The organism is Aeromonas sp. s7(2024) (assembly GCF_040907825.1).
Classification (GTDB): Bacteria; Pseudomonadota; Gammaproteobacteria; order Enterobacterales; family Aeromonadaceae; genus Aeromonas; species Aeromonas veronii.
The window spans coordinates 1-57,671 of the sequence record NZ_JBFOCM010000027.1 but is presented as its reverse complement, the minus strand read 5'-3'; the positions used below and the strand labels follow the sequence as shown (position 1 = coordinate 57,671).

At 58.1% G+C, this 57,671-nt stretch carries 51 protein-coding genes and 1 rRNA gene (1 of these 52 running past the window's edge); 25 read left to right on the top strand and 27 right to left on the bottom strand.

All coding sequences use genetic code 11. The features are described from left to right. From galK to bacA, 3 genes are all read left to right on the top strand, one after another. Positions 1 to 42: the 3' portion of a galactokinase gene (gene galK, locus AB5Y73_RS12785; protein WP_107683302.1), read on the top strand. Its footprint begins 1,107 nt before the window's first position; the window shows 42 of its 1,149 coding nt (coding positions 1,108-1,149); its start codon lies beyond the left edge, outside the window; it ends in the stop codon at positions 40 to 42. Beyond that, entirely contained in the window at positions 39 to 1,028 is a 990-nt protein-coding gene (gene galM / locus AB5Y73_RS12780; RefSeq protein ID WP_107683301.1) for a galactose-1-epimerase, read from the top strand. The genes galK and galM overlap by 4 nt, the downstream gene beginning before the upstream one ends. Before the next feature lie 115 nt (positions 1,029 to 1,143). Next, positions 1,144 to 1,959 carry an undecaprenyl-diphosphate phosphatase gene (bacA, locus tag AB5Y73_RS12775; RefSeq protein WP_107683300.1) on the top strand — a complete coding sequence of 272 codons (816 nt, stop codon included), beginning with the start codon at positions 1,144 to 1,146 and terminating at the stop codon, positions 1,957 to 1,959. A 62-nt stretch (positions 1,960 to 2,021) separates the two neighbouring features. On the opposite strand, the gene AB5Y73_RS12770 is transcribed toward bacA, so the two are convergent. The 3 genes from AB5Y73_RS12770 to AB5Y73_RS12760 all read right to left on the bottom strand — a co-directional run bounded on the left by AB5Y73_RS12770 (position 2,022) and on the right by AB5Y73_RS12760 (position 3,983). Then, a complete protein-coding gene (locus AB5Y73_RS12770) occupies positions 2,022 to 2,711 on the bottom strand; it encodes a ChrR family anti-sigma-E factor (RefSeq protein ID WP_107683299.1) in 690 nt (229 codons plus the stop codon). Continuing rightward, a complete protein-coding gene (locus AB5Y73_RS12765) occupies positions 2,704 to 3,273 on the bottom strand; it encodes a sigma-70 family RNA polymerase sigma factor (protein WP_005355542.1) in 570 nt (189 codons plus the stop codon). Before AB5Y73_RS12765 ends, AB5Y73_RS12770 begins: the two co-directional genes overlap by 8 nt. Before the next feature lie 143 nt (positions 3,274 to 3,416). Continuing rightward, complete coding sequence (locus AB5Y73_RS12760; protein ID WP_069529768.1) at positions 3,417 to 3,983, bottom strand: LON peptidase substrate-binding domain-containing protein; 567 nt, start codon at positions 3,981 to 3,983, stop codon at positions 3,417 to 3,419. Between the two features lie 310 nt (positions 3,984 to 4,293). Between AB5Y73_RS12760 and argS the strand changes: the two genes are divergently transcribed. From argS to mgtE, 9 genes are all read left to right on the top strand, one after another. Continuing rightward, positions 4,294 to 6,039: an arginine--tRNA ligase gene (argS, locus tag AB5Y73_RS12755; RefSeq protein ID WP_005355547.1), complete on the top strand. Its 1,746-nt coding sequence runs from the start codon at positions 4,294 to 4,296 to the stop codon at positions 6,037 to 6,039. 3 nt (positions 6,040 to 6,042) lie between these two features. Continuing rightward, complete coding sequence (locus AB5Y73_RS12750) at positions 6,043 to 6,888, top strand: SPOR domain-containing protein (protein WP_005340771.1); 846 nt, start codon at positions 6,043 to 6,045, stop codon at positions 6,886 to 6,888. A gap of 187 nt (positions 6,889 to 7,075) precedes the next feature. Beyond that, positions 7,076 to 7,609, top strand: a complete 534-nt coding sequence (gene hslV / locus AB5Y73_RS12745) for an ATP-dependent protease subunit HslV (protein WP_005340772.1) — start codon at positions 7,076 to 7,078, stop codon at positions 7,607 to 7,609. Positions 7,610 to 7,688: 79 nt separating this feature from the next. Beyond that, on the top strand, positions 7,689 to 9,017 hold the full coding sequence (hslU, locus tag AB5Y73_RS12740) for an HslU--HslV peptidase ATPase subunit (protein WP_005340773.1): 1,329 nt from the start codon (positions 7,689 to 7,691) through the stop codon (positions 9,015 to 9,017). 264 nt (positions 9,018 to 9,281) lie between these two features. Continuing rightward, the gene (nirB, locus tag AB5Y73_RS12735) at positions 9,282 to 11,828 is read left to right on the top strand and encodes a nitrite reductase large subunit NirB (protein WP_162895427.1); all 2,547 of its coding nucleotides are present in this window, start codon (positions 9,282 to 9,284) and stop codon (positions 11,826 to 11,828) included. Positions 11,829 to 11,928: 100 nt separating this feature from the next. After that, positions 11,929 to 12,246: a nitrite reductase small subunit NirD gene (gene nirD / locus AB5Y73_RS12730; RefSeq protein ID WP_041202829.1), complete on the top strand. Its 318-nt coding sequence runs from the start codon at positions 11,929 to 11,931 to the stop codon at positions 12,244 to 12,246. Positions 12,247 to 12,383: 137 nt separating this feature from the next. Next, entirely contained in the window at positions 12,384 to 13,196 is an 813-nt protein-coding gene (nirC, locus tag AB5Y73_RS12725; protein WP_107683297.1) for a nitrite transporter NirC, read from the top strand. A gap of 12 nt (positions 13,197 to 13,208) precedes the next feature. Then, positions 13,209 to 14,609: a siroheme synthase CysG gene (gene cysG, locus AB5Y73_RS12720; RefSeq protein WP_107683296.1), complete on the top strand. Its 1,401-nt coding sequence runs from the start codon at positions 13,209 to 13,211 to the stop codon at positions 14,607 to 14,609. A 146-nt stretch (positions 14,610 to 14,755) separates the two neighbouring features. Then, a complete protein-coding gene (gene mgtE, locus AB5Y73_RS12715) occupies positions 14,756 to 16,180 on the top strand; it encodes a magnesium transporter (protein ID WP_005340782.1) in 1,425 nt (474 codons plus the stop codon). 81 nt (positions 16,181 to 16,261) lie between these two features. Here mgtE and AB5Y73_RS12710 read toward each other — a convergent pair whose 3' ends face one another. Further along, a complete protein-coding gene (locus AB5Y73_RS12710) occupies positions 16,262 to 17,203 on the bottom strand; it encodes a hypothetical protein (protein WP_107683295.1) in 942 nt (313 codons plus the stop codon). 348 nt (positions 17,204 to 17,551) lie between these two features. On the opposite strand from AB5Y73_RS12710, the gene AB5Y73_RS12705 reads away from it, so the two are divergent. Continuing rightward, positions 17,552 to 19,543, top strand: a complete 1,992-nt coding sequence (locus AB5Y73_RS12705; RefSeq protein ID WP_107683294.1) for a bifunctional 2',3'-cyclic-nucleotide 2'-phosphodiesterase/3'-nucleotidase — start codon at positions 17,552 to 17,554, stop codon at positions 19,541 to 19,543. 266 nt (positions 19,544 to 19,809) lie between these two features. Here the strand turns inward: AB5Y73_RS12705 and AB5Y73_RS12700 are convergent, their stop codons facing one another. The 4 genes from AB5Y73_RS12700 to AB5Y73_RS12685 all read right to left on the bottom strand — a co-directional run bounded on the left by AB5Y73_RS12700 (position 19,810) and on the right by AB5Y73_RS12685 (position 24,545). Further along, positions 19,810 to 20,775, bottom strand: a complete 966-nt coding sequence (locus AB5Y73_RS12700; protein WP_005340795.1) for an ABC transporter permease — start codon at positions 20,773 to 20,775, stop codon at positions 19,810 to 19,812. Positions 20,776 to 20,777: 2 nt separating this feature from the next. Then, positions 20,778 to 21,896, bottom strand: coding sequence for an ABC transporter permease (locus AB5Y73_RS12695; RefSeq protein WP_005357011.1), 1,119 nt, complete (start codon positions 21,894 to 21,896; stop codon positions 20,778 to 20,780). Continuing rightward, positions 21,896 to 23,461: an ABC transporter ATP-binding protein gene (locus AB5Y73_RS12690; protein ID WP_107683293.1), complete on the bottom strand. Its 1,566-nt coding sequence runs from the start codon at positions 23,459 to 23,461 to the stop codon at positions 21,896 to 21,898. The genes AB5Y73_RS12695 and AB5Y73_RS12690 overlap by 1 nt, the downstream gene beginning before the upstream one ends. Positions 23,462 to 23,546: 85 nt before the next feature. Next, positions 23,547 to 24,545, bottom strand: coding sequence for a BMP family protein (locus tag AB5Y73_RS12685; protein ID WP_005340803.1), 999 nt, complete (start codon positions 24,543 to 24,545; stop codon positions 23,547 to 23,549). A 506-nt stretch (positions 24,546 to 25,051) separates the two neighbouring features. Here AB5Y73_RS12685 and uvrD point away from each other — a divergent pair. Together uvrD and AB5Y73_RS12675 are read left to right on the top strand one after the other, a co-directional pair. Further along, positions 25,052 to 27,223 (top strand): DNA helicase II, encoded by a 2,172-nt coding sequence (gene uvrD / locus AB5Y73_RS12680; protein WP_107683292.1) that lies wholly within the window; start codon positions 25,052 to 25,054, stop codon positions 27,221 to 27,223. Between the two features lie 179 nt (positions 27,224 to 27,402). After that, positions 27,403 to 28,362 carry a hypothetical protein gene (locus AB5Y73_RS12675; RefSeq protein WP_107683291.1) on the top strand — a complete coding sequence of 320 codons (960 nt, stop codon included), beginning with the start codon at positions 27,403 to 27,405 and terminating at the stop codon, positions 28,360 to 28,362. A gap of 92 nt (positions 28,363 to 28,454) precedes the next feature. Here AB5Y73_RS12675 and AB5Y73_RS12670 read toward each other — a convergent pair whose 3' ends face one another. Together AB5Y73_RS12670 and ydfZ are read right to left on the bottom strand one after the other, a co-directional pair. After that, entirely contained in the window at positions 28,455 to 28,982 is a 528-nt protein-coding gene (locus tag AB5Y73_RS12670; RefSeq protein ID WP_107683290.1) for a transposase, read from the bottom strand. A 279-nt stretch (positions 28,983 to 29,261) separates the two neighbouring features. Further along, positions 29,262 to 29,459, bottom strand: a complete 198-nt coding sequence (gene ydfZ / locus AB5Y73_RS12665) for a putative selenium delivery protein YdfZ (RefSeq protein WP_005357022.1) — start codon at positions 29,457 to 29,459, stop codon at positions 29,262 to 29,264. Positions 29,460 to 29,770: 311 nt separating this feature from the next. On the opposite strand from ydfZ, the gene AB5Y73_RS12660 reads away from it, so the two are divergent. After that, on the top strand, positions 29,771 to 30,271 hold the full coding sequence (locus AB5Y73_RS12660; RefSeq protein ID WP_107683289.1) for a DUF1993 domain-containing protein: 501 nt from the start codon (positions 29,771 to 29,773) through the stop codon (positions 30,269 to 30,271). 101 nt (positions 30,272 to 30,372) lie between these two features. Here AB5Y73_RS12660 and AB5Y73_RS12655 read toward each other — a convergent pair whose 3' ends face one another. From AB5Y73_RS12655 to AB5Y73_RS12625, 7 genes are all read right to left on the bottom strand, one after another. Continuing rightward, positions 30,373 to 30,885, bottom strand: a complete 513-nt coding sequence (locus AB5Y73_RS12655; RefSeq protein WP_107683288.1) for a cupin domain-containing protein — start codon at positions 30,883 to 30,885, stop codon at positions 30,373 to 30,375. A gap of 125 nt (positions 30,886 to 31,010) precedes the next feature. Beyond that, on the bottom strand, positions 31,011 to 31,373 hold the full coding sequence (locus AB5Y73_RS12650; protein ID WP_042054283.1) for a cystatin domain-containing protein: 363 nt from the start codon (positions 31,371 to 31,373) through the stop codon (positions 31,011 to 31,013). A gap of 100 nt (positions 31,374 to 31,473) precedes the next feature. After that, positions 31,474 to 32,130, bottom strand: a complete 657-nt coding sequence (locus AB5Y73_RS12645; protein WP_100644777.1) for a DUF3313 domain-containing protein — start codon at positions 32,128 to 32,130, stop codon at positions 31,474 to 31,476. Positions 32,131 to 32,520: 390 nt separating this feature from the next. Further along, positions 32,521 to 33,651, bottom strand: a complete 1,131-nt coding sequence (locus AB5Y73_RS12640; RefSeq protein ID WP_107683287.1) for a PotD/PotF family extracellular solute-binding protein — start codon at positions 33,649 to 33,651, stop codon at positions 32,521 to 32,523. 57 nt (positions 33,652 to 33,708) lie between these two features. Next, a complete protein-coding gene (locus AB5Y73_RS12635) occupies positions 33,709 to 34,344 on the bottom strand; it encodes a LysE family translocator (RefSeq protein ID WP_118854436.1) in 636 nt (211 codons plus the stop codon). Positions 34,345 to 34,384: 40 nt separating this feature from the next. Continuing rightward, the gene (locus tag AB5Y73_RS12630) at positions 34,385 to 35,206 is read right to left on the bottom strand and encodes an AraC family transcriptional regulator (protein ID WP_005357044.1); all 822 of its coding nucleotides are present in this window, start codon (positions 35,204 to 35,206) and stop codon (positions 34,385 to 34,387) included. Positions 35,207 to 35,266: 60 nt separating this feature from the next. Then, a complete protein-coding gene (locus tag AB5Y73_RS12625) occupies positions 35,267 to 35,983 on the bottom strand; it encodes an ABC transporter substrate-binding protein (RefSeq protein WP_107683285.1) in 717 nt (238 codons plus the stop codon). A 300-nt stretch (positions 35,984 to 36,283) separates the two neighbouring features. Between AB5Y73_RS12625 and AB5Y73_RS12620 the strand changes: the two genes are divergently transcribed. Further along, positions 36,284 to 36,823 carry a hypothetical protein gene (locus AB5Y73_RS12620; protein WP_107683284.1) on the top strand — a complete coding sequence of 180 codons (540 nt, stop codon included), beginning with the start codon at positions 36,284 to 36,286 and terminating at the stop codon, positions 36,821 to 36,823. Positions 36,824 to 36,866: 43 nt separating this feature from the next. Here the strand turns inward: AB5Y73_RS12620 and AB5Y73_RS12615 are convergent, their stop codons facing one another. Further along, positions 36,867 to 38,066 carry a 3-deoxy-D-manno-octulosonic acid transferase gene (locus AB5Y73_RS12615; protein ID WP_083243847.1) on the bottom strand — a complete coding sequence of 400 codons (1,200 nt, stop codon included), beginning with the start codon at positions 38,064 to 38,066 and terminating at the stop codon, positions 36,867 to 36,869. A gap of 236 nt (positions 38,067 to 38,302) precedes the next feature. Here AB5Y73_RS12615 and AB5Y73_RS12610 point away from each other — a divergent pair, with 236 nt between their 5' ends. Then, positions 38,303 to 39,364 (top strand): glycosyltransferase, encoded by a 1,062-nt coding sequence (locus AB5Y73_RS12610; RefSeq protein WP_107683283.1) that lies wholly within the window; start codon positions 38,303 to 38,305, stop codon positions 39,362 to 39,364. A 27-nt stretch (positions 39,365 to 39,391) separates the two neighbouring features. Here the strand turns inward: AB5Y73_RS12610 and AB5Y73_RS12605 are convergent, their stop codons facing one another. The 6 genes from AB5Y73_RS12605 to rfaD all read right to left on the bottom strand — a co-directional run bounded on the left by AB5Y73_RS12605 (position 39,392) and on the right by rfaD (position 46,309). Then, positions 39,392 to 40,459, bottom strand: coding sequence for a glycosyltransferase family 9 protein (locus tag AB5Y73_RS12605; RefSeq protein ID WP_162516052.1), 1,068 nt, complete (start codon positions 40,457 to 40,459; stop codon positions 39,392 to 39,394). 14 nt (positions 40,460 to 40,473) lie between these two features. Beyond that, positions 40,474 to 41,139, bottom strand: a complete 666-nt coding sequence (locus AB5Y73_RS12600) for a glycosyltransferase family 25 protein (protein ID WP_021230713.1) — start codon at positions 41,137 to 41,139, stop codon at positions 40,474 to 40,476. A 2-nt stretch (positions 41,140 to 41,141) separates the two neighbouring features. Continuing rightward, complete coding sequence (locus tag AB5Y73_RS12595; protein WP_031227702.1) at positions 41,142 to 42,320, bottom strand: O-antigen ligase; 1,179 nt, start codon at positions 42,318 to 42,320, stop codon at positions 41,142 to 41,144. A 20-nt stretch (positions 42,321 to 42,340) separates the two neighbouring features. Next, positions 42,341 to 44,107, bottom strand: a complete 1,767-nt coding sequence (locus AB5Y73_RS12590) for a polysaccharide deacetylase family protein (protein WP_107683281.1) — start codon at positions 44,105 to 44,107, stop codon at positions 42,341 to 42,343. Next, positions 44,104 to 45,285 carry a glycosyltransferase gene (locus tag AB5Y73_RS12585; RefSeq protein WP_021230710.1) on the bottom strand — a complete coding sequence of 394 codons (1,182 nt, stop codon included), beginning with the start codon at positions 45,283 to 45,285 and terminating at the stop codon, positions 44,104 to 44,106. Before AB5Y73_RS12585 ends, AB5Y73_RS12590 begins: the two co-directional genes overlap by 4 nt. 64 nt (positions 45,286 to 45,349) lie before the next feature. Beyond that, positions 45,350 to 46,309, bottom strand: coding sequence for an ADP-glyceromanno-heptose 6-epimerase (gene rfaD / locus AB5Y73_RS12580; RefSeq protein ID WP_021230709.1), 960 nt, complete (start codon positions 46,307 to 46,309; stop codon positions 45,350 to 45,352). A gap of 158 nt (positions 46,310 to 46,467) precedes the next feature. Here rfaD and AB5Y73_RS12575 point away from each other — a divergent pair, with 158 nt between their 5' ends. The 5 genes from AB5Y73_RS12575 to AB5Y73_RS12555 all read left to right on the top strand — a co-directional run bounded on the left by AB5Y73_RS12575 (position 46,468) and on the right by AB5Y73_RS12555 (position 52,516). Beyond that, positions 46,468 to 47,112: a TetR/AcrR family transcriptional regulator gene (locus tag AB5Y73_RS12575; RefSeq protein WP_005340848.1), complete on the top strand. Its 645-nt coding sequence runs from the start codon at positions 46,468 to 46,470 to the stop codon at positions 47,110 to 47,112. Between the two features lie 115 nt (positions 47,113 to 47,227). Beyond that, positions 47,228 to 48,418 carry a glycine C-acetyltransferase gene (locus tag AB5Y73_RS12570; RefSeq protein WP_118854435.1) on the top strand — a complete coding sequence of 397 codons (1,191 nt, stop codon included), beginning with the start codon at positions 47,228 to 47,230 and terminating at the stop codon, positions 48,416 to 48,418. A 55-nt stretch (positions 48,419 to 48,473) separates the two neighbouring features. Beyond that, a complete protein-coding gene (gene tdh / locus AB5Y73_RS12565; RefSeq protein ID WP_005340852.1) occupies positions 48,474 to 49,502 on the top strand; it encodes an L-threonine 3-dehydrogenase in 1,029 nt (342 codons plus the stop codon). A gap of 197 nt (positions 49,503 to 49,699) precedes the next feature. After that, entirely contained in the window at positions 49,700 to 50,155 is a 456-nt protein-coding gene (locus tag AB5Y73_RS12560; RefSeq protein WP_041234042.1) for a cytochrome c5 family protein, read from the top strand. 84 nt (positions 50,156 to 50,239) lie between these two features. Further along, positions 50,240 to 52,516, top strand: coding sequence for a bifunctional diguanylate cyclase/phosphodiesterase (locus AB5Y73_RS12555; protein WP_005342482.1), 2,277 nt, complete (start codon positions 50,240 to 50,242; stop codon positions 52,514 to 52,516). A gap of 129 nt (positions 52,517 to 52,645) precedes the next feature. Here the strand turns inward: AB5Y73_RS12555 and rep are convergent, their stop codons facing one another. Then, a complete protein-coding gene (rep, locus tag AB5Y73_RS12550; RefSeq protein WP_021230704.1) occupies positions 52,646 to 54,664 on the bottom strand; it encodes a DNA helicase Rep in 2,019 nt (672 codons plus the stop codon). A 180-nt stretch (positions 54,665 to 54,844) separates the two neighbouring features. On the opposite strand from rep, the gene AB5Y73_RS12545 reads away from it, so the two are divergent. Together AB5Y73_RS12545 and AB5Y73_RS12540 are read left to right on the top strand one after the other, a co-directional pair. Then, a complete protein-coding gene (locus tag AB5Y73_RS12545) occupies positions 54,845 to 56,065 on the top strand; it encodes an aminotransferase class V-fold PLP-dependent enzyme (RefSeq protein ID WP_107683279.1) in 1,221 nt (406 codons plus the stop codon). Between the two features lie 13 nt (positions 56,066 to 56,078). After that, positions 56,079 to 56,513 carry a SufE family protein gene (locus AB5Y73_RS12540; RefSeq protein ID WP_162895425.1) on the top strand — a complete coding sequence of 145 codons (435 nt, stop codon included), beginning with the start codon at positions 56,079 to 56,081 and terminating at the stop codon, positions 56,511 to 56,513. Between the two features lie 21 nt (positions 56,514 to 56,534). On the opposite strand, the gene tcdA is transcribed toward AB5Y73_RS12540, so the two are convergent. Further along, on the bottom strand, positions 56,535 to 57,371 hold the full coding sequence (tcdA, locus tag AB5Y73_RS12535) for a tRNA cyclic N6-threonylcarbamoyladenosine(37) synthase TcdA (protein WP_107683277.1): 837 nt from the start codon (positions 57,369 to 57,371) through the stop codon (positions 56,535 to 56,537). 193 nt (positions 57,372 to 57,564) lie between these two features. Then, positions 57,565 to 57,671, bottom strand: a 5S ribosomal RNA gene (gene rrf, locus AB5Y73_RS12530); the annotation flags it as partial.

Here is a 57,671-nt window from a genome sequence, read left to right as displayed (position 1 = left end):
TGCTACGTCTGCTCTGCCAGCGCCGGTGCAGGCAAGCTATGAGCAGCGCCATGACCCCGTTCGAGCTGGAAAATGAAGAGGGGCTGCGCCTGCGCGGCCTCGACTTCGGCGCCACCCTCACCTCCCTCATCCTGCCGGTGGCGGGCAAACGGCGCGAAGTGCTGCTGGGTTGTGCCGACGACGCCTATCCCACCCAGCAGGTGTGGCTGGGTGCGGTGGCCGGGCGTTTCGCCAACCGCATCGGCGGTGCCGAGCTGGTGCGTGATGGACAGCGCTGGCCGCTGAATGCCAATCAGGCCCCCAACTGTCTGCATGGCGGGCAGGCGGGCTTTCATCGCCAGCGGTGGCAGATCAAGGAGCTGGAAGCGGATCGGGTCAAGCTGGTGTTGCTATCCCGAGCGGGAGATCAGGGCTTTCCCGGCAATCTGCGGGTAACCCTGGAGTATCGGCTTGAGCAGAGCGATCTGGTGGTCGATTTTGTGGCCAGCACAGATGCAGCGACCCCGGTCAGCCTCACCAGCCACGCCTACTTCAATCTCGATGACAACCCCGACGGCGGCGATGTCCGTGACCACCTCATCAGCATCAATGCCGACCACTTCCTGCCGACCGACCCGAGCGGTTTGCCGATCGCCATCACTCCGGTGGAGGGGCCGTTCGATCTGCGCCACGAGCGCCTTGTCGGACAGGATTGGCTGAGCCATCCCCAGCAGCAACAGGCCAAGGGGTACGATCATGCCTTTGTGCTCAACGGCCCAACGCAAGAGTGGGCTGCTCGCGTGGTATCAGGTGACAGGCAGCTGGCGATGGAGGTCTATACCAACCAGCCTTCTCTGCAGTTCTACAGCGGCAACTGGCTGGCCAATACCCCGAACCGCAGCGGCCTGTCGCACCGGGATCACGACGGCTTTTGTCTTGAGGCGCAACAGCTGCCAGACAGCCCCAATCGCCCCGAGCTGGGCAACCCCTGGCTGCTGCCGGGCGAGCGTTATCACCACCAGACCCGCTACCGCTTTATCCGCGACTAACTTAAAGAATTCATGATTTTTACATAGCCTCAGCATTCACTATCGAGCAAGATAAGCCGCCCCGAGACCCTCTCGGGGCGTTTTTACATCAACGAAGTTAAGGATTGTTTGTTCGATGACTGACACCTATAGCCTGCTGGTCGCCTTTATTCTGGGCGTCGTCGAGGGACTGACCGAGTTCCTCCCCGTCTCCTCCACCGGCCACATGATTATTGTCGGCCATCTGCTGGGCTTTGAAGGGCCCAAGGCTGCCACTTTCGAAGTGGTGATCCAGCTTGGCTCCATCCTCGCCGTGGTCGCCGTCTTCTGGCGCCGCCTGTTTGGCCTGATTGGCATCCACTTCGGCCAGAAGCCGTCCCGGGATCACGCCACCCTGTCGCTGATCCACATCATCCTCGGCATGATGCCCGCCATCGTGGTCGGTCTGGCCATCCACAGCTGGATCAAGGCCAACCTGTTTGGTCCGCAGACCGTCATGTACGCGCTGGTTGCGGGCGGCATCCTGCTGATCATCGCCGAGAAGTTCCGCCCGGCCGTCACAGCTGAAACCCTGGATGACATCAGCTACAAGCAGGCGTTCGGCATCGGTCTGTTCCAGTGTCTGGCCCTGTGGCCCGGCTTCTCCCGCTCCGGCGCCACCATCAGTGGTGGCATGTTGATGGGGATCAGCCGTCACGCCGCCGCCGAGTTCTCTTTCATCATGGCAGTGCCCATGATGGTGGCGGCCAGCGGGCTTGATCTCTACAAGAGCCGCGATTTCCTCTCGATGGCCGACTTCCCGATGTTTGCAGTGGGCTTTATCACCGCCTTCGTGGTAGCGATGTTTGCGATCAAGACCTTCCTGACATTGATCCGCCGCATCGACTTCATCCCGTTCGCCATCTACCGCTTTATCGTGGCATTCGCCGTCTATCTGGTGTTTGTCGCCTGACCGACAGCCATGAAATGACAAAAGGGACCAATCTGGTCCCTTTTTTTATGGCGTCATGGTGCTCAGTAGAGGTGCTGGCTGATGCCGTTCAGCAGTCGCGACAGCCCCTTGGTGAACTGCACTGGCGCATCCTGTACCGTGTAGCAGAGGCAGCCATCGGGCGTATGTGGGCTGTGGGCGTGGCTGGCATCGCGCCAGATGAAATCTCCCGCCTTGTAAAGGGTATCGCCATCCTGAATATTGCCAGCCAGCAGCAGGGTCAGCTCATAGCCCTGATGGGTGTGCTCGGGGATGCGACCGCCCGCTTCGATATGGAGCAGGCTGGCGCGTGCCCCCATCTCGTCCAGCGGCAGACTCTGCTGACGAATGGCCCCGATATGGCGCCACTTGGGCGAACGATAGCGGGCCAGCACCCGTGGCAAACGGTAGGCGTGACCGGCTACCTCCAGCTCGCCGGGCTGGGCTCGGGGCAGATCGATAACGGGTGCAGCAACCGGTTCGGGTTGCGCCAGAATATCCGCAAGCATGGCGTCGAATCCGGCGTCCAGTCCCACTTCATCCCGAGAGTCCAGCTCGGGCTCTGCTGGCGAAGCAAGATATTGCTGCGCCAGCTCCTCTTCGAATGTCTTCAGCCGGGCAGCACAATCGGGGCAGAGCTCGCAGTGAGCGGAGAGCCCCACCGCCAGCGGCAGAGGGAGCTCGTCGGCGGCGAAGGCACGCAGCATAGGGTCGGTCGGATGGGCTTTAATCATGGCCTTGCTCCACTTGCTCTTTCAGTTTCTGTAACGCCAGCCGGAGGCGGGACTTGATGGTACCGAGCGGCACGCCGAGTCGTTCCGCCAGCTCCTGCTGGGAGAACTCCTGCAGATAGATGCCACGCACCACCTGCTGTTGCGGCTCCGGCAGGGTGCCCAGATAGTGGGCCATCTGACGGGTCAGCACCGCATCCTCACCGCCGCTCAGGTGCTCCTCTTCGGCCTGAAACTCCAGCACCGGCCACAGCTCCTCGGCACAGAGATCCTCCTTGCTGGCGCGACGACGGCGCAGCATGTCGAAGCACTGGTTGCGCATCACGGTGTAGATCCAGGTGGTCGGCGCCCCCTTCTCGGGGTGGTAGAGACGCGCCTTCTGCCACACCAGCAGCATGGTCTCCTGCACCAGCTCCATGGCGTTGGCTTCGCTGCCGAGGTGGCGCAGGCCGTAGCTGCGAATACGCGGCGCAAAGTGTTGGAACAGGCGGGCAAAAGCAGCCTTGTCGGCCTGCTCTGCCACCCTGATCAGCAGAGATTTGAGGTCGCCATCCGGGTTATCCATCACGGGTGAGGTCCTGCGTATGGTCGAGTGTGGTTGGCCAGTATATGCCATTGCGCCATCCCTTTGGTGTGCTGTCGAACATCATGCTGTGGTGATGACTTGTACGGTGCTGCGGCAGTGGCGGATCAGCGGGTCAGAAAAAATCAGTGGCTGGCCACCAGTACCCCCTTGAGCAGGGCGATGGCGGGCTGATTGTCGGCGGCGGCCAGCAGCAGCTGTTTCTGCTCGGGGGGGATAGGCAGCACCTCCAGCCAGCGCTGGGCCACCCAGTTGCCATCGTCCCAGCGGGGGGCGGGATAGAGGGCGGCGTAGTCGGGATAGTCGGCAAACACCTCCCGCAGCGCCTCGACCAGCGGCTGCTGATCGGGATGGAGCCGGCGGGGCGGCCAGGCCGTCAGCGGCGTCACCTCGCCGATACGCAGGCCATCGGGCTCCTGCCACAGATCCTCTATCTGCACCCGCTCCATCCCCTGCACTGTGATCCCCAGCATGCCGTCCGGCAGCCGGTCGAAATCGATGATGGTGACCCGGGTGGCGATGGGCAGCATGTTGCGCAGGGCGTCGGGCTGGCGAGGGTCCACCATGCAGAGGGCAAAGCCGGACTCCCCCGCCTCGGCAATCATCCGCTGGTATCTCGGTTCGAAGATCCGCAGCGGCATGATGCCGCCGGGCAGCAGGTGGGCAGATAGGGGAAACAGCGCCAGTCGCATCGCAAACTCCTCGGTTGGGAACCTCTGTTGATACGCCGGGCCAGAGGGAGGAGATCATTCTCGTCAGCGGAAAGGAAAAACCCTTAACAATCAGGGGAAAATAGCCTGGACAAGCCGCTTCGATATGCAGTAGAAATGGATAAGCACCGTAATTTCCGCCCAATATTCTGGAATATGGCGCCAAACGCAGTGAAATATCCGCCCGACAGCGAGCGGCGGGTCATCCCTATAGTTTTCTCGGGCCGATGCGGGTAAAATTCACGCCCTTATATATCAGTCATTTTTCGACGCGCAACCTTGGTGGTCAGTTATGAAAGAGCATATTCATCATCTACTTGAACAAACGGTAGCCAATCTCAAGTCAGCAGGCGTCCTGCCGGCGGACCTGGAAGCCCGCGTGCAAGTAGACCGATGCAAGGAAAAAGCTCACGGCGACCTGGCTACCAACCTGGCCATGCTGCTGGCCAAACCAGCCCGCAAGAATCCCCGTGAGCTGGCGGCTGCCATCATCGAGCACCTGCCTGCCTCCGACCTGATCGCCAAGGTCGAGATCGCCGGCCCCGGCTTCATCAACTTCTTCTTCGACCAGCGCTGGCTGGCCGGTCAGGTTGAGGCCATGGTGACCTCTGCCAACGCCAACGTACGGTTGCCCGCGCCACAAACCGTGGTGGTGGACTACTCCGCCCCCAACGTGGCCAAAGAGATGGCGGTGCACCACATCCGCTCCACCGTACTCGGTGACGTGGCTGCGCGCGCGCTGGAGTTCCTCGGCCACAAAGTCATCCGTGCCAACCACATCGGCGACTGGGGCACCCAGTTCGGCATGCTGATCGCCTATCTGGAGAAGATGTCCAACGAACACGCCAGCGACATGGCGCTCAAGGATCTGGAAGCCTTCTACACCCAGGCCAAGCGTTGCTACGACGAAGACGAAGCCTTCGCCGAGCGCGCCCGTAACTACGTGGTCAAGCTGCAGGGCGGCGACGAGTACTGCCGTACCATGTGGAAGAAGCTGGTCGACATGACCATGGAACAGAACCAGATCAACTACGACCGCCTGAATGTCTCCCTGACCAACAAGGACATCATGGGCGAGTCCATGTACAACGACATGCTGCCGGAGATCGTGGCCGACCTGAAAGCCAAGGGGCTGGCAGTCGAGAGCGAAGGCGCTACCGTTGTTTTCCTGGACGAGTTCAAGAACAAGGATGGCGAGGCCATGGGCGTCATCATCCAGAAGAGCGATGGCGGTTTCCTCTACACCACCACCGACATCGCCTGTGCCAAATACCGTTACGAGACGCTGGGCGCCGACCGTGTCATGTACTTCATCGACTCCCGTCAGCACCAGCACCTGATGCAGGCTTGGACCATCACCCGCAAAGCGGGCTATGTACCGGAATCCGTCCCCCTCGAGCACCACGCCTTCGGCATGATGCTGGGCAAGGATGGTCGTCCCTACAAGACCCGTTCCGGTGGCACCGTCAAGCTGGTTGACCTGCTGAACGAAGCGGAAGAGCGCGCCGCCGCCCTGCTGGAGAGCCGCAACAGCGACCTCTCTGCCGAAGAGAAGGCCAACGTGGTCAACGCCATCGCCATGGGCGCGGTCAAGTATGCGGATCTCTCCAAGAACCGTACTACCGACTACATCTTCGACTGGGATCTGATGCTCTCCTTTGAAGGCAACACTGCCCCTTACCTGCAGTACGCCTACACCCGTATCCAGTCCATCTTCCGCAAGGCCAACATCGATGCCGAAACGCTGACCGGCAACGTGACCCTGAACGAAGAGGCCGAAGAGGTGCTGGCCCAGAAGCTGATCCAGTTCTCCGACGCGGTCAACGGCGTTGCCGACAAAGGCATGCCACACCTGCTCTGTACCTACCTGTACGAGTTGTCCGGCAACTTCATGACCTTCTATGAAGCCTGCCCGATCAACAAGGATGGCGTGGACGAAGCAACCCGTCAGAGCCGTCTGCTGCTGTGCGCCGCCACCGCCAAGGTGCTGAAACTGGGCCTCGGCGTACTGGGCATCCATACCCTGGAGCGCATGTAATAGATGGCAACCCGGGATTATGTCGGCAGCCGCCCGCGACGTCGGGCGGGTGGCCGCAATACCAAGAAAGCGGCCCCTCGCCGCTTTCCTGTTATTCCAGTGCTGCTGGTCGTGGCACTGCTGGCAGGCTTTGGTGGCTTCCTTTACATGATCAATGGCAAGGGCAACGACGCCCCCACCATTGAGGAGCAGGTAAAGGCCAACAAGCCAAAAGCGCAGAATAACGGGCTGCCTCAGGAGAAGTGGAGCTACATCGAACGGCTTGAGAACAAGCAGGTCGATATCATAGAGCCGCCGACCCAGCCGGGTGTGCTGCCGCCACCACCAGCAGATACCATGACCCTGCAACCGGAAAAACTGCCACAGCCGGTGCCGACCGACATTCCCCAACCGGGAACGCCCATCGGCCAGCCCAAGCCCTATCAGCCCAATCCGGCGACCACCCCTTCCACCTCGGGTGCACCGGTTGCCAGCGCGCAAGAGCAGGTGATCGACCGCAAGGCTGAACGGGAACGGATGGAGCGGGAGATCCGTGCCGAGCTGGAACGGGAACGCGCCGAAGCGGCCAAGGCCAAAGCGGCCACTCCGCCAGCCCAGACCGCAGCCGCCGACAGCGGTCGCTACATGATGCAGTGCGCCGCCCTGCGCTCGCAGGATTCCGCAGAGTCGCTCAAGGCGCGTATCGCCTTCACCGCCGGCCTCTCTTCCAGCCTGCAGGTGATCAATGGCGCCAACGGCACCGTCTACAAGGTGATGGTGGGCCCCTTCAACGGCAAGGCGGCCGCCGACGCGGCCAACAGCAAGCTGCAGAGCTCCGGCATCAGCGGCTGCATTCCCAAGAAAGGGTAATCCGCTTACCGATGACGCAGGGCCGGGTGGCAACACCCGGCCCTGTTCTTTTGGTGTCACTCGCACCCACGCTCTTTACTACCCCGTTTATCCCGACCAAAGGCAGGGTTGAAAAGCCCGTTTGCCATCCCCATCTTTCTTGCCATGCACAGTCAGGCCGTCATTCGGCTCAAGCGAGGTAAGTAAAGTGACTACCATAGTTTCAGTTCGCCGCAACGGTCAGGTCGTCATCGGTGGCGATGGCCAGGTCTCTCTTGGCAACACCGTCATGAAGGGCAACGCCCGCAAGGTTCATCGTCTCTACAACGGCAAGGTGCTGGCCGGTTTCGCTGGCGGTACCGCCGACGCCTTCACCCTGCTCGAGCGTTTCGAAGCAAAACTGCAGGCCCATCAGGGTAATCTGGAGCGCGCCGCCGTGGCGCTGGCCAAAGATTGGCGCACCGATCGCGCCCTGCGCCGCCTCGAAGCGCTGCTGGCCGTGGCCGACGAACACAAATCCTTCATCATCACCGGCAACGGTGACGTGGTGCAGCCGGAGCACGATCTCATCGCCATCGGCAGCGGCGGCAACTTCGCCCAGTCCGCCGCCATCGCGCTGCTGGAAAACACCGAGCTGGATGCCAGGACCATTGTCGAGAAGTCCCTCAAGATTGCGGGCGACATCTGCGTCTTCACCAACGGCAACCACACCATTGAAGTGCTGGACTATTCGGCGAAATAAGGCCGCCAAATAAGGCCGCCAGCCAAACCCCATTCTCCAAGGGGTGGGCCCTGCCCGCCCCGGATACAGGAACACCATCATGTCCGAGATGACCCCGAGAGAAATCGTCCACGAGCTGGACAGACACATCATTGGTCAGGCCGATGCCAAGCGCGCCGTTGCCGTTGCCCTGCGCAACCGCTGGCGCCGGATGCAGCTCAACGAAGAGATGCGCCATGAAGTGACCCCGAAAAACATCCTGATGATCGGCCCGACCGGTGTCGGCAAGACCGAGATTGCCCGTCGTCTGGCCAAGCTGGCCAACGCCCCCTTCATCAAGGTGGAAGCGACCAAGTTCACCGAAGTGGGCTATGTCGGCAAGGAAGTGGACAGCATCATCCGCGATCTGACCGATGCCGCCATCAAGCTGGTGCGCGAAACCGAGATGGAGAAGATGAAATACCGCGCCGAGGAAGCCGCTGAAGAGCGCATCCTCGACGCTCTGCTGCCCAACCCGCGCAACACCTGGGGTGAGGAAGAGAAAGCCGACAACTCCAACACCCGCCAGATCTTCCGCAAGAAACTGCGTGAAGGTCAGCTGGATGACAAGGAGATCGAATTGGAGCTCTCTGCCTCCCCGATGGGTGTCGAAATCATGACCCCGCCGGGTATGGAAGAGATGGCCAACCAGCTGCAGGGGCTGTTCCAGAACCTGGGACAAAACCAGAAGAAGAAGCGCAAGATCAAGGTCAAAGAGGCCATGAAGGCGCTGATCGAAGAGGAAGCAGCTCGTCTGGTCAATCCGGAAGAGCTGAAGCAGAAAGCGATCGCAGCGGTCGAGAACAACGGCATCGTCTTCCTCGACGAGATCGACAAGATCTGCAAGCGCGGCGAGAGCTCAGGCCCCGATGTCTCCCGTGAAGGGGTACAACGCGACCTGCTGCCGCTGGTCGAGGGCTGCACCGTCAACACCAAGCACGGCATGGTCAAGACCGACCATATCCTGTTTGTTGCCTCCGGCGCCTTCCAGATTGCCAAGCCGTCCGACCTCATCCCCGAGCTGCAGGGCCGTCTGCCGATCCGGGTCGAGCTGACCGCCCTGACCACAGATGACTTCGAGCGCATCCTGACCGAACCGAACGCCTCCCTGACCGATCAGTACAAGGCGCTGATGGCCACCGAAGGGGTCAATATCGAGTTCACCAAGGATGGCATCCGCCGTCTGGCCGAAGCGGCCTGGCAGGTCAACGAGCGTACCGAGAACATCGGTGCCCGTCGTCTGCACACCGTGATGGAACGCCTGATGGAAGATATCTCCTACGACGCCTCCGAGAAGTCCGGCGAGACCTTTGTCATCGACACCGACTACGTCAACGCCCACCTCGGTGCGCTTGTCGAGGATGAGGATCTGAGCCGCTTTATTCTGTAAGCGCAGTTCTGTTTGTAAAAAAACGCCTCCAGAAATGGGGGCGTTTTGCATTTTAAGCCCCAGCCCCCTTATCTCTATGTCCCACTCGCACCCAGCACCAAAACTCTCAACTGGTATACCCATTTTTGTATATCTTTGAATTTTATCGAATTACCCCTGACGAGATATATAAATAGACACTTGATTTGCATCAATTGCCCGCCCCGACTGACTGGGTAGCCTAGCCCCAGAATGATGTTTTATTACTCCAAACTAGAGGCAATCATGAGCAAAGTCAGACTGGTCGTTGTGGGTAACGGCATGGTGGGGCACCGCTTCATCGAAGAGTTGATCGAGCGGGCCGAGCCGGGCCGCTACGAGATCACCGTCTTCGGTGCAGAACCCCGTCCCGCCTACGATCGCGTCCATCTCTCCTCCTACTTCTCCCATCACACCAGCGAAGATCTCTCCCTCGTCAAACCCGGCTTCTACGACAAGCACGGCATCCGCCTGCTGCTCGGCGAAGCGGTGAAAAAAATCGACAGGGCCAACCGCGAAGTGCACTCCAACAAGGGCACTGTGGTCGGGTACGACAAGCTGGTGCTGGCCACCGGCTCCTACCCCTGGGTGCCGCCCATTGCGGGCAGTCAGCACCACGAGTGCTTCGTCTATCGCACCATCGAGGATCTGAAAGCCATTCGCAGCGCCGCCAGGAGTGGCAAGAGCGGGGTGGTGATCGGGGGCGGCCTGCTTGGCCTCGAAGCGGCCGGTGCCCTCAAGGCGCTGGGTCTCGAGACCCACGTTGTGGAGTTTGCTCCGGTGCTGATGGCCGAGCAGCTCGACGGTCAGGGCGGCCAGCTGCTGCGCCGCAAGATCGAATCCATGGGCGTGCAGGTGCACACCAGCAAGAGCACCAGCGAGATCCTGATGCATGGCGGCGAGCAGGCGAAGCACCGCCTCGCTTTCGCTGACGGCAGCCAGCTTGAAGTGGACGTGGTGGTCTTCTCCACCGGTATCCGTCCGCAAGATACCCTGGGCCGCTACGGTGATCTCGCCATCGCCGAGCGCGGCGGCATCGTCATCGACGATCACTGCCTCACCTCCGACTCCGATATCTATGCCATCGGCGAGTGCGCCGCCTGGCTGGGCCGCTTCTTCGGGCTGGTGGCACCGGGCTACAAGATGGCCCAGATCACCGTCGACCATCTGCTCGGCGGCGACAGCCGTTTCGAGGGGGCAGACATGAGCGCCAAGCTCAAGCTGCTCGGCGTCTCCGTCGGATCCATCGGTGATGCCCATGGCCGCACCCCGGGCAGCCACAGCTATGTGTTCCAGGACGATCAGGCTGGCGTCTACAAGAAGATCGTGGTGAGCGAAGACAACAGCCGCCTACTCGGCGCCGTGCTGGTGGGCGACGTGGACGATTACGGCAACCTGCTGCAGATGATGCTCAACGCCCTGCCGCTGCCGAGCCACCCGGACACCCTGATCCTGCCCGCCTACGCCGGTGCCAAGCCGACGCTGGGGGTAGATGCCCTGCCGGAAAGCGCCCAGATCTGCTCCTGCTTCGACGTCTCCAAGGGCGACATCGCCCAGGCCGTCGCCGAGGGTCACACCACCCTCGCCGCCATCAAGCAGCACACCAAGGCCGGTACCGGCTGCGGCGGCTGCGTGCCGCTCATCAGTCAGGTGCTCAACGCCGAACTGGTGAAGCAGGGCATCGAGGTCAACAACCACCTCTGCGCCCACTTCCCCCACTCCCGTCAGGAGCTGTTCCATCTGGTCAAGGTGGAGGGGATCAAGAGCTTCGACGAGCTGCTGGCCAAACACGGTCAGGGCTATGGCTGCGAGGTGTGCAAACCGACCGTCGGCTCCATCCTCGCCTCCTGCTGGAACGAGCATGTGCTGAGCCCGCGCAACATCCCGTTGCAGGACACCAACGACATCTTCCTCGGCAACATGCAGAAGGATGGCAGCTACTCCGTCATCCCGCGCATGGCCGGTGGCGAAGTGACCCCGGAAGGGCTGCTGGCGGTGGCCGAAGTGGCCCGCGACTACAAGCTCTACACCAAGATCACCGGCGCCCAGCGCATCGGCCTGTTCGGGGCCCAGAAGGATGACCTGCCCGCCATCTGGCGCAAGCTGCTGGCGGCCGGATTCGAGACCGGTCAGGCCTACGCCAAGGCGCTGCGCATGGCCAAGACCTGCGTCGGCAGCACCTGGTGCCGCTTCGGCGTACAGGACAGCGTCGGCCTCGGGGTCTTCCTCGAGAACCGCTACAAGGGCATTCGCACCCCGCACAAGATGAAGTTCGGCGTCTCCGGCTGTACCCGCGAATGTGCGGAAGCGCAGGGCAAGGACGTCGGCATCATCGCCACCGACGCGGGCTGGAACCTCTATGTGGGCGGCAACGGCGGCATGAAACCGCGCCACGCCGACCTGCTGGCGTCTGACCTCGACCGCGAGACCCTCATCAAGCTGATCGACCGCTTTATGATGTTCTACGTCACCAGCGCCGACAAACTGCAGCGCACCTCGGTCTGGCTCGGCAATCTGGAAGGGGGCGTCGACTACCTGCGCGAGGTGATCGTCGACGACAAGCTGGGGCTGGCCGAGACGCTTGAGCGCGATATCCAGACCCTCATCGACAGCTACGAGTGCGAATGGTCGCGCACCCTCAACGAAGAGGAGGCACTCAAGCGATTCAGCCACTTCATCAACAGCGACAAGTGCGATCCGGACGTTCAGTTCGTTGCCGAGCGCGACCAGCACCGACCAGCGACCCCGGCCGAGCGCATCCCCGTCTACCAGATCGAGGTGGAAACCAAATGATGAAATTCACCTGCCAACTCAACGACATCCTGCCGGGCTGCATGGACGTTTGCGCCCTGCTCGATAGCCAGTTCATCCAACTCGAGGTGGAGATTAAGCGATGAAACTTGCCTGCCAACTCAACGACATCCTGCCGGGCACCGGTGTCTGTGCACTCATTGAAGGTCGCCAGATCGCTCTGTTCCGCCCGAGTGCGGCCGCCGAGGTGTTCGCCATCGACAACCGGGATCCCTTCTTCGCCGCCAACGTGCTGTCGCGGGGCCTGATCTGCGAACACGACGGCGAGCTCTGGGTCGCCAGCCCGCTCAAGAAGCAGCGCTTTCGCCTGAGCGATGGCCACTGTTTCGACAATCCGGCGATGTCGGTGCAGAGCTATCCCGTTGAAGTGCGCGATCAGCAGGTCTGGGTCGCCGTCTGATGTCGACAACCCCCAGATCTATGTCGGTACAGGGATACCCCGTTGAAGTGCGCGACCAGCAGGTCTGGGTCGCTGTCTAAAGCCAAATTCACTCTCTTTCGGGCTGCCTGTGGGCAGCCCTTTCAAGGACTCACAAGATGTACACGGAAACCATCAACAAGTGCGCCGCCAACGCGGCACGCATCAACCGCTTCGAGCGCAGCGACAAGCTCGGCTTCTGGCTCAGCTCCGCCATGGCGGGGGCCTATGTGGGCCTCGGCATCATCCTCATCTTCACCCTCGGCAATCTGGTGGATCCCGCCATCCGGCCGCTGGTGATGGGGGCCACCTTCGGCATCGCCCTGACGCTGGTGATCATCGCTGGCTCCGAGCTCTACACTGGCCACACCATGTTCCTCACCTTCGGGGTGAAGGCGGGCAAGATCACCATGGCCGACCTGCTGCGCATCCTGCCCCAGACCTGGGCGGGCAATCTGGTTGGCTCCGTCGTGGTGGCGCTCATCTACTCCTACGGCGGCAGCCTGCTGCCGGACGCAGGCAGTCTGGCCCACAAGGTGGCGCTGGCCAAAACCCAGGCACCGGCGCTGACCCTGTTTATGAAGGGGATCCTCTGCAACTGGCTGGTCTGCCTCGCCATCTGGATGGCGCTGCGCACTGAAGGAGCCGCCCGCTTCATCGCCATCTGGTGGTGCCTGCTGGCCTTTATCGCCTCCGGCTACGAGCACTCCATCGCCAACATGACACTGTTCGCCCTCTCCTGGTTTGGCGCCCACTCCGAGGCCTACACCCTGGGCGGCATCGGCCACAACCTGCTGTGGGTAACCCTGGGCAATACCGTCTCCGGCGTTCTCTTTATGGGCCTCGGCTACTGGTATGCCACCCCGAAAGCTGAGCGCCCGGTCGCGGTACACGAGACCACCCCCACCGCCAACCAGACCCGAACCGCCTGATCCGGAGGCCCCATGGACTACTTGCCCATCTTTTGCCGACTCGACAACAAACCCGTGCTGCTGGTCGGCGGCGGCGAGGTAGCGGAGCGCAAGGCGCGCCTGCTGCTGGATGCCGGTGCCCACCTCACAGTGGTCGCGCCCGAGCTCGACCCCGAGCTGGCGGAACTGGCTGCCAACGGGAGCATCGAGTGGCTGGCCGGTGAATTTGTGCCGGAACAACTGGCGGGCAAGTGGCTGGTGGTGGCCGCAACCGATCGGCGCGAGGTGAATGCACTGGTCTACCAGAGCGCCAACCGGGCGCGGATCTTTGCCAACGTGGTGGATGACCCGAAACGCTCCAGCTTCATCATGCCGTCGATCATCGACCGCTCGCCGCTGATGGTGGCCATCTCCTCCGGCGGCAAGGCGCCGGTGCTGGCGCGGCTGCTGCGGGAAAAACTGGAAGCCCTGTTGCCCCAGCATCTGGGTGCCGTGGCGGCCTTCGCCGGCAGCCTGCGGGAGCGGGTCAAGGCCCGCTTCGCCAGCATGGGGGAGCGGCGCCGCTTCTGGGAGCGGCTGCTCGGGGCAGACCGGCTCGGTCAGGCGCTGGCGCGGGGCGATTGCGCCTCTGCCCACCAGCTGGCCGACAGCCTGTTTGCCGACGGGAGCCAGAGCGCTGGCGAGGTGGTACTGGTGGGAGCCGGCCCCGGCGATCCTGGTCTGCTCACCCTGCACGCCCTGCGCCAGATGCAACAGGCTGACGTGGTGGTCTATGACCGACTGGTCTCTGACGAAGTGATGGCGCTGGTGCGCCGCGACGCCAAGCGCATCTTCGTCGGCAAGCAGGCGGGCAACCACTGCGTGCCGCAGGAGGGGATCAACCAGCTCTTGCTGGAGGAGGCGAAAAAGGGGCAACGGGTGGTGCGGCTGAAGGGGGGCGACCCCTTTATCTTCGGCCGTGGCGGCGAGGAGCTGGAGACGCTGGTCGGCAGCGGCATCGGTTTTCAGGTGGTGCCGGGGATCACTGCGGCCAGCGGCTGCGCCGCCTACGCCGGCATTCCGCTGACCCACCGCGATCACGCCCAGAGCGTGCGCTTCGTCACCGCCCACGGCAAGGGGGGCGCCCGGGATCTCGACTGGCCACTGCTGGCCAAAGACCGGCAGACGCTGGTCTTCTACATGGGGCTCTCATCCTGCGCCACCATCCGTGAAGAGCTGCTGGCCCACGGCAAGGCAGGCGACACCCCGGTGGCGCTGATCGAGCGCGGCACCCAGCCCTGCCAGCGGGTCATTCGCGGCACTCTCGATGAGCTGCCCGCACTGGCGGTGGGGGTCGAGAGTCCTGCCCTCATCATGGTGGGCTCGGTGGTGACCCTGGCCGACCGGCTCGCCTGGTTTGGCGAGGCACCACAGGCTCAGCGAGCCCTCGCCTGAGGTATCCTCGGCAACTCACCATGAGGCCACCAGCAGGTGGCCTCACTTTTACCTCCCTCTTCTCCCATCACGGTCATAACCTGTTGTTTTAAGTCTGGTATCCTATGGGCATTGAGCCCTTGGCTACCATCTCAGGAATTCATCCCATGTCTCTTCCCATCAAGAACAGCGCCCGGCAGCGCGCGGATGACAGATCCCGCATTCTCACCCTGCTGCTGCGCGATGATGCCCTCACCGACAGCCTGCTCGATCCGCAGGTGGTGCAGGATGCCGAGCAACGCGATCAGACCAGCGAACTCACTGCGCTGGTCAACGGGTTGCCCGCCGCCGACGTCGCCGATGCGCTGGAGTCGCTGCCGCCCGATGAGCGTCATGCCCTGTGGGCGCTGGTGGAGGAGGAGAAGCGCGGCCAGATCCTGGTCGAAGCGTCAGAGACGGTGTGGGACAGCCTCATCAGCGGGATGAGCGACAAGGAGCTGCTGCACGCCCTGCGCACCCTGGATATCGACGACCAGATCTATCTGGGCCAGTACCTGCCGCGCAACCTGATGGGGCGGCTGCTCACCTATATGGCCCCCGCCGAGCGGGATCGGGTGCGGGAGGTGATCCGCTACGGCAAGCACACCGTCGGCGCCATGATGGACTTCGAGATCATCACCATCCGCCCCGAGGTGAGTCTGGCCACGGTGCAGCGCTATTTGCGGCTGCGCGGCAAGATCCCCGCCAACACCGACAAGCTGTTCGTCATCGATCGGCGCAACCATCTGCTGGGGGAGCTGGCCCTCACCACAGTGCTGCTGCACAAGCCCGCCACCCTGGTGAGCGACGTGATGGAGCGGGATCCGGTCACCTTCGATCCGGAGGATAACGACGAAGCGGCCGCCCGCACCTTCGAACGGGATGACCTGCTCTCCGCCGCCGTGGTGGATGGCAAGGGCAAGCTGATGGGCCGCCTCACCGTCGAAGAGGTGGTGGATCTGGTCTATGAGGAGAGTGACACCGACCTGCGCCGGATGGGGGGTATCAGCGAGGATGAAGACGTGTTCGCCCCGGTCTCCAAGGCGGTCAAGACCCGCTGGGCCTGGCTCGCCATCAACCTCTGCACCGCCTTTGTCGCCTCGCGGGTGATCGGCCTGTTCGAGCACACCATCTCCCAGCTGGTGGCACTGGCGGCCCTGATGCCCATTGTCGCCGGGATCGGCGGCAACACCGGCAACCAGACCATCACCATGATAGTGCGGGCGCTGGCACTGCAGCACATTCAGGCAGGCAACCTCTCCTTCCTGCTGCTGCGGGAACTCGGCGTCGCCTTTATCAACGGGCTGGTGTGGGGCGGCACCATGGGCATTGCCACCTACCTGCTCTATCAGGATGCGGCGCTCGGCGCCGTGATGACCCTGGCCATGATGCTCAACCTGCTGGTTGCGGCGCTGATGGGGGTCATTATCCCCATGACCATGACCCGCCTCGGTCGCGATCCGGCAGTGGGGGCCAGCGTGATGATCACCGCCATCACCGACACCGGCGGCTTCTTTATCTTCCTCGGGCTGGCGACACTGTTCCTGCTGTAAACCGTGCGTTGAAAACAACAAGGGAGCCACTGGCTCCCTTGTTGTTTCAGGCGCGTTTGCCCGCCCCTGCCATTGGGCTGCTTATCGCTTGTCAGCGGTGATCAGCAAGCCATTGGTGTCGGGGAAGCCGATGACCAGCGCCTCTTTTTTGGCATCCGTGGTAAACGCGACGACATAGGCGACGCGGTTATCCATCGCCCGGGCCAGAGCGGCATTCCAGAGGTTTTCGATCGGCGTGGCGGCAGCGGATTGCTTGAAGTTGCACTTGCCAAACCCGGTCATGGTCAGCTTGCTCAAACCGGTAGTGGCACTACCCTCGCCCACCAGCGTACAACCTGCCGCCGGAAACTCGATCGCTACCGTCAGCTTGCCGCCGTTGTTGGTGGTATCCACCTTGCCCACCATGTCGCTACTGAAGCCATCGCTGTCCGTGGCACTCCAGCTGGCCGTGGTCACCGCTTTGGTGGTCAGGGCCGTCACCGCCACATGACCGCTGAAACCGGAATAGATGGGTGAGTTGTCGGAGAACTTGGTGCCGGTCCGGGTGAAATCAAAAACCCAGCGCTTGATCTCCTTGCCCTGCAGATCGATGACCGGCTGATCCTGGAAGGTGATGAGGTTGTGGTCGTTGGTCACCGAGCTGAGCGCCGTGCTGGTGCCGAGCCGTTCGCTGTTGCGGATCAACTGCACCGGGTAGATCCCGTCTTTGTCGGCTTTCTGGTCAGCCTGACCCAGCCACTGGCTGTTGGTCTCGACCTTGCCCACCTGATGATCCACCCAGACACCCCAGTGCTGCACGGTTTCACCCTTCGGGTAGACCAGCGCCAGACCATCCAGATCCTTGATCATGCGCGGCGTCGCCTTGTCGCCATCGCGGCTCATCAGATTCGCTTGGTAAAGACCCGCCTCCGGCAGAGCCAGCGGCACCCGCTTGGCGATACTGTTGGCAGCTTTTTCGCTGTCACAGGCAGACAGGGCAGCGGCGCAGGCGATGGCCAGCAGCGCTTTGTTGTGCATTTTCATGAGTTTTTATTCCTTGCTGTCGCTTTGTAATTTTTAGATGCAATCAATCGCCGCTGAATTTAAGGGAAAGGTCATCTATCAGTCGAATGGAGATCTGTAACCAACCATTACAGCCTCGCAGGAACGGCAGGCCGCGCAGCTTGCCCCGACCGCACTGCGGTGACTACAGGGTGACTAACGGCGGAAAAGCAGCGAGGGTAGCGACCCGAAAAAACAGATGAAAATCAGAGTCATAACTCTATTAACAGGAGGGTAATTAGCCCGAATTGCCAGCCTGCTCACAATCGGATTCTTTTGCTGTCGATAGAATGCACCACGCTGGCATACCCATAACAAGAGAATCCAACAATGAAAACCACCCTCAAACTGAGCGCGGTGGCAGTTATCTTTTTGCTGTCCGGCTGTGACGACAACAACTCTCAGGCCCCCGGTGATCTCACCCTGCGGCTGATCGAAACCTCTGATATCCACTCCAACCTACTGAGTTACGACTACTACCAGAACAAGCCGGATGCCTCGCTGGGCTTTGCCCGCACCGCTGTGCTGATCCGCAAGGCCCGCGAAGAGAACGCCAACAACTTGCTGATCGACAACGGCGACCTGATCCAGGGCACCCCGCTGGCCGACTATATCCACGACCAACAGGTCAAACAGCAGTGGCTGAGCAAGCAAACCCACCCCGCCATCAAGGCGCTCAACACCATGAGCTATGATGTCGGCAACCTGGGCAACCACGAATTCAACTTCGGTCTCGACTTCCTCTCAGAGACCCTGAAAGGGGCCAACTACCCCTACATCAACGCCAACGTCTTCCAGGCCGATGCCTTCAGCCGTGATGGCAAGGGCACCATCGACTGGAGCAAGCAGAAATTCAAACCCTATGTGGTGCTGGATCGTCAGGTGAAGGATGCCAACGGCAATACCCAGACCATCAAGGTCGGGGTGCTGGGGCTGACTCCGCCCCAGATCACCCAGTGGGACAAGCGCAATCTGGAAGGCAAGGTGGTGGTGGCCGATATGGTCGAGACCGCCGAGCACTATGTACCCGAAATCCGCGCCAAGGGCGCAGACATCGTCGTGGTCGTGGCCCATACCGGCATCATAGGTGACCCGCGCGAACCCATGATGGAGAACGCCGCTCTGCCGCTGGCCAAGGTAAAAGGGGTCGATGCCCTGCTGCTGGGTCACGCCCACCGCACCTTCCCGGGCGACTACCCCAACATGACCGACGTGGACAATGAGAAAGGCACCCTGGCGGGTGTACCGACCGTGATGCCGGGCGTCTGGGGTAACCACCTTGGCATCATCGACCTGCACATGACCTGGAAAGAGGGTCGCTGGGAAGTGGCCTCCAGCCAGTCCCAGCTGCGCAAAATCGACAGCAGCGCCAGCAGCACCGAAGATCAGGCGGTGGTCGATCAGGTCATTGCCGAGCACGAGCAGGCCAACCAGTGGCTGGACGAGCCCCTCAGCAAGATCACCAAGCCGATCCACAGCTTCTTCGCGCTGGTGCAGGATGACCCCTCCATCCAGATCGTCAGCGACGCCCAACTGTGGCACGCCAAGAAGCTGCAACAGGATGGTCAGCTCAAGGAGAAATGGCCCATTCTCTCCGCCGCCGCGCCATTCCGTGGCGGTCGCAACGGCCCGACCGACTTCACCTATGTACCGGCTGGCGATATCTCCCTGCGCAACGTGGCCGACCTCTATGTCTACCCCAACACCCTGCAGGTGGTCGCCATCAATGGCGCGACCGTACAGGAGTGGCTGGAGAAGAGCGCCGTCCAGTTCAACAAGATCGATGCTACCAGCACCGCTACCCAGTGGCTGGTGAACGAGAAGTACCGCACCTACAACTTCGACGTGATCGACGGGGTGAACTATCAGGTCGATGTGACCAAACCCGCCCGTTACGATGTGGATGGCAACAAGGTGAGCGACAGCTACCGCATCACCAACCTCACCTATCAGGGCAAGGCAATCGACCCGGCCCAGATGTTCTACGTGGTGACCAACAACTACCGCGCCAGTGGTGGTGGCAACTTCCCCGGCATCAACGCCAAGGTGATCGTCCATGAAGATCAGTTCGAAACCCGCGAAGTGCTCTCCGAATACCTCAAGGATCTGGCAGAGAAGAATCCGGCCGGTTTCGAGCCCCCGGCAGACAACAACTGGCAGCTGGCCCCCCTGCCCGCCAATCTGGATCTGCGCATCTACAGCTCGCCACGCAGCGAGGCGCAAGCCCTTACTGGCAGCAAGCTGAACTATGTGGAGACCCTGCCGCCCACCGATGCCAAACACCCCGGCTTTGGTGTCTACAAGCTGGTGCTGGCACCCTGATCCTCAGGGCTAATCTGGCAATAACCTCTGCAACCCCCTCCTGATACGAGGGGGTTTTTGATGGAGCTGACAAGGGGGTCAGCGCCTGTACGCCAACCACGACCAGCAGCAGATCGCGCAGCCCGTTTATCCCTTCACGCCATCGCCTCCCTCTATCACACCATCCAGCTCCCGGCTGGCCTGCCCCATACCGCCCATAAAAAAACAGGCCCACCGAAGTGGGCCTGCTGTTATCTGTGTGATCGGGAATATCGCACTTAAGAGCGTTACTCCCGCTCCTTCACATAAGGTGTACCAAGTGCCTTGGGTGCCACCGCGCGGCCGATAAAACCGGCCAGCAGGAACACGGTCAGGATGTAGGGCAGTGCCTCGATGGCCTGCACCGGAATGGCGAAGCCACCGATGCTGACCCCTTGCAGGCGGATGGCGACCGCATCGAGGAAGCCGAACAGCAGACAGGCGGCCATGGCATTCCAGGGACGCCACTTGCCGAACACCAGCGCCGCCAGTGCCATAAAGCCCTTGCCCGCACTCATGTTGGGGATGAACTGGGCCGTCTGGGCCACCGCCAGATAGGTGCCACCGATACCGGCCAGCAGACCGCCGATGAGGAGCGCGGTGTAGCGCATCCGCACCACCGAGATACCGGCGGTATCGACCGCTGCGGGCGCCTCGCCCACCGCCCGCAGACGCAGACCGAAGCGGGTACGGAACATCACCCACCAGGCCAGCGGCACGCAGGCGAACGCCACGTACTCCAGCAGGGAGTGGCCGCTCAACAGCTCGCTGTAGAGCTGGCCGATCACCGGCACATCCCACAACTCCTTGGCATAGGGCAGATCGATGGGGGCGAAACGGGCATCACCGGAGAGCGCCGGAGTCTGGCCCCCCTGATCGAACCAGTAACGGCCCAGGGTGACGGTCAGACCGGCCGCCAGAATGTTGATGGCCATACCGCTCACCACCTGATCACCGCGATGGGTGATGGTGGCAAAACCGTGCATCAGGGCGAACAGGATGGAAACACCCACCCCGGCCCCCAGACCTACCCAGGCAGAACCGGAGACCGCCGCCGCCGCACCACTGGCGAACGCCGCCGCCAGCAGTTTGCCTTCCAGCGCGATGTTGACCACCCCGGAGCGCTCGCAAAACATACCCGCCATGGCCGCCAGAATGAGCGGCGGCGCAGTACGAATGGTCGCATCCAGCATCAGGATCAGAATTTCAAACATGATCAGACTCCTTTAGCTTGCGCGGCTGAGCGGTTGGCAAACGCCAGATAGAGCTGCTCGATGCGCGGACGCATCATGTGCTCAAGGGCGCCACAGAACAGGATCACCAGACCCTGCAACACCACCACGATGTTGCGGTCGACACCGAACTCGAAGCTGAGCTCGGCGCCCCCCTGATAGAGGAAACCGAACAGCAGGCTGGCGATGATGACGCCGACCGGATGGTTGCGCCCCATCAGCGCCACCGCGATACCGGTGAAGCCGAACCCTTCCACGAAGTTGAGCTTGATCTGGTGCAGCTCACCCTGCAGCACGTTGAGGGCAAAGAAGCCCGACAGCATGCCGGAGATGACCATCGCCAGGATCACCACCTTGGGATAGGAAATACCGGCGTAGGCGGAGGCGCTTTGGCTGGCGCCGACCGAGCGGATCTCGTAACCCCAGCGGGTGTGCCAGATAAAGACCCACACCAGCGCCGCACAGATCAGCGCCCAGAAGAAGCTGATATTGAGGGGGCTGTTGGGGATCTCCATCCCGAACAGGTTAGCCAGCCCGCTCATCTTGGGCAGCCAGCTTGCCTCGGCAAACACCTTGCTCTCGGTCGCCATCGAGCCGGGCGGCTTGAACACCTCCACCAGCAGATAGGCCATCAGGGAGGCGGCGATGAAGTTGAACATGATGGTGGTGATAACGATATGGCTGCCGCGCTTGGCTTGCAGCCAGGCCGGAATAAAGGCCCATGCTGCACCGAACAGACCACCGGCAATGATGGAGAGCGGCAACAGCAGGGCAAACGGCAGCACATCGCCGAGCATCAGACAGACCAGACCGACACCGAGACCGCCGATATAGGCCTGACCTTCACCACCGATATTGAACAGACCGGCGTGGAAGGCGACCGCCACCGACAGACCGGTAAAGATAAAGCCGGTTGCGTAGTAGAGGGTGAAGCCGACCCCTTCACCGGTGCCGAACGCGCCGTACCACATGATCTTGGCGGCATCGACCGGGTTGATGTCGAGGTAATAGAACAGAATGGCCGACACCAGGAAGGCCAGCAGGATGTTGACCGCAGACAAGACGCCTACGGAGACCCAGGCAGGAATACGTACTTGGCTCATCAGTGGGCCTCCTTGGCAACTTCGTCCGGCACTATGTTGGCCATCATCAGACCAATGGTGCGCTCATCCGCCTTGGCACCATCCAGCTCGCCGACGATGCGACCATCGGCAATCACCAGAATGCGATCTGCGAGGCTCATGATCTCGTCCAGCTCCACCGAGACCAGCAGCACCGCCTTGCCCTTGTCGCGCATGGCGATGATCTGCTGGTGGATATACTCGATGGCGCCGATGTCGACCCCGCGGGTCGGCTGGCCGATCAACAGCACATCCGGGTCCTGCTCCACTTCACGGGCGATCACCAGCTTCTGCTGGTTGCCACCGGAGAAGTTGGCGGTCTTGTGATCGGGATGGGGCGGGCGCACGTCCCACTTCTCCATCTTGGCCTGACAATCCTGCTGAATCGCCTCCTTGTTCTGCAGCCACCCCTTGTTGTATTGCGGGCGACGGTGATAGCCGAGAATAAAGGCCTCTTTCGCCTCGAAGCGGTTGATCAGCCCCATCTTGTGGCGATCTTCTGGCACATGACCTAGGCCGTAGTTGCGCACCAGCTCGGGATCGGCCGGGTGCTCAGCGCTCACCTTGTGCACGCCGCTGCGGCTGCTAATGGTGAAGCTGCCCTTGCTCGGCTTGAGAATACCGCCAAGCAGACTGAGCAGTTCGGACTGACCGTTGCCGGAGACCCCGGCGATGCCGACCACTTCACCGGCCCGCACCTCGAAGCTGACCGATTTGACCCGCTCCACCTTGCTGGCGTCGAAATAGCTGAGCCCTTCGATCTTCAGCTTGGCGTCACCGGGCTGGGTTGGCCCCTTGTCGACCTTGAGGCGCACCTTGCGGCCCACCATCAGTTCGGCCAGCTGCTCCTTGTCGGTATCCTTGGTGGCGACGTGGGCCACCATCTCGCCACGGCGCATGATGGAGACCTGATCGGTAATCGCCAGGATCTCCCGCAGCTTGTGGGTGATAAGGATGATGGTTGCCCCCTGATCCCGCAGCTTTTTCAGCACCTCGAACAGGTGATCCGCCTCTTGCGGGGTCAGTACCCCGGTCGGCTCGTCGAGGATCAGGATGCGGGCGCCGCGATAGAGCGCCTTGAGAATTTCGACCCGCTGTTGCAGGCCCACCGGCAGATCTTCGACCTTTTCGTGCAACGGCACGTCGAGGCCATAATCCCGCGCCAGTTCGCCCAGCAGCTTTTCGGCTGACGCCACGCTCTGCTGAAGGTGCCAGCCGTTCTCAGCGCCGAGGATGACGTTTTCCAATACGGTGAAGTTATTGACCAGCATGAAGTGCTGGTGAACCATGCCCACCCCTGCGGCAATCGCATCTTGTGAGCCATGGGGTTTGAAAGGATTCCCGTCGATCAGCATCTCGCCTTTGTCGGCATGGTAGAAACCATAAATGATGCTCATCAGGGTGGACTTACCGGCGCCATTTTCGCCGACAATGCCGTGGATACTGCCTTTGCGAACCTTAAGGTCGATCAGCTTGTTGGCGTACACTTCGCCGAACCGCTTATCGATACCTCTTAATTCGATGGCATAGCGATCTGTCTGGTCCATGATGCAGCCCTGCGTTTCATGAAATAAGACTAAAAACCGGCCCGTGCGGGCCGGTGGTGCGTTGAGAGTCGTAGCAACTATCTAATTAGTATTTGCAGGTGTTATCGCTCATGTAGTCATGAACCTTGACCTTGCCAGCGATGATTTCAGCCTTGATGGCATCCACCTTGGCTTTCATTTCCGGGGTGATCAGCTTCTCGTTGTCCTTGTCGAGCGCCCAATCCACACCGCCTTCGGCCAGACCCAGGTTCTTGATACCCGGCTTCCACTCACCTTTGGCAGCGTCATCCCAGGTCTGGTAAGCGGCCAGACCCACAGACTTGACCATGGAGGTCAGCATGGTGCCCGGTTGCAGGTGGTTCTGGTTGGAGTCCACACCGATGGCGAACTTGCCGCTGTCCTTGGCTGCCTGATAGACACCGATACCGGTACCGCCAGCTGCGGCGTAAACCACATCAGCGCCCTTGGCGAACTGGGACTTGGCCAGCTCGGCACCTTTGGCCGGGTCAGCAAACGCGGCCGGGGTAGAGCCCGCCATGTTCTGGAACACTTCGATCTTCGGATTGACGAACTTGGCACCCTGCTCGTAACCGCACTGGAATTTGCGGATCAGCGGGATATCCATGCCGCCCACGAAGCCGACCTTACCGCTCTTGGAAGCGATGGCAGCCAGCGCGCCCACCAGGAAGGAACCTTCATGCTCCTTGAAGATGACGGACTGGACGTTCGGCTTGTCGACCACCATGTCGATGATGGTGAACTGGGTTTTCGGGAATTCGGTCGCAACCTTCTCTACCGCAGAACCCATGTTGAAACCGACCGCCACGATCGGGCCGTTGCCACGGCTGGCCAGACGACGCAGACCCTGCTCGCGCTGGGCTTCGTTCTGGGGTTCAAACTCTTTGACCTTGACGCCCTTGTCCTTGTTGTAGAGCTCGACGCCGTTACGGAACACGGCTTCGTTGAATGATTTGTCATACTTGCCCGCGGTGTCATAAATGACGGCTGGCTCGGAAGCAGCCTGAGCAGAGAGAGCAGCGAGAGTGAGGGAGGCCACAGTGGCCAGCTTGAGCACTTTAGTCACGATCGTATCCTTGATTGTTATTAAGTGAGGGAACTTGCTTGCCTGTCAGAGCAGGCTATCTAGCACGCAGGCTTACTCTAAGTCAGCCCCGATGCGGGTCAAGCAAATGATAAGGGAAAAACGTTTGCGTTAACGGTTTGAATTCTAAGCAAATAACCTTATAAGCAGTTGTTTTTTAGCTACTTTTCAGTTTTTTATGCTAGCAACCAAAAGACCCAAACGACATTTCTCTTATTGTTCAGCAAGTTACTGTAAACCGTTTTCCCCTGTTATTCATCCAGCCCCCCGGCAAGCCCGTGATCCGGCTCGCAAAATCCCCACAAACCGCGCGAGCAAGGATTGGCTACAGCTGGAAACCTCCCCGTCCTCCTCTCTCTGTGCCAGCCAAAAATAGCCGCACCGGCGCCCCTGCAAGCGCCCATCTCACCCCTACCCCCGAGTTTGGATTTGGTCTGGCAGGGGGATGGCCGTATAATCCCCGCCTGTATAAATAAACAGGAGTGGTGATGGACGTTTCAACCCTGCTCGACGGGCTCAACGACAAGCAAAGAGATGCCGTTGCGGCGCCCCGCAGCAACCTGCTGGTGCTGGCCGGTGCCGGTTCGGGCAAGACCCGGGTGCTGGTGCACCGTATCGCCTGGCTGATGCAGGTGGAACGCTGTTCACCCTTCTCCATCATCGCGGTCACCTTTACCAACAAGGCGGCGGCCGAGATGCGCGGCCGGGTCGAGAAGGTGATCGGCGACGGCGTGCGCGGCATGTGGATCGGCACCTTCCACGGCATCGCCCACCGCTTGCTGCGGGCCCACCATCTGGATGCGGGCTTGCCGCAGGATTTCCAGATCCTCGACTCCGACGACCAGTACCGGCTGATCCGCCGGGTGCTCAAGGTGCTCAACCTTGACGAGAAGCACTGGGCCCCGCGCGCCGTGATGGGCTACATCAACGGCAAGAAGGATGAGGGCTTGCGCCCCGGCGACATCGACCTCTACGGCGACCCCGTCACCCGCACCTATCAGCAGATCTACAAGACCTATCAGGAGACCTGTGATCGCTCCGGTCTGGTGGACTTCGCCGAGCTTTTGCTGCGCGCCCACGAGCTGTGGCTCAACAAGCCGCACATCCTCGAGCACTACCGCGACCGCTTCCAGAACATCCTGGTGGACGAGTTTCAGGATACCAACGGCATCCAGTACGCCTGGCTGCGGATGCTGGCGGGCAACAGCGGCAAGGTGATGATCGTCGGCGACGATGACCAGTCCATCTACGGCTGGCGCGGCGCCAAGATCGAGAACATCCAGCGCTTCCTGACCGACTATCAGGGCGCCGAGACCATCCGCCTCGAGCAGAACTACCGCTCCACCGCCAATATCCTCAAAGCGGCCAACAGCGTCATCGCCAACAACGCCGAGCGCCTTGGCAAGGAGCTGTGGACCGAAGGGGCCGAGGGCGAGCCGATCTCCCTCTACGCCGCCTTCAACGAGGTGGACGAAGCGCGCTTCGTGGTCGGCCGTCTCAAGGATTGGAAGGAAAAGGGCGGCCTGTTGGCCGACTGCGCCATCCTCTATCGCTCCAACGCCCAGTCGCGGGTGCTGGAAGAGGCGCTGATGCAGGACGCCATGCCCTATCGCATCTACGGCGGCCTGCGCTTCTTCGAGCGGCAAGAGATCAAGGACGCCATGGCCTACCTGCGCCTTATCAACAACCGTGGCGACGACGCCAGCTTCGAGCGGGTGGTCAACACCCCGACCCGTGGCATCGGCGATCGCACCCTCGAGATCCTGCGCGGCAACGCCCGCGATCAGGGGCTCAACCTGTGGCAATCGGCCAAGGCGCTGCTCAACGACAAGGTGCTGACCGGTCGCGCCGGTAATGCGGTGCGCGGCTTTGTCGAGCTGATCGACGCGCTGGAAGAGCAGGTCTCCCTGCTGCCACTGCACCAGCAGGCGGATATCGCCATCCAGAACTCCGGCCTCAAGGCCATGTATCTGGCGGAAAAAGGCGAGAAATCCCAGGCGCGGGTAGAGAACCTGGACGAACTGGTCACCGCCTGCCGCCAGTACCAGCGCCCGGACGAGCTGGAAGATATGAGCGATCTCTCCGCCTTCCTCGCCCACGCGGCGCTGGAATCCGGCGAGAATCAGGCGGACGAATATGCCGACGCGGTGCAGCTGATGACATTGCACAGCGCCAAGGGGCTGGAGTTCCCGCTGGTGCTGCTGGTCGGCGTGGAAGAAGGGATGTTCCCCAGCCAGCAATCCACCGAAGAGTCGGGCCGGCTGGAAGAGGAGCGCCGCCTCTGTTACGTCGGCATGACCCGCGCCATGGAGAAGCTCTACATCTGTTATGCCGAGAGCCGCCGCATCTACGGCCGCGAGATGTTCCACAAGCCGAGCCGCTTTATCCGCGAGATGCCCGCCGAGTGTCTGGAAGAGATCCGGCTGCGCACTCAGGTCAGCCGCCCCACCCAGTACGGCCGCTTTAGCCAGAACGAGGTGCAGCAGAGCTTCGACGCCAGCGGCATCAAGCTCGGCCAGCGGGTGCTCCATCCGAAATTCGGCGAAGGGGTGGTGCTCAACTTCGAAGGGGTCGGCCAGCAGAGCCGGGTTCAGATCCAGTTCGACGACGTCGGCGCCAAGTGGCTGGTGACGGCGTATGCCAGACTGGAAGCACTTTGATTTTTCCTGCTCTTGATATAACCAACCCGGCTTAGGCCGGGTTGGTTTTTATATCTGTGATCGCGATAACTTTAAATTCGCGATCGTCCGAATGCGCTTCGCTATTCGAACCTACGATGCTGGCATCAGGTTACAACAAGTGTTATTAATGCATTCAAATTAATTACCAGGCAACGCTAATGAATAACGTTTACTTTTTAGGTTTTACACCAAAACCATATGTTTGGGTTGTAGTAGATGCTGATGAGCATTGGTATGACTTTAATGCCAGAAAAAATAAATCTCTTTTTATAAGAGAGGTGGTTTTTGCTGCTGAAGGGAAAGATCTTTCTATAATAGTAACAAGACCGGGTATGGTTTGGATATCAAGCAACACAAAGAGACTAGCAACAACACAAGAGGATGACTTTTTCAAAACTGTTGAATTGCGTAAAAATATAATTAAGGTCGCTAATGTCTTTAACTATCTACTAGCTTTGACATCAAAGGATTACACTTCAGGCTGTGCCACGCCAATTATCCCAATAGAAATCACCCTTCATGAAACCATGTGCATGAAATTCTTCGGTGAAAGCGGTCAAAACCTCGATGAACCAACAACATTCATCCCGACATGCCCTAATGTAACCTCAGCTATGAATCTTGAGTTCAAAGAATTAGAAAGTCGAGATGGCCAAATTTATGTTGATGCATACAAAAAGGCTTTTGATGTTTTAGAACGTTTAGATGAGAAGGGAATTGAATGCTTAAACACTCTATCAAAATCTGAAAGCGAGTATTTAAATAGTGACTACAGCACCTCATTAATTCTCTCTTGGTTTATCATAGAGCATATCATACTTGATATTTTCTTAAGAGAAGCAAATGGCAACATGAATAAAAATGGGAGCTCACCGAAGTTCGATGACATGCTATCAAAAGTACAAAGCACTGCTAACTATCGTGAGTATTCATCTGTTATTGCATTGATAACGCAAGCTAAGAATGCACGTAATGGTTTTGCTCATCGAAATGAGAAAGTGGATAAGGATTCAGCAGAAAAGTCCTTGAATGCAGCATTCGCTTTAGCTTCCTACAAATTAAAGATCGATTTGAAGCACAGTATTTATGTACCCCAGATTCTTTCTTACGGTAGGTAGGACCGTAGGTTCGATTAGCGAAGCGTAATCGGACGATCGCGTAAGACGTTCGCGTAATCGGTCGCTTACAACGGAACAATCCTGTTAGGGGTTTACTCCAATCCCCCCACCCCATCCACCGACCCGCACCAATCCGGTGGATAGACGCCGCTCGCCACATAACGATGGAAGGTGGAATACGGCCAATCGGCCACCCGGGTGACATGACCATGCTTGAGCGGGTTGATATGGACGTAATCCATATGGCGGCGGTAATCCTGCTCATCCCGGATCAGATGTTCCCAATAATGGCGTTGCCAGATGCCCCGCTCCCCGTGACGTAACCGCGTCTGGCTGCGCCGCTCATTGACCGGCAAGGCGCGGGAAAAGTGGCTTTTGATCAGCCGCCAACGCAGGGGGAAATCGGTGTCCCCCTCCGGCAAAGAGAGAATGCAGTGGAGATGGTCGGGCAACACCACCCATGCGTGAATGGCGAAGGGGTGAGCCTGTTGCACCTTGGCAACGCTGCGGCGCAGCAGGTCGATCTGCTCCACCAGCAACCGGTTGTTGCGTCGCTCCAGCAGGTTGACGGTAAAGAACCAGGTTCCTCCGGGCCACCATGCCCGCCGCCAATTGGCCATCCCTTTCCCCTCGTTGAGACCGAAAAGCCAAGCATAGCCTTGCCTCACTTCGATCTGCTTGCGGGTAGTGATGGTGCGGATGTTCCATTACGAGATTGTTCGATTACGCGATCGTCCGATTACGCTTCGCTAATCGAACCTACAAGGCGACTCAAAGCGGCTTGCAGCGATTCATTAGACGAGTGGGCAAATACAGGTAGGGGGAAATCAGAAACCCGGCCGCCAGATGGGGCTCGGCGGCCGGGTGAATTGTAAAGAGTAGGGTGACAGGGAAAGGGATCAGCCTAGTCTAATCAACTCGATGGGGGCGTAGCGCTCACCGGAGTTTGCCAGCAGCACGCACTTCTCATGCTCCGCCTGATAGGGGGTCATATTGTCGGTGTGGGCCTCTTTCAGAAAATCGACTGCGCCAGTGGCGGCAATCATGACGCGCTGACCCTGGTTCAGCACATTGCGGTTACGGTCATAGATCTTCATTTCATTCTCCTTTTCTTGTGTCCTGGCGAATGCGCAGGCGTCTGTCCAGGACAACGGCATTCAGCCTACGCCCCTGAAAAAAGGTGATTTATGTCACAGATCAAAAAAAGGGCGATATGGGACTCATAGGTTCAGAAAGCGAGCAGGGCTGCTTGGCCAGCGGTTGTCGCGCGAAGTCGCGCTGCCCTGCCCTTTTCGTCGCGGCGGGCTCGAACCCGGCAGCGGTTGGGGTATATTGGTGGCCGATTAGCCAGTCTCATTCACCGTGGCCGCGCAAGCGGGCCGCTGTTTCAACAAGATGGAGAGTCATCATGAATCGCGACATTACCGCCCAGTTCATCAAGATGCTGACCAACCTCGACCACTGTCTGGTCAAGGCCGAGGCTCACGCCGCAGCGAAGCAGTTCAACGTGGAGAACTTCTTCGGCGAGCGGCTGATCGTCGATATGCTGCCGCTGTCCAAGCAGGTGCTGATCTGCTGCGATTCGGCCCGCTCCGTGGTCGCCACCGCCAGCCACAGCGAGCAGCCGGCCATGGGCGATGACCCCAAAACCATGGCGGATCTGCGCGCCCATATCGGCAAGACCATCAGCTATCTGCAAGGCAAGCTGGACGCGGACTACAGCCAGTACGCCAGCGGCCGTTACGTGCCCCACTGGGCGGGCGGCAAGGGGATGGATGGCCATACCTGCGTCCATGAGTACGGCATTCCCAACTTCTACTTCCACCTCACCATGGCCTACGCCCTGCTGCGCCGCGCCGGGGTCGATCTCGGCAAGCGCGACTATCTGGGCGGGCTCAACCTGCAATAAGCGCTGCACGCCACTGGCGGCAAACAGATAGCAAAAGCCTGCCACGCGGCAGGCTTTTTTATGCCGGATGGCACTGGGCTGATGCGCAGAAAGGCTCTGCCCTAGAAGGGGCCGTTGCGCTCGCGCAGCTTGTCGGGCAGGCCGTCGTGATCCCCCAACTCGCGCTCGGGCACATCATCCCAGTGCAGCTTGCCAAGGGTGATATTGCGCTCGGGATGCACGGCGTAGTGGATGCGGTTGTCCTCCCGATCCGTGTCGCCAATGCAAAGCAGCCGGACAGTCTCTTCGGTGTTGTTGATAAAGGCGTGAGCCAGCCCGTCACCGGCCTTGAAGCCCACCGAGTCCCCCGGTTGCAGCCGATAGAGCACGCCGTCGAGCCAGACATCCGGAGTCCCTTCCAGCACATGGACAAACTCGTCTTCGGTCTTCTCGGCATGGGGCCAGCTGGTGCGATGGCCGGGTTCGACAATCTCGTGGTGAATGCCGATGCGGCTAAAGCCGAAGTGCTTGCCGAGGGCGCAGCCGCGAGAAAGGGGCTCCTGACTGCCGGAGTAGTAGCGCGGCGTCTGCTCTTGCAGCTCGCGCCAGTGTTTGATGCAGGGGTGGCGATTCATAGCGGTTCCTTTTCTATGAGGATGCAGTCACGGGAGGGGTCATCCTGACTGTCAGAATGCGGGGAGAAAAGCAGAAATTTTCTGGTCAGATGAGCCCCTCTGACGAGGGGCTCAACAAGCAGGAATTACTTGGCCTTGACGCAAGGCAAGGGAGGAAGCTCGCCCTGTGCAGCCGGGCGGGTCATCTGGTAGTTGCCGGCAAGATCCCGATAGACACGGGTGTTCCACACCTCTCCGTTGTCGAGCTGGAACTCGATGTCGTAGTTGACCCCGGAGACCACCTGGCTGCGCACCTCGCGGATGCTCTGCAGTTTGGCGGCCGTGTTCATGCGAGCCAGCACGCTGGCCAGCGCAGCCTCCCCTTCAGCATTGGGCAACGGCTGACTCTGCCAGCCACCCGCCATCGGCGCACACTCCGGCGTGGGTGACGAGGTGCTACAGGCACTCAACAGGCCAGCAACAAGGATGGGTAACAACACGCGTTTCATATCATTTTCTCCTGCCTGCAAAATGACCACCTTATCAACATCTTGCCATTATTGCAGCCCAAAAGGCTCCCGCTGCGCCCCGCTTGGACGCACCAATCGTTCAGCGCCCCAGATTGTCCGCCAGCTGTTTGGCGCGGCTGGCCGCCCACTGGTCGATCATCTTCTCCATCTCCTCGGCGGTGATGGGCTCATCCTTGTGGGTGGTATCCGTACTCTCGCGAGCATCCATCACCCGCACCAGCAGCTTGCCGCTCCGGGAGTCGAGCAGCTGGGCCATGCTGCCCACCTTGAGCAGGTAGGGCTCCTTGCCGATCACTTCACGGGTGACGTTGATGGCGATCTTGGCCGGCAGCAGGTCACGCAGCTTGGGGTCGGGGCGGGTCAGGTCGAAGTTGGTGACGGCCGCCTGGATCCGCATGACTTTCGGGCCGGGGGCGGTGGCGATCTTGACGCCCTGCTTGATCAGCTCGCTCTGGAACTTGTCGTGGTAGTAGCGGCCAATCTGGTTCTGTTCATTGGCGGTCAGCAGATACCACTGACCATTCTCCTGCCGGATAAACTGCAGCGGATCGAGCAGCACCTCATTGTATTGGCGCAGGTCAACGCCCGGCTCCTTGTAGACGCGCTGATTGGGGTTGCTCTCGCTCTGCTGGAAGGCTGTCAACGGGATCGCCTGCAAGCTGTGGGATACCTGATTCTTGACGGCGCAGCCACCCAGCAGGGCCGCAGCCACGGCAACCATCACGACCTTTTTCATATTTGCTCCTGCATTTTACTGTTTGTTTTTGCTGTGGATTTCACACCACATGGCTGGAGAACCCGTGCCGGATGCCGCCAATGTCACAGAGAAATAACCTATTCATCACCTTCCCACAAGCAACAGATCAGGATTGTTCAGCTCACATCCAAGTTGTCACAATTACGGTGCTTTTATACAGGATCAGCCAGGGTATGAACGGCAATCTGGCGAGGGTTTGGTTGTTTAATCCGGCTAAATGGGGCTGCGAAAAGCGCTCAGTTTTTTCAAACGATGCGAGCCAGCGGGCGGCGTGAGTTGAACGGGGGAATGCTCTGGAACGGGCGATGACCGATCATCAGCCATCTTCCGCAAACTTGCCTGCCGCCGGAGAAGCAGCAGGCTCATTCATCAGTTATCGAGATCCCAGGGGCACTGCTTGACCAGCCCCTCTTTGCCGCTGGCGACGATCGCCTGCTGCACCATCCGTTTGTAGCGATTCTTGATATGGGCGGGCAGCGCGGGCACCAGCAGCCGCTCGTCAAACTCCGGCAGCGGGCGATCCGGCAGCACCGCCTGCTCCTGCGGACTGAGGGGCGGCCGGGAGGCAATATTGCTGGCCGAGATGGTGGGTGTGCCCACCAGCATCTGGCGTTGCAGCGGTGCGCTCAGCAGAAAATCCACAAGCAGGTAGGCCGCCTTGAGCCGTGCGGGATCATCCCCGACATGGCGGGCGATGGAGATCGCATCGAGGGCATAGATGGCCCCCTCCTGCACCATGGCGATCCGCCACTGCTGATCGTTCTGCTTGTTGCACTCCACCAGCTCCAGCCCCCAGGTGGTGGCAAAGGTCTGCTGGCGCAGAGCCTCGCAGCGGTTGGCCTGATTGAACCAGAAGCCGCGACTGGCTTGCAGCCGCTGCGAGAGCTGCTGCTCCACCTCTTGCTGCAAGGTCTTGTCGGCCAGCATCTCGCCGCTGGCAAACAGGGCGGGCGACTTGCCCAGCGAGAGCAGCACCGAAAAGAGCAGCGGCTCGAACTGGTCGCAGAACTCGGCAAACTGGCCCGGCGGCGAGGTGTTGGCGAGCACCTGCCAACTGGTGGGCGCTTGCGGCACCTGCTTGCTGTCATAAGCGAGGCTGAACATGGCGTAGGAGAAGGGCACCGAGTAGTTGCGCTCTCCCTGCTTGTCATACTCGGTGTTCTTGAGGGCGGGCTTCACCTCGGGGTAGTGCTGCAGGCGGCTGAAATCGATGGGGAGCAGCAGCTTGAACAGCGGCTGGTGATGGGCCTTGTAGAAGTAGCTGGTCGGCAGCACCACATCGGCGCTGCGGGTGCGCAGGGCGCGGTAGACGCTGTCGAAATCGGTCAGCAGCGGCTCGATCCGGCTGACCGTCGCTTCCACCCCATGGGCTTTGGCGTAGTCGGCAAACTGTTGTTCATAACCCGCTGGCAGATAGCCCCACTCCAGCAATTTGAGCTGAACCGGGGCCGCCAGCGCTGGGGTCATCCCCAGCAACCAGCAAAGAGGCAGTAGACGCATGGCCGGGCACTCCTGACAGGCAAACCTTGTTGGAGTATAGGCCCATGCGCCGACTCGTCAGGCCACCAGCTCGGCGCCCATGCTCGCCAGAATGGAGAGGCTGACCACCGCAAACAGCACGCCGGTCACCAGATTGAGCGGTCGCTGCACCCGCAGCAGCAGGCGCTGGGCACGATCGGTGGAGAGGCTCCACGCCAGCAGCCCGAACCAGCAGAGGGAGATGATGAAGAGCTCGCCCACCAGCAGGCTGCGGGTCATCCCATCCACCTCTGGCGTCACCATGGCGGCCAACAGACCGATAAAGAACACCAGCGCCTTGGGGTTGAGCAGATTGGTGGCAAGGCCTGTGCGCACGCCCCTGCCCCAGCCGCGCAGCTCGTTGGCGGCGCTGGCCATCACGGTACTGCTCTGCTGCCGAGCCGCCATCAGGGCGCCCCACCCCAACCAGCCCAGATAGAGGGCGCCGCAGCACTTGATCACCATAAATAGCAGCGGGTGACTGGCGATCAGCATGCTGATCCCGGTCAGGCTCAGGGTGGCGTGTACCATGATCGCCAGCGAGATGCCCAGCGCCGCGCCAAGGGCGGTCGGCCGGTGCAGGCTGGTGCGCAGGATCAGGGCGAAATCGGGGCCGGGGCTGGCCAGTGCAGTCAGGTGCATCAGGCCGAGGGTAACGAACAGACTGGTCAGCATAACAACTCTCGCTTTAACGACGGAGAGCCAGCATGGCGGATCAGCGGGGGGCGCGGCTTGTAAAAGATTGCATCTGGGCACGAAATTCGGCGGGTGTCAGACCGAATGCCTGGCGAAAGCCGTGGTGGAAGTGACTCTGATCGAAGAAGCCGACCGCCAGCGCCACCTCGCTCACCGCCATGCCGCTCGCCAGCAGCCGCTTGCCCTGCTCCAGCCGCAGCCGTTTCAGCCAGGCGTAGGGAGTCATGCCGCTGCGCTTCTTGAACTGGCGCAGGAAGGCGAAACGATCGAGCCCGAGCAGCCCCGCCAGCTCTTCCAGCGAGTGGGGCTCGTCGAGGGCGGCCATCAGGTAGTCGCGCAGGAATCGCAACTGGGGATCCGCCAACTGGTGTACCTCGGGGGCCAGATGCAGCAGCTCCCCCAGCAGGGCCAGCAGCTGGCTCTCGATCAGCAGGCCATCGGCCTTGGGGTTGTCGAGATAGCCGTGCAGCTGGGCAAAGCCCTGATAGAGGTCGGGGCGGCTCTGCAATCCCTTGTCGAAGAAGGGTTCAGGCTGCTCCGGCAGCCAGAGCGCCAGCTGCTGGGGATCGATGGCGAAGACCCGTACCTCATACCCTTCCGGCAGCAGGCTGAGGCCGTCGTGCACCTCATCCGGGTTGACGGTAGATAGCACCCCGCGTACCAGATGGTGGCTGTTCCCCTTGTGGATAAACTTCTGGCCACCCCGCTGCACCAGCCCGATATGGTAGTCGAGATGGACATGGCGGCCGTAGCTGAACGCCCTGTGGTGGGAGTGCGACAGCTCGACCCCCGGCAGGTGCGGGGATTGCCAGTAGCGGATGAGGGAATCGGTGGTATTCATGGGTTATAGATACACCAGAAACGGGCCTTGGACTTGTAGATTATTGCACGCAACCCCCTCTCAACGCCCCCACAGCCGCGGGGTTGGTTCCACCAGCGAGGCGAGCGGCACCCGCTCCACCATCTGACGCATATGTTGCACCAGTTCGGGATTGCCATCCCCCAACGACTTGTTCAGCACGATATGCACCTGCAGCGGGGTGACCGGCAGGTAGATGAGGCGGGTCGCCGCAGGGAGCTTGGCGCGAAAATGGTTGGCGGAAATATCGTTGGAGAAGAGCGCGGCATCAATCCGCCCGCGCAGCAACTTCTGCATGTTGCCATGCTCCCAGCTGAGCTGGGAGAGGGTGTCGATATGGATCTGCGGATGCTGCAACAGCGGCGGCACGATCGCCTGACTCGACCAGCCGATGGTGGTGCCGTAGAGATCTTCCTGCCGCTCAACCGCATGAAGTCGCGATGGTACCAGTACCACCAGCACCGGCCGCAGCAGCAACAGGTGGGGGTCGATATAGCGAAAGTGACGAGCACGCTCGGGACTGTAGCTCAGCAGCGGGGTCAGATCGCACTCGCCGCTCTCGAGGTTGTTAAGCAGCCGCGCCACATTGAGCCCCTGCCACTCGATGGTACGCCCGATCGCGGGTTCGATATGACGGCGAAAGTAGTCGATCACCGACCCGGAGACCTCGCCCTGCTGATCAATGGTGACCAGCGGCGCCAGCTGAAAGACGCATCCCCGCAGTGGCGCGTTGATCGCCACGGCCTGGCTGATGGTCATAAGAGGGAGAAGAAGTGCCGATAGCAGTAATACCAAACGCGTGCCCGAACGAGAGATGCCCATAAGTGCCGACCCGATGCCCTGATAGCCATCAGCATGGCACAAGGCAAAGGGGGCGGGCTATCCGCTCCCGACGCGCTTCGGCCTCTTGCGCCCCCTACGCCCATGACCAATGGGCCCCCGTTTTATTGCGGTGAAAATCAATAATTCCGCGGCTTTGATGGATTTTGGTCTCTTGAGATATAGTGCGGCCCCATTCATCAAACCGGCGGATGAGCGCCCCGCCGGACAGGTAGATTCATGAGACTGTTTTTGCTGTTGTTGTCGTTGTTTGCTGCGACCGTAAGTTCTGATGAAAAGCCGCGTCTGCCCTATTACGACTGGGGTCGCTGCCCGTTTGAGGGTTGTACCTATCAGGCGTGGACCACCAAGCAAGAGGTGATCGTCAGAGCCGAGCCATCCCTGACGGCCAAAGCGCTGTTCCGGCTACCTCGCGGCCAGCAGGTGGAAGGGCTGACCGGGGTCGTCATTACCGAACAACCGGGGATCATCGAGATACTCAGATCGGTCAAGCTGGGCTACAGCAAGGAGGGAAAAGGGCCACTGTTGAATATGAAGGCAGGGGAAACGCTTTATATCCTCGGCGGACTGGGCGAAGGCAATAGCCTGTTCTGGTACAAGGGCAAAACCTACATCCTCGATTATGACTATGCGCGCAAAGAGATCAGATACGGCCGGTCACCGCAAAACCAGTGGTGGGTAAAAATTCGGGACAAGCAAGGGCGTGAGGGTTGGGTTGCCGAAGCCAAAAACTTTGCCCATATGGACCGTTTCGAATAGTGACAGCCAGCCCCCCGAGATCGGGGAGCTGGCCGTGGATGACTCACTGCTTAGGTTGCAGCTTCATCTCTTGCAGATACTCCAGCACCTGGGTTTTGTAGTCCGCCTGATAGGAGAACTTGGTGCTATCGCACGCCGCAATCAGGTTGACCGCGGTGCAGAACAGGGTGGCTGCCAGCAACCCCTTGCCAACCCACTGCGGGTAACGGCGGCTCCAGCGTACCAGCAACAGCAGGATCGGGAACAGGGCGTAGGGGAAGATCAGCATCAGGTGCCAGTAGTTGAAGATGATGGGCGACAGCGCCGCACTCACCAGCACCGCCAGCACCGCCGCCAGCGCATAGAGACCGAGCCAGCTTTCACCATCCACTGGCGCGCGGTCGCTGCGCAGCAGACGCGGCTTGAGTTCCCGCCACAGCTGCCAGTTGGCCTTGGCCGCCAGCAGCACAGTCGCCGAGCCTACCCCGTAAATCACCACCCGCCACAGCCAGACTGCCGCCATCTGCAGGTATTCGTGCCCAGCCAGCCAGATGAACTGGGTGTCGTTGACCAGCTTGCTGGCAAACAGCCAGGAGCCGTAACGCAGCCAGTAGAGCACTGATTTCAGCACCGGATAGACATGCACCAGCCCCCAGCCGATATAGCGCTGGCGCGCCTCGGGATCGACGTTCTGGGTAATATGGCTGTTGCTCATCACTTCCATGGCGTAGGGGATCAGGGAAGCACCGATCAGCAGGGTAGCCACCACCACCCCGCTCCAGCTCACCTTGAGAATGCGGCGCCAGAACAGATAGGTAGACATTACCGCCAGCAGCGGCCAGGAGTAGTGCAGCTGCATCGCCATGCCGATAGCCAACAGGTGGACGATCATGTGCCAGAAGGAGGCCCGCTCGCGCATATGCCAGGCCGACCAGCAGTGCATGGCCGAGAAGAGGAACAGATAGGAGGGGTTATAGAGCAGACTCTCGTACTGGAACCAGGGGTTGAGCCAGCAGAGCACCAGAAACAGCAGACGCACCCTGTCATCAAACACCTGACGGATCACCGCATCAAACAGCAGGAATCCGACCAACCGCATCGCCAGCAGCAACACCATGGGGGCATAGGGAGAATCCCACAGCAGCAGCGGCCCGCCAATCAGCCAGGCCGACAAGCTCCCCGGCACATTGCCCACCGCACTCGCCGCATTGCCATAGCTGAGCCAGACCCCCTCATAGGCCCCAAGGTAACCTTTGTAGAGCATCTGGGTCTGATCGCCGGTGAGGAGTTGGTGATCGGAAAACAGCCAGGAAAGCAGCAGCCCGGCAAATATACAGGCCGCGAATAATGCGTTATGGTAGCGCCCACTAAGACCAATCATTGATCCACACCTATTGAAAAAATTGCTAACGACTTTAACAGTTGCCACCTGATTTTGCTCGTTTACGATTCACATTTTTAGTAGATTTACCAGTCAGTTATGAGACCCGCGGAGCAGTTATGACCCCACCAGTTAAAAAGTTTTTATTCATTGTTGAAGACTTGTATGGTGGTGGTGCGGAAAAGGTTCTGCTCAATACCGCATCCTTGCTAAAAGATGCCGGTGCAGATGTAACTTTGTTTACCTTGCGGGAAAAAATAGACCATACGCTACCTGACAACATTCACCCGATTAATCTTGGCATTGTCACAAAGCTGACTAAAGCCATATCCAATGTTGCGGTTGAAAAAATACAAGCATCTCTGATCTTTAAAAAAGTCAAAGAGATCTCGCCTGACGTAATTATCTCATGCTCATGTGACAAAATTACCAGACACCTGCCTGATACACTGAATATTTATTACTGGATCCACGGAAATGTCACCGGTTTTGCCAAAGACAATGCCAAAGGATATGAAAAATTCAAGCGCTTCTATAATGGCAAGAAACTGATCTGCGTATCTCGTGGCATCGCGGACGACATTTTGCAAAATGTAAAAGCTACACCCAAATCGTGTCAGGTTATCTATAATCCGTTTGATATCGAGAAAATTCAGGCGTTGGCCAATGAGCCTTTCAGCAAGCCATTCGACAAGTATTTTATCCATGTTGGCACCTTCGAAGAACGAAAACGCCACGATCGTCTCTTGCAGGCATATCAGCTAAGTGGCGTTGATACGCCACTCGTCCTGATGGGCAAAGGGGAGCGACGCCCTCACATTGAAGACATGATCGAGGAGATGAACCTTGCCAGCAAGGTGAAGATCATCGACTTTCAGAAGAACCCCTACCCCTATATCAAAGCAGCTCAGGCGCTCATCCTAACATCCGATGCTGAAGGGCTGCCAACAGTGCTTATTGAAGCACTCATCTGCCATACCCCGGTGATCAGCGTGGATTGCCCGTCTGGGCCGGCAGAGATATTGACGAAACCACTCGATAAATTTCTAATCCCGATAGAAGATATCCGTGGACTGGCCATGGCAATTACAGGTGTTGATCGAAGGCGAATTTCCATTGATTCAAACTGTTATCAACTATTTTCTAGTGAAAGTGTGACCGAACAGTTTATATCTTTATGAGAAAGAGTTGGGGAAACCCCCAACTCTCTATAGATAATCAGCCACCCATTTGTTAAATACTGTTTTAAATTCAGCAACGTTGATAAAATTTACGTCTTGTTGTGCAGACCTCGTTTCTGCGTAGATAACACTTGAGTGAGGATTATTGGGATGCCACTCCACATTTTCTGGCATCCCGAAATTATCATTGTAAATACCAAGAACAGGTTTATTCAAACCTGTTGCAATATGCACCGTTGCTGTATCCACAGACACCATACCGGCACAATGCCTTGTCTGTGCAAAGAGTGCAGCCAGAGATGGTTTCTCATGATCACTAACAACCCTGGTTGGGTCACAAACATGAGATAAAACTCGTTCAACGTCCCTCTCACGCCCAGGTGGATACAAGAGACAAATGTTGTGATTTGATGAATCAAGCATTGTGTTAATTAACGCTATAATTTTTTCAACACTGAAACAACGGGATGTCCCACTGCCATATGGATTGAAACACAACGTTTTATTACTTGGCCACCAAGAGCCAACCCTATCCTCAGCATCCTGACACGAAGGCACTATATAACTGGTATCAGGGTTAGCAATCCCCATATGCTCCAACAGCACCTTAAATTTATTAGCGAAGTGCATCCCTGCTGTTTTTTGCCCCAGCTTGATATTAATACAGTCAAGCTCATCATCGACTCCTGCTACATTTTTGCTCCCAACTTTGGAGATGAAATAAAGGTCTTTCATCTTCATCTTTTGGCTAAAATGCACAAGATAATCTACATTCCCAATTTCATTGGCTAATTTTTTGAGCTCCATATAGCCAGCCCTCTTGGGTATTTCAAAGACGCAATCAAAGTTAAAAAAATCTCTAAACAATGGCGCCATTTCAGAGCTGGTAATGACATAGACTTTCCGCTCCGGAAATTTATTTTTAATCTCCCTTGCCACCCAGGAAGAGACGATTGCATCACCAAGCTTAGCATCCCACCTAACAAAAACAGTGGCACCATGTGATGACGCTCTCACTGATGAATGACGATCAAAAAGTAAAATACCCAGCTTGCGGCGAAGGACGTCCCTCCATAATTGAAATATTTTAATCATAGCAATCACCTCCATCACTCTATATGCTGACCATAATTTCTGTCATCAATCGTCGATTGGAATAGTCCAACATCCAGACAGCACGGCTCCACACCAGCGGCACTCAATTTATTCCACTGCAGCCGTCCAGTGAGGTAATCAGCAGGCATTCTGATTGGATAAGCTATTTTCAGCAGCTTGTGAGCGCCAGCCAATGTAAGAATATATCCACCTGTCGATATAATTCCTCTTTTTGAATTTTTACTAGGTGTTAAATATTTTGCCAAACGATACCCCTCTGGCAAAGATGAGTATATTGGGAAGTGTTTCGCCTTGCCATGATGTAAAAATACAATGTCAGAGCTATTTTTATTAGTGACCTCGTTGACGATAGCTTTGAAATGCATGTGGACGTATATATCATCTTCTAAAATTACACAGCGTGGGATATCTCGCTCCACCATCACTTCATATATATTGATATGACTCATGGCACAACCGACCTCACCCAAGCTAAGATCATGACCGCAAGTCTCTCTTGCCAGATTGAAATCTACTTTCGCCAAGCGATCTGATGGTAATGATTTACCATCTACAGCATCGAAAAACTCAAAGTTAATCCCCAAATGAGACATCTGGCGCTCTACCATGGCCCGTCTGTCAGCACTACGTGTCAAACTAATAATAAATACGGGTATCATAGCTATAATAAATCCTGCTTGAGTTCATGACAAAATAAAATAAAAATCAGACTGAATGAGTATAAATACATCATGCTTTGGTGTTCAAAAGGCACATCAAAAACTGCTCCGACAGCGAATGATATAGGGATAAAGACGCCTGCAGACACAAACCCCATTTCTTTCGCAAAAAATATTGCCGGCAATATAAGTATACCTAGTAAGAAAATGAATCCTATACCACCCCGAATAACTAAAGTCTGTAAATACTGGTTGTGTGCATGCGCAAGTTCGGGGTTTAGCAACGCTTGTGGCACAAGACCCAGCTTCACTTGCTCTTGCTTTAACGCATCAAAACCTTCAGTGCCCACACCTATTAATGGCGAGTCGAGAAATCCCAACCAAGCGCTTTCCCATGCTACCGCTCTTAGCCCAAGAGATGTGCTGTAATTTCCATTCTCCATGTTTACAACATCAGAAAGTCCAGAGTCTATTCTATTTTTCACGATACTGCTGTTTAAACATAGCATTCCGAGTACTAACAACAAACCTAGCGTGATTGAAATATATTTCAGTGGTTTTGTTTTTATTTTAAACAATAAAAAACATGTAATCACAACCATGAATGCTAGCCAAACACCACGACTTTGTGAAAGATATAGTGCCCCCAGAGAGAATAATGCCGAAATGATATGAAACCATTTTTCAAGGCGATTCTCTGAGAAAGAAACCGAAAACCAAAAATTGAGAATAGCCAATGTTAGGGCTGTTTGAGAAAAAATTATCGCATTTGTAAAACCCTCTACCCTAGCGACCCCATGATTATACTGCCATATACTAATAACCCCCAAGCCAAATCCACCAAGAATAACCCCATAACAACCAGCTTTTAATAAAAAAACATTCCGTGGAATTAAAAATGTGAAAAATATGACATAAATTATGGCACGCATAATGCCATATTGATCACCATGAATTTGTCTATTTACAAATAGATAAATGGCATAGAATAATAAAACCCATATTATATGACGATTTTTAAACCCCACCGGATAACGATGGATGTAAAAAGAAACCATGCCAATTATGGATGCCACAACAATGAGGTTAGATAGATATGTTTTTCCATCAGTAAAGAAAAACATTACGCTGAATGCAAAAATCAGGGTGCATGAAAAGATCAGAAGAGCAAATCGCTCCATGCTTATGGCATTTTTTGATATCACTTTGATTTCCTGAAGACATAATTTCCGCGAATTTTGCGCCATAACCCAAACACATCTGTGCGGGGAAAGATGGCGATCCGGCGGATCTGGAAAGGGTCCTGGTGCATTGCTTTGGGGCCGCTATTGGTAGCGACGGCAAAACGATACCCGGCGGCGATAGCCTGCTCCTTGGCACTCTCGTTCATATCTCCGTAAGGGTAGGCAAACGAGAGCAACGGATGGCCAAGCAGGGCCTCCAGTTGGCGTTTATTCTCCTGAATTTCATGGGCTTGTTGTTCGGGTGTGAGCTTGCTCAAACGGGGGTGAGTCAGAGTATGACCACCAATTTCCACATGACCGCAGGCAGCCAGCACCTTGACCTGCTCACCACTCATCAATGAAACCTTGGTATCCGGATTGGTCGGATGCTCCACATCCCAACGGTTATAGCCTTCACCGGTAACCACGTACACCACGGCTTTATAACCATATTTTTCCAGCAGCGGCAGCATGCGGGTCAGGTTGTCCTGATAGCCGTCATCGGCAGTGATCATCAGGTACTTCTTGCCGTATTGCAGACGGTGGATAAAGCCTTTGTCCGCCAAATCGCGGAACGTCAGGGTTTCGTAGCCTAGCCACTTCATCAATCGCAGATGCTTCTCGAACATGGCGATCGGCATCCAGGTGCCATGCACTCCTTTCTCGCTATCCTGCTCGATAAAACGGTGGTACATGATGACCGGCATCTCGCGGCGCAGTGTTTCGACTACGGCATCCTGATAGATGGTTTCGAGGCCAGATACTACCCCCTGCAAGCCATACTCATCCTGAATGCGTTGGCGAATGGCTTCCGGCACCACCTTGCTTGCGAGGGCGGATTCGATTTCGCCCTTCAGGGCAGCAAAATCGATGGCCAGATCCTTGGGACCGATATCGCCGAAGTTGCTGGCCAGCGCTTCATCCAGATTCTGTTCAGTCACCAGACCGATGGCCTTGGCTTCGCCAATGGCAAAGGCGGGCCGGCCGCAGAGCAGCGCTTCCATCGCCACCCGACCGGCACCGATCACCAGATCACACCCCGCCAGCAGAGCAGGCACATCATCGACATAACCGACAAACTCGGCACGATCCTGAAAACGGGCAAAACGCTCGGGCACGCGGGTACCGCTGACAATCCGTACCTTGCAGGCATCCAGATCGAGTACTTCGTCGAGCAGGCGGTAGCAAAGCTCCCCCTTGGGGCCGCTCAGGCGACCTATGATGGCGATCACCGGCTTTGGGTTGTCCGGCGCCGGCACAGGCTGAAACTTGTCGGTCTCGATACCGTTTCGCAGCACCTGTACGCTCGCAGGATCGACCCCCAGATTGTCGACAATCTGATGGGCAATATCCTCACAAACGGCAACCGCCCGATAGCCGAGGGCATGAAAGGCTTTGCGGGATGCGTGTACCGGCTGACGACCATGTACCGTGGTGATCATCGGGGTGCCAGTCAGCTTGCAGGCCACATAGCTGCTCCAGCCGGAGGCGCGGGAATGAGCATGTACCAACTGGATATGGTGCTTCTTAATGAGATAGATAAGGTAGAAGACGTGCCAGAAGCGGCGCAGAATGCTGCGCTTGTTGAATCGAAGCTTGAAGACAAGACCAAGAGTCGGCTTGGTCAGGGTATCTGAAACGTAAAAAACGTTGTGACCACGCCGGGTCAGTTCGTTACCGACCGTGGTGGCATAGACCTCAGCTCCCGTTACCTCGAGCTGGGAGAGTGCCATCAATATATTCACCCTAGACCTCCGTTAACAAGACTCGAATGAAGAGAGCAACTGGAAGGATGTTTGCTCTCCCCATCTAATAATTGCTCGATCTGCCTCATACTCTCTCGGAGATTGAAAATCTTGGCTCGCTCCTTCGATAAGGAACTATATGTTGATAGCATTTTTTGATTATCAATCATTTTTCGTATTGCCAATGCAAGCGCATTTGCATCCCCGACAGGAACGAGAACACCATATTTCCCGCCATCGAGAGCTTCATTAGGCCCAGTACAATCTGTCGATACAATGGCCTTCCCCAACGCCATTGCTTCTACGAGTACAACTGGGTAACCCTCATAATGTGAGGACATAACGAATAGATCGCCATCAGCAAGATATGGATATGGATTTTCCTTGAATCCAAGTAATTTAGCACTATCACCAATATTATTAATATTGATAAATGACTCTAACCCAGCTCTATCATCACCTTCTCCCAAAATAGTAAGGTGATATTTAACCCCTGCATCAATATTTATTTTATGAGCAGCCAGTAAGATGTCGAATCCTTTTTGGGCATTGCATAGCCGTCCAATAGCAATAACTTTTATTTTCCCCTCACTCGTAATAGGCTCATGACTTTTCCGCATTATGCCTTCTATATCAACAGGATTATACACTACTTGAGTATATGGTTTTACTTCAGGATACAATTTCAACAATGCATTCTGTGCACCTTTAGAGACACAGACAATGTTATCCATTTTTTTATAAACGGTACGCTCAACTTTTCTGGAAAGAATTTGATGGCACAACAAGTCTATATGGACCCATGCTATCTTTCGAACAACAGAATTCAGGTGCGATAACAACAGAGAGCTATTCCCTTCCAAAAATGCCACACCGACATCATATCGTTCGCTAAATATGACACTGGCCAACCATTTGGTATTGACAACAAAATTCCACCAACGTTTTTTAATAGAAAATAAAATTTTCCGCTGAAACCACTCCGATGGTTCGGTCGGCAACAGAAATTTTACTGTTACATTTTGGGGAACCTGAGATAAATATACACCCTCACGCCTCAATAAAAGCAAAGTTATAGCGTACTTACTAAAATCCAAACGCTTAAGCGTTTCAATAAGGACCTTTTCGGCGCCTCCTCCGCCCAATGTTTCCATTATAAATAAAACTTTTTTCTTCATGCTTACCACATAGAAAATAATGAAAAAGCCGCCTGATTGGCGGCCATTCCGCAAGAGCGAATAATTAAGCCCGGTTGAGCCAGGCCATGTAATCCGCTACCCCTTCGGCAACGGTTTTGAACTCGGCGTCATAACCCACGCTGCGCAGCTTGGTCATGTCAGCCTGGGTGAAGCTCTGGTAGCGGCCCTTGAGGTGATCCGGGAAGGGAATGTACTCAATGGCTCCCTTCTGATGATGCTTGATCACCGCTTCGGCCACGTTCTGGAACGGCTCGGCACGGCCGGTACCACAGTTGAAGATGCCGGAGTGCTGCGGGTTCTGCCAGAACCAGAGGTTTACCTTGCAGACATCGTCGATATAGATGAAGTCACGCATCTGACCACCGTTCGGGAAGCCATCGCAACCTTCGAACAGCTTGGGATTCTCGCCCTTCTTCACCTGAGTATTGAGGTGGAAGGCAACGGAAGCCATGGAGCCTTTGTGCTGCTCGCGCGGGCCGTAGACGTTGAAGTACTTGAGGCCAACAACCTGAGAGTTGATCTCCGGCATCCAGCGGCGCACGTACTGGTCAAACAGCTGCTTGGAGTAGCCGTAGACGTTGAGCGGCTGTTCGAACTTGGGATCTTCGATGAAATTGTCGTTGCGGCCACCGTAGGTCGCGGCAGAAGAGGCGTAGATAAACGGAATTTCGCGCTCGATGCAGTAGTGGAACAGATCCTTGGAGTACTCGTAGTTGACCTCCATGATGAACTTGCCGTTCCACTCGGTGGTGGCAGAGCAGGCACCTTCGTGGAAGATCACCTCGATGCCGTTGTCCCACTCTTCAAACTCGTCGCCGGAGACGATGCGCGCCTGAAACTCGTCTTTGTCCATGTAGTCAGCGATGGTCAGATCGACCAGGTTGACGAACTTGGTGCCGTCGGTCAGGTCATCAATGACCACGATATCGGTCCGTCCTTGAGCGTTCAGCTGCTTGACCAGATTGCTGCCGATAAAGCCAGCACCGCCAGTTACTACGATCATGGAGTTTGCCTCTCGTACGTTGATGGCTACATGTGACTGCTTGTTAAAGCTGTGTATAGTGAGCCAATTTGAAATTGCCGAAAAGTTTATCACGGGCCGTCCGGGGATTCGACCTTGTTCAAAACTGCCCCGAGCGGAACCTGTTGGAGGAATGAGTGATGAAAACCAGAGACAGGATCATTCACAGCGCGACCGAGCTGTTCAACGATCAGGGTGAACGCAACATCACCACCAACCACATTGCGGCGCACATGGGTATCAGCCCGGGCAACCTCTACTACCACTTCCGCAATAAAGAAGACATCATCCACTCCATCTTCGACCAGTATGCCCGTCACCTTAGCGAGAGCTTCGTGCCGACCCGCAACCGTGAAATCACCCTGCAGGATCTGATGGGCTATCTCGATGCCATCTTCTATCTGATGTGGCAGTTCCGCTTCTTCTACGCCAACCTGCCGGACATCCTGAGCCGTGACGAACCGCTGCAACAGAAGTACCTCAAGGCCCAGGAGCAGATGCGTTCTTCCGTGGTCGCGCTGCTCAGAAGCCTGCGCGAAGGCGGCATTATCGATGTCAGCGATGAAGACCTGCCGGATCTGGGCCAGACCATCAAGATGGTGGTGACCTGCTGGATCCCGTTCCAGATTGCCCAGGCCCCCAACACCCGCATCACCAAACCTCTGCTCTATCAGGGTGTGTTGAAGGTGTTGTTCCTGCTGCGCCCCTATGTGCAACCCCAGGTGGCCGGACAGATCCAGCAGCTGGAGCAACACTACCGTCAGCTGGCCCAACCAGCTGGGTGAGATCTGTTTCACATTTGTTGAATATCAGCACAATCATTTGAATTTACCGCAACAGATTGCAGTAAAATGTCGCCCTCTGTTGATACGCAGCTGAAATAGCCAATAAGGATCGAGGATGTCTAACGGATTCTATCGTCACCTGTCCGAGCAACTGAACCAGGTGCAAGCTGAAGGGTTGTACAAGCAGGAGCGCATCATCACCTCCGCCCAACAGGCCAGCATCGCCGTCGGCGGTGAGCAGGTACTGAACTTCTGTGCCAACAACTATCTGGGATTGGCCAACCACCCGGATCTGATCGCTGCCGCCCATCAGGGGCTCGACAGCCACGGCTTCGGCATGGCCTCGGTGCGCTTCATCTGTGGCACCCAGGATCAGCACAAAGCGCTGGAGCAGAAGATGTCTGCCTTCCTCGGCACCGAAGATACCATCCTCTACTCCTCCTGTTTCGATGCCAATGGCGGTCTTTTTGAAACCCTGTTCGGCGCCGAAGATGCCATCATCTCCGATGCCCTCAACCACGCTTCCATCATCGACGGCGTGCGACTGTGTAAGGCCAAGCGTTATCGCTACGCCAACAACGATATGGCCGAGCTGGAAGCCCAGCTCAAGCAGGCTGACGCCGATGGCGCCCGCTTCAAGCTGATCGCCACCGACGGTGTCTTCTCCATGGATGGCGTCATCGCCGACCTCAAATCCATCTGCGATCTGGCAGACAAATACGATGCGCTGGTGATGGTGGATGACTCCCACGCCGTCGGCTTTATCGGCGAGAATGGTCGTGGCACCCACGAATATTGCGGCGTGATGGATCGGGTCGACATCATCACCGGCACCCTGGGCAAGGCGCTCGGCGGCGCATCCGGCGGCTATACCTCCGGCAAGAAAGAGGTGATCGACTGGCTGCGTCAGCGCTCCCGCCCTTACCTCTTCTCCAACTCGCTGGCCCCCTCCATCGTTGCCGCCACCATCAAGGTGATCGACATGCTGGCCGAGGGTCACGACCTGCGCGCCCGCCTGAAAGAGAACAGCCGTTACTTCCGCGAGCGGATGAGCGCCGCTGGCTTCACTCTGGCTGGCGCCGACCACGCCATCATTCCGGTGATGCTGGGGGATGCCAAACTGGCCTCCGAAATGGCAAGCCGCATGCTGGCAGCTGGCATCTATGTGGTGGGCTTCTCCTTCCCGGTCGTGCCCAAGGGCCAGGCGCGCATTCGCACCCAGATGTCTGCCGCTCACACCCGCGAGCAGCTGGACAAGGCGATCGACGCCTTTATCCGCATCGGCCGTGAACTCGGCGTTATCTGATTTGAATCAAGGGGCTGCAGCCCCTTTTTTCTGCATTCATATTGAAGGAACAGCCATGAAAGCACTCTCCAAACTGCACAAAGAGGTCGGCATCTGGATGACGGATGTACCGGCCCCCGAGCTCGGCCACAACGACCTGCTGATCAAGATCCGCAAAACCGCCATCTGCGGCACCGATATCCACATCTACAACTGGGACGAGTGGTCCCAGAAGACCATTCCGGTACCCATGGTGGTCGGCCACGAATATGTCGGCGAAGTGGTCGCCATCGGTCAGGAGGTGCGCGGCTTCGCCATCGGCGATCGGGTCTCCGGTGAAGGGCATATCACCTGCGGTCACTGCCGCAACTGCCGCGCTGGCCGCACTCACCTCTGCCGCAACACCATTGGCGTTGGCGTCAACCGCCCGGGCGCCTTTGCCGAGTATCTGGTGATCCCCGCATTCAACGCCTTCAAGCTGCCGGACAACATCCCGGATGAGCTGGCCGCCATCTTCGACCCGTTCGGCAATGCGGTGCACACTGCCCTCTCCTTCGATCTGGTGGGTGAAGATGTGCTCATTACCGGGGCAGGCCCCATCGGCATCATGGCCGCCGCCGTCTGCCGCCATGTGGGTGCGCGCCACGTGGTGATCACCGACGTCAACGAATACCGGCTGGAGCTGGCCCGCAAGATGGGCGCCACCCGCGCGGTCAACGTGGCCAAGGAGAAGCTGGCCGACGTGATGAGCGAGCTGGGCATGACCGAAGGCTTCGACGTGGGGCTGGAGATGTCCGGCGTCCCGAGCGCCTTCCAGGAGATGCTCGACAAGATGAACCACGGCGGCAAGATCGCCATGCTCGGCATTCCCCCCTCCACCATGGCCATCGACTGGAACAAGGTGATCTTCAAGGGGCTGTTTATCAAAGGGATCTATGGCCGCGAGATGTTCGAGACCTGGTACAAGATGGCCAGCCTGATCCAGTCCGGGCTGGATCTCTCCCCCATCATCACCCACAGATTCCACATCGACGAATTCCAGCAAGGGTTCGATGCGATGCGCTCCGGCCACTCCGGCAAGGTGATCCTGAGCTGGGATAAATAACCCATTTCACCCCTTGGTTACCCGAAACCTGGCGAATGCCGGGTTTCTTTTTATCTCCACTACCCAAATTGCCGTGATATCGCCCAAAACTTTGTACGCAGACTGTTTAACACTTCACACACAAGCGTTTAAATGGCTGTAACTATTCGGTTATAATCCCGTCGTTTACATGGATAATAAAAGACTGCTGGGAGTATATGAGCGTGTTGAAAAAACTGAGCTATTTGCTGGCTGTCGGGATGACGGCCGCCAGCTTGTCTGGGGCAGTGCTTGCTGCCGATGAGATGTCACCGGAAGCCATTGCCGAGCGGATCAAACCAATCGGTCAGGTCTATACCGCCAAGGATCTGGAAGGTATTGCCGGCGCGAGTGCTGCACCGACGGCGGCCGCCTCTTCCGGTCCCCGCGATGGCGAAACGGTATACAAGGGCGCCTGCTTTGCCTGTCACGACACCGGCGCCGCTGGTGCCCCCAAACGGGGTGACAAGGCAGCCTGGGATCCTCGCATCGCCCAGGGCATTGATACTCTCAAGAAACATGCCATTGAAGGCTTTACTGGCAAGTCCGGCATGATGCCTCCGCGCGGCACCTGTGCGAACTGTAGTGATGAAGAGATTGAAAACGCCATCCACTACATGATCGACAAGCTGTAAGTATTTGAAAGGGCCGCAATTGCGGCCCTTTCAATCTATCGGCTTCCGACTACTCTTGTAAGGTAGACATATCGGGAGTTGCACATGTCGTCCCAATCCATCGAACCCCACTACTCAACTCCTCTGTTGGCGTTGGTCTCTGCCATTATGGACTTCCCGGCGCCACAAACCGCCACGTCTGACGATTACGATGCCCTGATCCAGCAGATTGACCAACTCTGCCCGCTGCAACATTTCGGCATGCTGGGCCTCTCCGATACCGGTCTGAACTGGCTTTACGCCTACAAGGTCAGCGACATCTTCAAGCAACAGCTGGGCCGTGAGCAGTCCCGCATCACCGATCAGCTCACCCAGCTGGATGAGGCTGAGGGGTGGTGCGTCTTCCCCATTGAGCATGGCCAGATACAGTGGTTGCTGGCTCGCGGCACCCCTGCCGACCTGCCGACCCTGCGTCTGCTGCTGGAGTGTCTGGCCAAGCGGCTGACCGAAACCCAGGCGGGCTCCCATCTCACCGAGCTCCCTTCGCCGCTGATCCGCAAAGACCCGAACTGGAAAAAGAAAATCGAGAGCATCAGCCGCATCATGCGGCTCGCCAATACCCTGCCGGCTCAGGCGCTCTTCTCCCAGCTGGAAGCGGTACTGCGCCAGATGCTCACCATCGAGGACATGCTGCTGGTCAGGTTAACCAGTCAAAAGCTGGAAAAAATCTACCCCGCCCATCCCCATCAGGGAGACGAGTTCATCAGCGGCTTGTGCCACAGCACCAGCAATATCGAGGTGAGCAGGGAGTCCCGCTACTGGCACAGCATGCCGCTGCGGCTGCAACAACAGTACTTCGCCCACTTCATCATCAGCACGGCTCAACCGCTGGAGACCGACGACAAGCTGTTTCTCGACTTTCTGCGTGGCCAGCTCACCCTGCTGCTGGAGCTGAGACGGATCCGCCAGCAGCTCAACGACATCAATACCGAAGACTCCATCAACCAACGGCTGCAACAGCTGCGTCAGACCAACCTCAGGCTGCAAAAGCAACTCAAGCAGCATCAGGAGCTGGAACGGCGGCTGCAATTCGATGCGCTTCACGACCCGCTGACCCAACTGCCCAACCGCGCGCTGTTGATGAACCACCTCAACCACGCCATGACCCACTACAACCGTTACAAGTCGCCGGGATTCGCGGTGATTTTTATCGATGTGGATCACTTCAAGCAGATCAATGACACCCTGGGCCACAGCGCTGGCGATCAGCTGCTCAAGGAGGTGAGCCGCCGCCTGCAAACCTGCATCCGGCAAAACGATCTGGTGGCCAGACTGGGGGGCGATGAGTTTGTCATCTATCTGGACAGCAGCAAGAGCGACGATGACATCAGCCCGGTGCTCAACCGCATTATCAGCCGCCTCTCCTACCCGTTCCGGCTACTCGGCAACGAGTTGAGCATTACCGTCAGCCTTGGGGTATCGAGCGTCTCCGAGCAAACCTCAGATATCAGCCAGCTGCTCCATCAGGCCGATCTGGCCATGTATCAGGCCAAACGCAATGGCCGCAGCCGCATCGTCAGCTACTCGGATGATTGCATCAACCAGAACTGGAATTCGCCGGAAGAGATGCTGGCCAGAGCCCTGCGGGAGGGGCGTATCGTCCCCTACTTCCAGCCGGTGATCCGGCTGCAGGATAGCCGCCTGACCGGACTGGAGGTGATGGCGCGCTGGCTGACCGAGGAGGGGATTCTGAAGGATGCGTTCGACTTTATTCCGCTGGCAGAGCAGTGTGGTCTGATACTGGAGCTGGATTACCAGATCCTGCGCCACACCTGTCAGCAACTGAAGAACTGGCTGCCAATCTCCGGGCAGAGCAAGTTCAAGGTCGCCATCAATCTGTCGGGCAAACATCTGGTCAACCATGACCACATCATGCGGCTGATGGGAATTATCGAAGAGGAGGGGGTCGCCCCCGGCTATCTGATTTTTGAATTCAACGAGCGGGAGCTGTCGCGGCAAGATTCCGATGCGCTGGCATCCCTGCACGAGCTGCGCGCCAAGGGCATCCAGATCAGCCTCGACGATTTTGGCACCGGCTTCTCCTCCCTCAACGCCCTGTTCCACTTCCCGGTGGACTACATCAAAGTGGATGACAGCTTTACCCAGAGGATGCTGCAATCGCCCAAAGATTTGGCGCTGATCCGCGCCATGCGGGATATCTGTCAGGATCTCGATTACACCTTGGTAGTCGAGGGGATCGAGAACCAGCAGCAATTGCAGAAGCTGATTGATATCGGCTGCCGGATGGGGCAAGGGCGCTATATCTCACCGCCCATGCCGGGAGCAGACATAGTACCGCTACTGACCCCGGCCAATCCTTAGGGTTAATCCTTCTTGAACAACGCCCGCAGGTTGGCAACACCGACCTGCCCCTTCTGCTGGCGCTCCTTGGCGGTCACCTTCTTCTGGTTTTCCCCTTGGGGATAACTCAAGAAGTAGAGAAGAATCGCCCTACCCCTTTTTCAAATTATGTTGTGCTCTTATCTGAGCAAGAGCATCCAAACCTCTTTGCTGACGCTCTTCAGGGCTGACTACTTTTTTATTCTCCCAATCCAGATCATCCTGCGGCAGCTCCAGCAGGAAGCGGCTCGGCTCTGGCCGTACCGACTCGCCAAACTGACGCCGCTCCTTGCAGAGGGTGAAGGTCAGTTCGGTCTGAGCCCGGGTGATCCCCACGTAGGCGAGACGCCGCTCCTCCTCCACGTTGTCCTCGTCTATGCTGGTCTGGTGGGGCAGCAAGCCTTCCTCCATCCCCACCATGTAGACATAGGGGAACTCCAGCCCCTTTGAGGCATGCAGCGTCATCAACTGCACCTGATCCGCATCATCCTCACCTTCGTTGCGCTCCATCATGTCGCGCAAGGTGAGGCGAGTGACCACCTGTGCCAACGTCATCGACTCTTCCAGCTCATCTCCTTCCAGCATCTCGGTGATCCAGCGATAGAGAGTGGAGACGTTCTGCATCCGCATCTCGGCCGCTTTCGGGCTGGGTGAGGTCTCGTAGAGCCACTCTTCGTAGTGGATCTCCTTGATCATGTCCCGCACCGCCTCCACCGGATTGCCACGCAGCGCCTGATCGCCAAGGCGTACCAGCCAATTGGTAAATGCCTGCAGGGCCACGAGGCCGCGGCCGGAGAGGTGCTGCTCGAGCCCCAGCTCGAAGCTGGCAGCAAACAGACTCTTGCCGCGCTGGTTGGCATACTGACCCAGTTTTTCGAGGGTGGTGGGGCCAATCTCGCGGCGCGGCAGGTTGACCACCCGCAGGAAGGCGGTGTCCTCATCCGGATTCACCAGCAGCTTGAGGTAGGCCATGATGTCCTTGATCTCGGTGCGGGAGAAAAACGAGGTACCGCCCGAGATACGGTAAGGAATCCGGTTGGTCATCAACGCCTTCTCGAAGATGCGCGACTGATGGTTGCCCCGATAGAGGATGGCGTAATCCTTGAACCGGGTGCGGTTCATAAACTTGTGGCCCATCATCTCGGCGGCGATCCGCTCCGCTTCGTGCTCCTCGTTCTTGGCGAACAGCACCTTGAGCTTCACCCCCTCATCCAGCTCGGAGAAGAGCGCCTTGTCATAGACGTGGGGATTGTTGGCGATCAGGATGTTGGCGCACTTGAGGATACGCCGCTTGGAGCGGTAGTTCTGCTCCAGCTTGATCAGCTTGAGGCTGGGGAAATCTTCGCTCAGCAGCACCAGATTCTGTGGCTTGGCACCGCGCCAGGAGTAGATGGACTGGTCGTCGTCCCCCACCACAGTAAAACGGGCCCGCTCGCCGACGATCTGCTTCACCAGCTCGTATTGGCTGGTGTTGGTGTCCTGATACTCATCGACCAGCAGATAGCGGATCTTGTTCTGCCAGCGCTCGCGTACCTCCTGATTGCTCTTGAGCAGCAGGGTCGGCATCACGATGAGGTCGTCAAAATCCAGCGCGTTATAGGCCACCATCTGGCGGTGATAGCGCTCGTAGAGCTGAGCCATCAGCACCTCTTCCGGCCCACGGGCGATGCGCATGGCGCGGGCTGGCAGGATAAGGTCGTTCTTCCAGTTGGAGATTTGGCTGATAAGGGCCGAGAGCTTGTCCTTGTCGTTGTCGAGCTCGTCTTCAGTCAACTCTTTCAGCAGCGCCAGCTGGTCGGTGTCATCGAACAGGGAGAAGTTAGCCTTGAGATTCAGACTCTTGTGCTCACGACGAATGATATCGAGACCCAGGGTATGGAAGGTGGAGACCATCAGCCCCCGCGCCTCCTTACGCCCCAAAGTCTGGCCGACCCGCTCTTTCATCTCCCGCGCCGCCTTGTTGGTAAAGGTGACCGCAGCGATGTTGCGCGCACTGTAGCCGCACTGCTGCACCAGATAGGCAATCTTGTTGGTGATGACGCGGGTCTTGCCCGATCCGGCACCCGCCAGCACCAGGCAAGGGCCGGAAACATACTTGACCGCTTCGTTCTGATTGGGGTTGAGCTTCATGGGCCGGATCTCTTGGCTTATGATGAGGGGCGGCATTGTACCAGAAATCACTCGATGAGCCGTACCTGCTGCACGGCAGGCAACCGCCCATCGGGCTTATCCGCCTTGTGTTCGGGCGCTATTTTCAGGATCATGGCCGACCTTTCGAGATGATGACTTTTTCCGGATGATGAGGGGAGCATGAATCAGCAACAGCACGACCAACTGCGCAGCCAGTTTCCGGCCTTGGCGCAGGAGGTAAACGGCCACCCTCTGGTCTATCTGGACAACGCCGCCACCACCCAGAAGCCTCAAACGGTACTGGATGCCATCGTTCACTACTATGGGGCCGACAACGCCAACGTGCACCGCGCCGCCCACGCCCTGAGTGGTCGCGCAACCCGCGCCTTCGAAGCTGCCCGCGAAACGGTCTCCTGCTTTATCAATGCGCCTCGCAGCCACGAAGTGATCTGGACCCGTGGCACCACGGAGGCGATCAATCTGGTGGCCCAGAGCTGGGGGATGAGCGAGCTCAAGGCGGGGGACGAAATTATCCTCAGTACGCTGGAGCACCACGCCAATATCGTCCCGTGGCAACTGGTCGCCCAGCGTACCGGCGCGGTGATCCGGGTGATCCCCCTCGATGAGCGGGGCGATCTCGATCTGGCCGCCTATCACGCCATGCTGGGGCCACGCACCCGGCTGGTGAGCTTGGCCCACGTCTCCAATGCCCTCGGTACCGTCAATCCAGTCAAAGAGATAGTGGCTGCCGCCAAGGCGGTTGGCGCCGTGACGCTGATCGACGGTGCTCAGGCGGTGGCGCATCTCGACGTCGATGTGCAAGCCATCGGTTGCGACTTCTACGCCTTCTCCGGCCACAAGCTCTATGGCCCGACCGGCATCGGTGTGTTGTGGGGCCGCACCGAGCTATTGGAGCGGATGCCGCCCTGGCAAGCCGGTGGCGAGATGATCGATCGGGTCAGTTTCAGCCGCACCACCTTCAATACCCTGCCTTTCAAATTCGAGGCGGGCACCCCCCATATCGCTGGCGCTATCGGCCTCGCCGCCGCCATCGACTTTGTGATGGCGCAAGATCTGCAATGGCTCGCCCAACATGAGCAGGCACTGACCGACTATCTGGTAGCTGGCCTGCAACAGGTGCCGGGGTTGCGTCTGGTCGGCGAACCCGGCCAACGCGCCGGTGCTGTCTCTTTCTTGCTCGACGACATCCACCCGCAAGATGCTGCTACCCTGCTCGACATGCAGGGTATCGCCCTGCGAGTCGGCCATCACTGCGCCATGCCACTGATGGAATCCCTCGGGATCGGCGGCACCATGCGCGCCTCTCTGGCCTGCTACAACAATCGGGATGATGTCGACGCCCTGCTGGCCGCTCTGCACAAACTCAGTGACTTCTTCTAAGGCAGACAACCGAATGAGTGACCTCGCAAGCTATACCCAGATTGGCCTTGAGCCCAACGCCGACACCATCCGTCAGCAGTTTGCCGCCGCCCACGGCTGGGAGAACCAGTACCGGCTCATCATCCAGCTCGGCAAGCAGTTGCCGGTGCTACCCGGCGAATGGCAGCAGGAGGAGTTCCGCCTCAAGGGGTGTGAAAGCCAGGCCTGGCTGAAGGGAGAACAAAGCGAGGATGGCTGCTGGCACTTTGCCTGTGATTCCGATGCCCGCATCGTGCGGGGCCTCATCGTCATCGTGCTGGCGGCGCTCAACCACCAATCGTCTGTGGCGATCCAGGCATTTGATATGGATGGGTATTTTACCGAACTGGGGCTTGAGAAACACTTGAGCCCATCACGAGGTAACGGGCTCAGAGCGATCGTACTGGCGATCCGGGAACAAGCGGTCTAACCCGCCTTGTGCAGTAGTCGATCAGGCTGCGCCAATCGACCCTGCGCCTTCATTGCCGGCCTCTTTCTCGGCGCGGGCACCCCGCTCGGCAATCTTCTTCAATACCCGGGATGTGGCAACCAGCCCGAAGGTTGCCGTCACCGGTGTCACGGCACCAAAGCCGGAGGCGCAATCCATCTTCATGGTGCCATCGCTGGCCGCCTTGGCCTGACAGGTACCGCCATTGCCATCCGGGTAGCTCAGCTGCTCGGTTGAGAAGACACACTCCACCCCGAATTTGCGCGCCGGATTCTTGCTGAAGTTGTGCAATCGGCGCAGGTCGGAGCGCACTTTCGCAGCGAGCGGATCCTGAATGGTCTTGGCCAGATCGGCCACGGTGATTTGAGTCGGATCCATCTGGCCGCCAGCACCACCCGCTACAATCACCGGGATCTTGTTACGCTTGCAGAAGGCAATCAGCGCCACCTTGGCCTTGACCGAGTCGATGGCGTCCACCACATAGTCAAACTCCCGCTTGATATGCTCGGCCAGGTTATCGGCGGTGACGAAATCGTCTACCTCGATCACTTCGCAATCCGGATTGATGGCGCGAATGCGCTCGGCCATCACCTCGGTCTTGAGGCGACCAACCGTCCCCTGCATAGCGTGGATCTGGCGATTGGTGTTGGTGATGCAGATATCGTCCATGTCGATCAGGGTGATCTGGTTGATACCGGCGCGGGCCAGCGCCTCGGCCGCCCAGGAGCCCACGCCGCCGATCCCCACCACACAGACCTTAGCCTGGCTAAAGGAACGCAGGGCGTTCTGACCATAAAGACGGGCAATGCCCCCGAATCGCTGTAGATATTCTGCTTTCATACCACCACCTTGCTTGAGGGCGGCCATTATAGCGACAACCACCGCCAGCGGCGATGGCATAACCGGAGAAAATCGGGAAGGAAAAACAGGGAAAACGGCAGAGAAGAGAGAATAAAAGGTCAATTATCAGACTATTTTCTGAATTACAGGCAATAAAAAACCCCGCTCATTGAGCGGGGTTCTTCAATTGGGTGCCTGGCAGTTCCCTACTCTCGCATGGCGAATGCCACACTACCATCGGCGCTACCGCGTTTCACTTCTGAGTTCGGCATGGGATCAGGTGGTTCCACGGCGCTATGG

Coding starts and splice junctions, on each gene's coding strand:
- galM (WP_107683301.1), top strand. CDS start 39: ATGAGCAGCGCCATGACCCCGTTCGAGCTGGAAAATGAAGAGGGGCTG.
- bacA (WP_107683300.1), top strand. CDS start 1,144: ATGACTGACACCTATAGCCTGCTGGTCGCCTTTATTCTGGGCGTCGTC.
- AB5Y73_RS12770 (WP_107683299.1), bottom strand. CDS start 2,711: ATGATTAAAGCCCATCCGACCGACCCTATGCTGCGTGCCTTCGCCGCC.
- AB5Y73_RS12765 (WP_005355542.1), bottom strand. CDS start 3,273: ATGGATAACCCGGATGGCGACCTCAAATCTCTGCTGATCAGGGTGGCA.
- AB5Y73_RS12760 (WP_069529768.1), bottom strand. CDS start 3,983: ATGCGACTGGCGCTGTTTCCCCTATCTGCCCACCTGCTGCCCGGCGGC.
- argS (WP_005355547.1), top strand. CDS start 4,294: ATGAAAGAGCATATTCATCATCTACTTGAACAAACGGTAGCCAATCTC.
- AB5Y73_RS12750 (WP_005340771.1), top strand. CDS start 6,043: ATGGCAACCCGGGATTATGTCGGCAGCCGCCCGCGACGTCGGGCGGGT.
- hslU (WP_005340773.1), top strand. CDS start 7,689: ATGTCCGAGATGACCCCGAGAGAAATCGTCCACGAGCTGGACAGACAC.
- nirB (WP_162895427.1), top strand. CDS start 9,282: ATGAGCAAAGTCAGACTGGTCGTTGTGGGTAACGGCATGGTGGGGCAC.
- nirD (WP_041202829.1), top strand. CDS start 11,929: ATGAAACTTGCCTGCCAACTCAACGACATCCTGCCGGGCACCGGTGTC.
- nirC (WP_107683297.1), top strand. CDS start 12,384: ATGTACACGGAAACCATCAACAAGTGCGCCGCCAACGCGGCACGCATC.
- cysG (WP_107683296.1), top strand. CDS start 13,209: ATGGACTACTTGCCCATCTTTTGCCGACTCGACAACAAACCCGTGCTG.
- mgtE (WP_005340782.1), top strand. CDS start 14,756: ATGTCTCTTCCCATCAAGAACAGCGCCCGGCAGCGCGCGGATGACAGA.
- AB5Y73_RS12710 (WP_107683295.1), bottom strand. CDS start 17,203: ATGAAAATGCACAACAAAGCGCTGCTGGCCATCGCCTGCGCCGCTGCC.
- AB5Y73_RS12705 (WP_107683294.1), top strand. CDS start 17,552: ATGAAAACCACCCTCAAACTGAGCGCGGTGGCAGTTATCTTTTTGCTG.
- AB5Y73_RS12700 (WP_005340795.1), bottom strand. CDS start 20,775: ATGTTTGAAATTCTGATCCTGATGCTGGATGCGACCATTCGTACTGCG.
- AB5Y73_RS12695 (WP_005357011.1), bottom strand. CDS start 21,896: ATGAGCCAAGTACGTATTCCTGCCTGGGTCTCCGTAGGCGTCTTGTCT.
- AB5Y73_RS12690 (WP_107683293.1), bottom strand. CDS start 23,461: ATGGACCAGACAGATCGCTATGCCATCGAATTAAGAGGTATCGATAAG.
- uvrD (WP_107683292.1), top strand. CDS start 25,052: ATGGACGTTTCAACCCTGCTCGACGGGCTCAACGACAAGCAAAGAGAT.
- AB5Y73_RS12675 (WP_107683291.1), top strand. CDS start 27,403: ATGAATAACGTTTACTTTTTAGGTTTTACACCAAAACCATATGTTTGG.
- AB5Y73_RS12670 (WP_107683290.1), bottom strand. CDS start 28,982: ATGGCCAATTGGCGGCGGGCATGGTGGCCCGGAGGAACCTGGTTCTTT.
- ydfZ (WP_005357022.1), bottom strand. CDS start 29,459: ATGAAGATCTATGACCGTAACCGCAATGTGCTGAACCAGGGTCAGCGC.
- AB5Y73_RS12660 (WP_107683289.1), top strand. CDS start 29,771: ATGAATCGCGACATTACCGCCCAGTTCATCAAGATGCTGACCAACCTC.
- AB5Y73_RS12655 (WP_107683288.1), bottom strand. CDS start 30,885: ATGAATCGCCACCCCTGCATCAAACACTGGCGCGAGCTGCAAGAGCAG.
- AB5Y73_RS12650 (WP_042054283.1), bottom strand. CDS start 31,373: ATGAAACGCGTGTTGTTACCCATCCTTGTTGCTGGCCTGTTGAGTGCC.
- AB5Y73_RS12645 (WP_100644777.1), bottom strand. CDS start 32,130: ATGAAAAAGGTCGTGATGGTTGCCGTGGCTGCGGCCCTGCTGGGTGGC.
- AB5Y73_RS12640 (WP_107683287.1), bottom strand. CDS start 33,651: ATGCGTCTACTGCCTCTTTGCTGGTTGCTGGGGATGACCCCAGCGCTG.
- AB5Y73_RS12635 (WP_118854436.1), bottom strand. CDS start 34,344: ATGCTGACCAGTCTGTTCGTTACCCTCGGCCTGATGCACCTGACTGCA.
- AB5Y73_RS12630 (WP_005357044.1), bottom strand. CDS start 35,206: ATGAATACCACCGATTCCCTCATCCGCTACTGGCAATCCCCGCACCTG.
- AB5Y73_RS12625 (WP_107683285.1), bottom strand. CDS start 35,983: ATGACCATCAGCCAGGCCGTGGCGATCAACGCGCCACTGCGGGGATGC.
- AB5Y73_RS12620 (WP_107683284.1), top strand. CDS start 36,284: ATGAGACTGTTTTTGCTGTTGTTGTCGTTGTTTGCTGCGACCGTAAGT.
- AB5Y73_RS12615 (WP_083243847.1), bottom strand. CDS start 38,066: ATGCTCTACAAAGGTTACCTTGGGGCCTATGAGGGGGTCTGGCTCAGC.
- AB5Y73_RS12610 (WP_107683283.1), top strand. CDS start 38,303: ATGACCCCACCAGTTAAAAAGTTTTTATTCATTGTTGAAGACTTGTAT.
- AB5Y73_RS12605 (WP_162516052.1), bottom strand. CDS start 40,459: ATGATTAAAATATTTCAATTATGGAGGGACGTCCTTCGCCGCAAGCTG.
- AB5Y73_RS12600 (WP_021230713.1), bottom strand. CDS start 41,139: ATGATACCCGTATTTATTATTAGTTTGACACGTAGTGCTGACAGACGG.
- AB5Y73_RS12595 (WP_031227702.1), bottom strand. CDS start 42,320: ATGGAGCGATTTGCTCTTCTGATCTTTTCATGCACCCTGATTTTTGCA.
- AB5Y73_RS12585 (WP_021230710.1), bottom strand. CDS start 45,285: ATGAAGAAAAAAGTTTTATTTATAATGGAAACATTGGGCGGAGGAGGC.
- rfaD (WP_021230709.1), bottom strand. CDS start 46,309: ATGATCGTAGTAACTGGCGGTGCTGGCTTTATCGGCAGCAATCTGGTC.
- AB5Y73_RS12575 (WP_005340848.1), top strand. CDS start 46,468: ATGAAAACCAGAGACAGGATCATTCACAGCGCGACCGAGCTGTTCAAC.
- AB5Y73_RS12570 (WP_118854435.1), top strand. CDS start 47,228: ATGTCTAACGGATTCTATCGTCACCTGTCCGAGCAACTGAACCAGGTG.
- tdh (WP_005340852.1), top strand. CDS start 48,474: ATGAAAGCACTCTCCAAACTGCACAAAGAGGTCGGCATCTGGATGACG.
- AB5Y73_RS12560 (WP_041234042.1), top strand. CDS start 49,700: ATGAGCGTGTTGAAAAAACTGAGCTATTTGCTGGCTGTCGGGATGACG.
- AB5Y73_RS12555 (WP_005342482.1), top strand. CDS start 50,240: ATGTCGTCCCAATCCATCGAACCCCACTACTCAACTCCTCTGTTGGCG.
- rep (WP_021230704.1), bottom strand. CDS start 54,664: ATGAAGCTCAACCCCAATCAGAACGAAGCGGTCAAGTATGTTTCCGGC.
- AB5Y73_RS12545 (WP_107683279.1), top strand. CDS start 54,845: ATGAATCAGCAACAGCACGACCAACTGCGCAGCCAGTTTCCGGCCTTG.
- AB5Y73_RS12540 (WP_162895425.1), top strand. CDS start 56,079: ATGAGTGACCTCGCAAGCTATACCCAGATTGGCCTTGAGCCCAACGCC.
- tcdA (WP_107683277.1), bottom strand. CDS start 57,371: ATGAAAGCAGAATATCTACAGCGATTCGGGGGCATTGCCCGTCTTTAT.